Here is a 57,671-nt window from a genome sequence, read left to right as displayed (position 1 = left end):
GGAAAATGGTCATTAATAAGCAACCTCGTGTTATCTTTGGGACCGGCAACTCCCGAAACCTGCCGGATATTTCCGGTAATGCGGATAGTCAAACCGGCTATGCAACCTATTTCTCCGGCGATCAACTATCGGTGAATGCCAAAAAGAAATCGATTGTTCGAACACCCTCCAAAATTTGGATGGTTAATGGTGGGACTAGTTATACCGCTCCACAAATGGCTGCTGCAAATGCTGTGATGAATAGCGGTCGCCAGACTCGAATTGGTTTTTGGAACCCACAGATCTATAAGTTTGCGGCTGAACCGGATACACCATTCAATGTGTTGGATGACGCGGACAATAACAGTAATTTGTATTACACCGGCCAACCGGGTAAATTGTATAATCAAGCAACTGGATTAGGAACAATTAATTTCGATAAATTGTTTAACAAGTTCAATGGTGAGACAGGTTCAAATAGGTGATTGAATGATCTACTGTCATATTATTATTTAAAAATGGTTGTTATTCTAAAGTAACGCGGGGGAGACAAAAATAAATTTTGTCTCCTCCGCGTTACTTTCTGGATGTTGCTATTCAGCTGAGATGGGGATAAAAGATTGCTTCCGGCCGGGTCATCGAATTGTCCAGATATTCAAACCTGGGATACCTTGTTGAATTTTTTACTTAGCTGAAACATGGCACACCAAGCAGCTCCCGGTCATATAAATAACGCCAACCAATATTCTCGGTTTTAGGAATATTGGTTGGCGTTATTTATATTCTGGGAGATAACCGCTTGGTGTGCCACTCTGTTTTTTTACCAATAGCCCAGCAACTTAGTTAACTTAGCCCGGTTAATATCCCGATTGGATAAGACATTTGTTAATCCGGCAAAGGTATCATTGCCATTTTTCCCCGTTTGCCAGCCATACTTTGCATCAGAAGAAGCTGAGCCGTTCTGGGCAAACATAATATCGTTCATGTAAGGTGTATGGTCGAGGCCTAAGCTGTGGCCCAGTTCGTGGGTAATGGTTGCTTCCCAAAAACCAAAGTAGTCTTTTTCAAACGCGGCTTTTTCACTATCTGTTTGTGGTGCCTGAACGTTCTTGCCGGTGATTGCCCGCAGGACGGTCAGCATATAGTTTGGACTATTGAAATGTTTTCGGTTAACAGCTAAAGTATTTGACTTGTAGAGTCCGTCCCAATCGCTTGCGTTGGTGCCACCGGAGCCAAAGCGAACAAGAATGGTGTGATTAGTCTTGGTGCCACCGGAAAAGACATTTGAGCCAAGGGCATTATTCCAAGTCTTGATTGAAGCAGCAACGTAGCCCTTCAAGATGCTCGAGTTGGTATAAATTGTGGCGTGATGATTGTTAAAAACGCCGTTGATGCTCATTTTTTCAACGTTATACTGTTTATCAAAGATTGCTTGGTTAGCTTGATAGGTCCCTTTGGTAAAGTGTCTGACACTTGCCGTTGGGTTTAAATCAGGTGTTTGCTTAATCTTAGAAATCACAGTTGATTGTGAAGCAGCGTTTGCAGTAATTGTTGATGTAGGTGTGACGATACCAGTAACCGAAAATGCGGGTGCAAGAATCATTGCTGCCAGGGCAACCGTCATCAACTTAATTTTTTTCATGAGAACCTCCACGTGACTAAAGAACTTTAGGCTAAAAGAATTGACCATTATCATAGCATCGCCCAACCGTGAATACAAGAAAATTGGTAATCTTTAATCGTTATCACTGAAATTTAAGCGATGTCACAATGCTATTTTAATGAAAACCTTAAAAGAACCGGATTATGATCCGAATCCTTAAAGTGGGTATTTACAACTTTGATTTTAATTGCCTTAATATTTTTTGATAATATGTAGCCATCAATCATGGTCACAAACGAGTGGTGGGGATGATAGGCAGTGTTCAAATTTCTGACAGAAGGAACTGCGGCTTGTTTCAATCCCTGGGTTGGTCTGTAAAATCCCTTAGGCAGCTGTTGATCGGGAAAGGGATGTGTCCAAGTCAGCTTTTGATTGCCATCTTTAAAAATTCGATTACTGTTTTTTAAAATAGTGTGATTATAGTCACCGGCTACCATAACGTAGTTGCCTTGGCGGTACTTTTGCTCGAGATAGTTGAATAATTTTTGGAATTGGGCTCGCTGAGTTGCTTTATTTTTCGTATAAGCCGACATGTGAATATTGATGATTGTCAAGGTTTTACCATTGTTAACCGGCACTTGAGCTGCGGTGAAAGCCCGGTCAAGATCGGTTAGTTTACTGATTCCCTTATCAATCGGCAGCGAGTAGCGGGTTGCGGTATTAATGTGGGCCTTAACTAAGGTTAGTAAACCGGATTTCGCCCGGCCAATCGGTTCTGTGATCGGATAAAACAGATAGGGCGAATCGTAATTTTGACCATACAGGGAACTATATTCGGATGTCTGCTTGGTGAGCTGCCTAACTTCGTTGACATGCCGGGAACGATCGCCGTTGACGTCAATTTCTTGGAAGAAAGCTAAATCAGGTGCTACACGATTAGCTGTTTCGATGATCCCGGCCATATTTTTTTCAACAGCGTGGCGGCTAAATGCCAGTGAATATTTGCCACCGTCCATAAAAAAACTGTACTTTGGCGGATAGGCCCCATAACCGATGTTGTAAGTCATCGCGGTATATTGGCGATGAGGTTGGAGCTTGACCGGTTGGTTATTGTTTGGATTTAGGATGATGTGATCTGGGAGCCGATAGTAAGCGGCAAAAACGTAAATTGCATAACTGCCAATAATGAAGATTGCGATTCCTAAAAATCCAATCAACCATTTAAGTAATCGTTTTATTTTCACTTGCCGAACCCTCTTGTATCATGATTATGGTTAACATGCTTTAACCGTGGCTTGATGAAGCAGCTACAATCATTGCGGTAATAAAGTCGTCAATCCATTTGGCAAACTCAAAGAATTCGGTGTACTCGGATTGCTGCTGCAATTGTTTCAGTCGCTTCGTGAGTTGTGCTTGTTCAGATTTGCTAAAGTGATTGCGGAGAACGTGACTTCGATTTAACAGGGCAACCAACGCGACAATTTTCAGGGAAGGATGGGAATGACTTGCTAATAGTTCATGATGAATTTCAGTGATCACGGAGTCAACCGCCGGCTGCTTGGGGCTAAAGGAGATGTGTCGCCGTAACAAACCGTGAGCCATCGTTTGAGTCGTTTTGTTTTGGAATAGTAGCTGTTGGCCGATCCCTTCATAGATGGTTCGATTAATTTTACGATTTAATACCAAGTGTCGCAAAATATGTTTAAAGGACTTGCCACGGCGGTCTTCAACGACTTCAGCTATGACATTGAAAAAGCTGAAATCGGTTGGGAGCGGCTGATTAACGATAAGTGTCTTGTCATGTCGGACAATAACGTTACTCAACTGGAGATCAAAAAGCGAACTAACCGTTAAATAAGCCCGTTTCCTCATATTTCGCATAATGGCACTACCATTGTCATTAGTTTCAGTTAATAGGAAATACATTTCGGAAATATCGATTTGCATAACAATCCCCCTATTTATAACGATCCAGTCTATCCAATTACTTTAAGAATAGCATTTGCGGTCAGGTTTTACCAAGAATTAGAGGAGGGAGTTTTTAAATGAGGTCAATGCTGTCAGTAAAAATGAGGGGAATTATTACAATCAAGCATTTATTGGCTTAAATGACTTCCGACTCTATTTGGATGCCCTTTTGTGAGTTGGATGACCGCCGGGGTTAATGTGGTCAAAAGACATCAATAATTGAAAGCATAGATTATTTGATATTTGGAAAGTTGTGAACTTATTAGTCGATATAAACGTCAGGTACAAACACTTTAATGGATTTGTGGGGTTGTGAGGAATTGCCATATATTTTTGAAGTCGAGTAAAAGAAAAATCAACAGAGTGGGATAAAAGGCGGTTAACTTCCAGAGTACAACTGAATTATCCCAGTATTCCGGGCTTGAATATTGGGATAATTTGGTTGTACTCTGGAAGCTGCCTTTTATCTCACGTTTCCGCACGGTAATAATCATGATTATACAAACAGAGACTGGGCAAAACGACTATTGTCCCAGCCCCTTGATTTTTGATGAAATATGGCGCCTATTTTAGATGATTAAGGTTGCGAACGGTCTAAGATCCAGTTCATTTGGATCCGTTCATCATTTACCAGTACCCAAGGTTTTCCGCCAGTTTTGCTCGGTTGATATCACGTTGTGAAACGGTGTTTGTAAACTCAGCGAAACTACCGGTATTCTTCCCTTGCTGCCCGCCGTTTCCGAATCAGTATACATAATGTCTGATGTATATGGTGAATGGTCCAATCCCAAACTGTGGCCTAATTCGTGGGTGGTAATGGCTATCCAGTACTTGCTGGCTTGCTGTTGATAAGCCGCTGAATTTGGATCATTAGCACCTGGCATGGTGGTCTTATTTTCGGCTTCATAAGATTGTGGCACGTAAGTTGGATCGTCGTACAGCGATTTGTTAATTTTGAGCTTACCATTCGCGTACAAGCCATCCCAATCTAGGTTGGCACCGTTATATTGCCATTGGATGGTAATCGTGTGATGGGCTTTGGTACCTTGAACAAAAGTTTTTTGGCCAAGGGCCCGATTCCAATTTTTAATGGCACCGGTAACATAGCGCTGTAACGCACTTGAATTAGTATAAACGTAAGCACGGTTGTGTTTACCAAAAACTTTCCAGGAACTCATTGCACCAACGTTATACTGTTTATCAAATAAAGCACCATAAGCTTCATAAGTTGGCTGGTTAAAGGTCATCACGGCTCCGGTGGGATTTAAGTCGGCGGTCCGATTGATTGCCGAAACGACTCTTGCCTTTGATGCAACTTTTGTTTTGGCAGCAGCTGCGGTTGTGATCGTGCTGAGTTGAGAAGGTGCGGCGGCTTCAGCAATTGGAATTGCCGGTGCAAGTAACATGGCCGCAACGATTGCGGTAATGAGCCGATTCTTTTTCATGATAATTTTCCTCCCAAAACGAATCAAAATTATTACACCAAGATAATAGCATCATGCAAAATAGCCTTCAAGCGAAAACGCATGCAAAATATAAAATGGCTGTGCGTGCTTTTGACCAAGAGTGAAATTGACGAGATGATCTGTTGAAAGTGTTATCCGGATGAAAGATGGTGAGGTAGATTTGAGACAGCGTATCGGTCAAAATTGATGTGTGGGGTTGAAAAATAACTAAAAAGTTTTAAAATAGTGTTAAATTTGAAAGGTGATGGTAACTTTGAATAAAGTAGTCACGTTGGATTTTTTTGACCGCCATAATATCTCAATGACGTTTACAGCTTTAGCAGTGATGAGCATGATTTCACAGTTACCACATCCGGCTGAGGCCAGCATTTTCGTTGTGTGGAATCTGGTGACTTCATTGACGATTGAACATTTTTTGAATTTAAGATTTCAATCAGGCAAAGAAGGGTATTTTATTGCCAAGGCATGGGCAGTTGGTCTGCAGGTTCTATTGTCGATGATTTCATTGGCAATCTTTTATCTGGTTGTTGAATAACTTATTCTTGAAATTCTTTAAGTCAAAAACATATTGACTTTGAATCATTTGAAAATTTTTATTACTCAATTTAAATAGCCTCAATTAGGGATTATTCATTCTAATCCACTAATTGAGGCTGTTTTTAATTTTACGATTAAGATTCGGAAAGTGATACTTAAAACAAATCGTTGTGAGTCCCAATTGCCAGTAGATAGATATAATCAGCAACATCTGAGTAAATTAAAAGATGATTGCCATTGTGACCATCGAAATGTAGTTCGATAACTTTGATATTGATATTTGAAAATGAAACGCGGCGTTTCAGTTGTTGAATTATTTTCTTAGAAGGTGTAATTAGATGTGGATAAAAATATTCAGGAATGGCTTTCTGCTTTATAAAAGAATTGATAATGTAATCCCAAGGTGAACGATGCTGAGTATCGAAAGGCACAGAACCATTAAAGACAGGTCGCCAACGAGGATCTCTTTTTACTCGTTTATATTGTTTTTTAAATTGATGTGTCGGAATAATGTCAGTCATCGTTTAATAATTTTTCCAATTCTTGTAGATTGTGAGCATGTGGCAACTTTTTTTGGTCGGATAAATCATCAATCATTTCCATTAAGGATTTGTTCACAGCTTCATTTGGAATACCAAAGTGTTTTGGCAATCCGTCATTTGCAACGGACGTCACAACTATTCTGATGAATTCTGACATAGATAAACCGTGTCGCGATAGTTCATCTTGAGCACGTTTTTTAATTTCTGGATCAATTCGAGCGTCTACCCGTTTACTATCTTTAGCTTTTAACATTAACCTCACCTCAATGTTATTGTACACCATGTGTCACACAAATAAAATTAAAATCACAAAACTTAAAAAACACTCGTTGTTAATCGAAAAATATTAAAGTACCAACACCATGTTATACCAAATCTCACCAGCATGATCCGACGCCGAAACGCCTTCGTTTTGATAGCCGTGGTGTTCATAAAAGGGGACTCGCTTTTTCAAGCAGGTTAGCGTAACTGCCTGGCGATTTTGCAGACGAGCGACTTTTGCGAGCTGGTCGAGTAATTGACCACCCAAGCCATGACGGCGATAATCGGGAGAAACGACTAAACTTAAGACGGTTTGGTAAGGGTCATCCGGATTGTTGGCCGTTGACTTCGCGTAAAGATCATCGGTTAAATAACGTTGGTCTAATGTTGGACCGACAATATAGCCGGCAATATGGCCGGTAGCTGTTCTCCCAATGATAAAGGTATCCGGATAAAGTCGGATTCGATCGCGCATTGCTTCGGTTGTGGCGGCTTCGTCTGCTGAAAAGCCGCTGTGTTCAATGGCCATTATTTCAGTTAGGTCGGCTGGTTGTGCTTGGTCGTAAGTGAAAAGCATATATGGAAGGCTCCCTTGTTTAGTTGATTTTGCGTATAATCATAAGTATACAACAACTAGAAAGCCGGATTGAAAGGTGGATTTGCATGTCACATCTAACCAAACAGGAATTTGAACACCGCTATTACTATAAAACAGACTTGATCAGGCTTTGTCGTCAATACCATTTGCCCACTCAAGGAACCAAGGCAGAATTGAATCACTATCTGCGACTTTATTTATCAGGAGTTCCGGTTCAAACGATTCAACCAGCCCGGGTGGTCAAGAAACGCCCGCCGCTTTCAGCTGACCAAATTCATCTCGAAACCAAATTAGTTGGATCAGGCTTTTCATTTAACAATGAAGCCAGAAAGTGGTTTGCAAATTACTTTGGTGTCACTCATTTTTCATTTAAAAAGGAAATGGCCGTCATCAAACGGCGGGCGGAAGCGGAAAACGATCCGACCATGACTGTTGGTGATTTAATCCAGGCACTCACCCAGAATGGGAAGACTAAGGTTAGTGAAAGCAATCCAGAAGAGCAGACTTATCAGTGGAATCATTTTGTGACTGATTTTTGCCAGAGTCCCGAGAGTCGGCAATACCACGACAAACTAAAAGTTGCTTCAATTCTATGGCAACACGTCAAACGTTCGCCAGAATCTAAACGATATACGGCGAAACTGGTTAGCCGGTTCTCAGATGAGCTTGCACCATTTCGGATCCGTTGATTGGACAGCGGTAATTTTTTCCAAGATGTATGATAACCGAAAAGTGCCCGCCAACTATTAAGCGATTTTTCTAACAGTTGACGGGCATTATAGATTTAGTTGATTGATTTGTTTACCAGAATTTATGCTAAGAATGATAGCCCCTCGTTAATCTTTTGTGGTTAGTTCTTTCTGGATTCATTCCTTTTTAATTAATTGAAAATACACGAGAAGGGGAATCAAAATGATCCCACTGGGAATAACCAGCCATTTGAAATCCGGAAAAATAATCACAAAGCCAAGTATCACGGTAAAAATGATATATGTTATTGTTGATTTTTTCAAAATTATCCCACCCAATATGTCTTTTTGATTGTTTTAACTAGGGTTGTTCAGGCACTATCGGAGTTAATCGCGCTTGACATAGTAAAAGTACAAGTATATTAGAAAAGAGCCGATCATGACTGGGAGGACAAACCATTTTATTTTTTGAAACGCGACTGCCAATATTGCTAAGGTTACCAAAATAATTAATGCAACTGTTGATTTTCTCACAAATTATCCCATCCAGTAAATTTTTTAATTGTTTTAAAGCAGTTGATTCAAGCACGATTAGAGTAATATTTAATAACTGAGTCATCACTGGTGCTGATTGAATTATTTGTGCCAATTTGCTAGCGATTGATGCTGAGAATGATTCACAAGATTTTGCTCTGTGGTTGGGTTTATAAAATTTTGGAAACTGTTTCAAACTTAAAACATAACGATATTTTTTAATTATCTTACAAAACAAGTTATTTATCAGATTATCACCGTTCAGGAAAATTACAATTGAATTCACATAATCTTCATTAAAAAGTCATGGAATTCACAATTACTTGTATCAAGCAGATATGATATGTAGCGCAAACTTATCAATAAGGTTATTTTATAATGGATTTTTGTCGGAGTTCCGAGAACCGGAAATATCGTGGCAAATCAGAACGTGCTTCGATTCTATGGCGACACGTCAAACTCTTGCCGGAATTTAAACGATACACAGCGAAACTGGTTAACCAGTTCTCAGATTAAATTGTGCTATTTTACCTCAATTAAATTGGAGATTTGGCCATAAGGGTTACTATTATCTGGTGATATCATAGAAGCAGAGAACATAAAATTTGATTAGGGGATGACTTCGAACATGGCATCACAAGAGTTACATAAGTCCCGGAACAACCGCTGGATTATTATGACGGCGGTTTTTATTGCGACATTTATGACATCCGTGGAAGTCACGATTGTCACGACAGCTTTGCCATCCATTATTAGTGAACTCCACGGGTTGGCATTTCAAAGTTGGATTATGAGTGCGTATTTACTCACGACCGCGATTACCACGCCCATCTATGGCAAATTAGCCGATACGATGGGTCGACGGGTGATTTTTCAATGGGGCGTGATTATTTTTACGTTAGGATCGTTTTTAAGTGGTCTTTCGCCATCCATTTTGATCTTAATTCTGGCGCGTGCGCTGCAGGGAATTGGTGCTGGGGCGGTCATGCCGCTAACGTTTACCATTATTGCCGATATCTTTAGTTTTAAGGAACGGGCTAATGTTTTAGCTTTGAATAATACGGCTTGGGGCTTATCAGCACTGGTTGGACCGCTTATCGGCGGCTTTTTGGTTGATCAATTATCGTGGCACTGGGTTTTCTTTGTGAACGTGCCGTTAGGATTTATTGTGATGGTTCTAATTCAGTTGGGATATCACGAAAAAATTCAGCTTAAAAAGAAGCTGGTGATTGATCGACTGGGGATTACTTGGCTGGCGGTTTGTCTCGTGAGTTTATTAATCGCGATTCAAATGTTGGATACGCAACCTTGGATCGCTCTTGGATTGGTTATCATTGCCGCTATTAGTTTAATTCTGTTGATTCGTCAAGAAGGTCGATTTGAAAATCCCTTAATGTCACCGAAGATGTTTCGGTCGCCAACCTTCAGTATCCAAATTTTGACGGCGACCATTTTGAGTGGCGTACTGATTGGTTACCAGGTTTACTTCCCTATTTGGTTGCAGTCCCTTTATCGGGTTTCAGCTACCAAAGCGGGTCTGGTCGTCACATCAAGCTCTGTGATGTGGCTGATCGCGTCATTTTTTGTTGGCACATTAATTGCTAAATTTGTCCCAAAACGAATTTCGATTTCACTGATTGTCGTGCTATTGTTGGGCTATCTGGGGTTGTTATTTGCCGGAAAAACATTTCCGGTCTGGGCCTTCTATGTGATCGCGATGGTCAACGGTACTGGGATGGGAATCGTTATTAGTATGAATATTATCCTCAGTCAGCACTTGGTACCGGCAGCCATGGTCGGATCAGCGACGTCTGTGTTAACGTTAGGGCGTTCATTAGGCCAAACGGTAATGGCAGGTGTTTACGGCGCAATTTTAAATTTAGTCATCCGATTGCAGCTGCATGGTGGAATGACATTTGCTAAAGTGAACAGCGTCATTAGTTCAAAACAGGCTACGGTTGTTGCCAATCGGGCGGCCATTGATCCCATCATTTTGTCAGCATTACACGCGGTTTTTCTAAGCGTGGTTGTCATGCTGATTATCGTATTGGTCATTAATTGGTTGGATCCAAATAAAAAGGTCATTCAATAACTGGGGTGGAAATGAGTGGTTGTCAATGGAAAGTGGGTGAAGTGGCAATGTTTTTGCAAAACCAAACATGTTTAAAAGACTTGCCAGTTCCGACCCTCATGTTACGAATGGCGCCGCCTGTGATGATTTCGTTGCTGGCTCAGTCAATTTATAACGTAGTTGACAGCTATTTTGTCACCCAATATTCATCGGCTGCCTTAACAGCGTTAGCCATTATTTATCCCGTTCAGTTATTGATGATGGCAATTGCTACAGGAACTGGCGTTGGCATCAACATTTTGCTTGCCAGGTTGGATGGTGGCGAAAAATTCGATACCCCGGCAAACGTTGCCAAGAGTGGTTTGTTTCTTGGTGGGGCTAATTATGTTGGCTTTGGAGTCCTGGGACTGTTGTTTGTAAAATCGTATTATGAGTTATCGACCAATAATCAGCTGGTTCAGCGAATGGGAGTTAATTATGCCATGATCATTTTTCTATTCGCTTTCAGTTTATTTATTGAAGCCAATTTAACCAAAATGCTTCAGGCAAAGGGCAGAATGATCGGTCCGATGGTGGCTCAGATTGTTGGCAATTTACTAAATATTATTTTGAACCCGCTTTTAATTTTTGGCGGTTGGGGAATTCCCAGGCTCGGGATTAGGGGGTCAGCGTTAGCCACGATTATTGGCCAATTTGTGGCGTTGGTCATCGTGGCTTTTCAAGTTCGCAAATGGCAGTCATTCGCTGGTCGTGTTCAGTTTAAAACCTGTGTTGCCATCTATCGTCAGGGCAGCGCGTCAATTTTACTTCAATCTTTGTATACCGTTTATATTGTCGGGCTGAATTTAATTTTAAAGAGATTTGGCAGCACGGCAATTAATGTGTTGGGAATCTATTACCGACTCCAGGCGTTTTTCTTTATTCCATTGGAAGGCCTTCAACAGGTGATCCTGCCAATTGTCAGCTATAATTTTGGCGCTAAGCAGTTACGAAGAATTAAGGAAGTCGTCCGACTGGCATTATTAGTGGCTGGACTGGTTACCATTTTTGGTGCAGTCATTTTTATTGGACTACCGCGGAATCTGCTAATGATCTATTCAAATCAACCGTCGCTCTTAAGGATCGGCATTGAAGCTTTTCGAGTCATCGGCAGCAGTTTTATTCCGGCAGGTGTTTCAATGATGTTGGTGGTTTATTTTCAAGCCACTAATCAGTTGGCCAAGAGTATTTGGGTGAGTTTAACCAGAGAGCTATTTTTGCTGGTTCCACTGGCCTGGGTGTTCCAATTCTTTGGATTACGCTATTTCTGGTACACGTTTCCGGTGACTGAAGTGGTAACGACCCTATTGGCAATTGGGCTGTATTATCAACGTAATCGGCGACTATATCTTTTGTGAGAATCCATTTGTTCAATACCAAGTGATAAGTAACTTCTAAGCTGGAACAAGAATGATTTTGTTCTGGCCTTTTATTTTTCGTTGGCAATTGTTTATTAATCTAAATTACCGTCAAAGGCTAAATCAGTTAAATTCAGTGTTGCATTTCTTATGAAACCGACTAATATTAATGCTTGTTCAAATTAAATTTATATGCTTGGAGGATTGTCGCAATGGACAAGAAGCTGGAAAAGATTTCTCTGGCGGGGATGTTGGTGACATTGGGGATTGTGTATGGCGATATTGGGACGTCGCCATTGTATGTAATGAATGCGATCATTGGGGATGCCGGAACAATGGGGCAGACATCCGCGGATTACATTATTGGGTCAATCTCACTTATTTTTTGGACGCTGATGATTGTGACCACCTTTAAATATGTGCTAATTGCGATGAAGGCTGATAATAATCATGAAGGCGGCATCTTTGCCTTGTACGCGTTAGTTCGAAAACACGCAAAATGGCTAATCTTCCCGGCTTTAATCGGTGGGGCTGCCTTATTAGCTGACGGGACTTTGACGCCGGCTGTGACGGTTACTTCCGCAATTGAAGGCTTAAAAAATCAGAAATTTGGATCAGTTGCGTTTAGTAATTCTCAATTTGACGTTTTGTTCATTACAACGGCGGTTTTGCTGGGATTATTCATGATTCAACGGTTTGGAACGGGCACAATTGGGAAATCATTTGGGCCGGTAATGGTTCTTTGGTTTGGCTTCTTAGCGGTCGTTGGGGTGATCAATTTAATGCATTACCCAGCGGTTCTTAAAGCGTTATCACCGTACTATGCGATTGAACTGTTAGTCAGTCCGGTCAATAAAGTTGGCATCTTTATTCTTGGAAGTGTTTTCCTGGCAACGACTGGTGCTGAGGCACTGTACTCTGACATGGGCCACGTTGGCCGAAAGAATATTTACGCAACTTGGCCATTGGTTTATGGGGCTTTATTTGTAAACTATTTAGGCCAAGGTGCCTGGGTGATTAATCACGCTCAGGATGACGCTTTTAAACGGATGTCTGATATTAATCCATTTTATGAAATGTTACCTGGTCACTGGCGATTATTTGGAATTGTCGTGGCAACTTTGGCTGCAATTATTGCTTCCCAAGCCCTGATTACCGGATCATACACGCTGGTTGATGAAGCGATTGGGCTTAAATTTTTGCCACGGTTGGTTGTCAAGCATCCCAGCAATGTCAAAAATCAAATCTATATTGCCAATGTCAATTGGATCTTATGCGCGGTCACGTTGGGCGTTGTCTGGTACTTCCAAAGCTCGCAACATATGGAAGCAGCTTATGGATTAGCGATCACGGTAACGATGTTGATGACAACCGTCCTCTTATCCGAGTTCTTGACGACCAAATTGAACCGGCCGCTGGCACTAACCATTGCCACCTTCTTTGGTGCCATCGAGACAATTTTTCTAGTTGCCAGTTTGGTGAAGTTTATTCACGGCGGTTATTTAACCCTTTTGATTATGTTGGCAATCTTATATGTGATGTGGGTTTGGTACTTTGGCAATAAGCGTCGCGAACACTATGAGCGGGCAAGTGAGTATGTGTCATTATTGGATTACCGCGATCAACTCGCGGAACTGAGTGCTGATGAGCAGATCCCGTTGTTTACAACCAATCTGGTTTATATGACTAAGATTAAGGGTAACTATCACATCAAACGCAACACAATGTATTCAATTTTGGATAAAGATCCCAAGCGGGCCAAAGTCTATTGGTTTGTAACGGTTAACGAAACCAACGTGCCATACGAAAGTAACTATACGGTTGATATGCTGGGCACTAAGAACATTGTTAATGTGCAGCTTTATCTGGGTTTTCGAAAAGAGCAGAGCGTTGGTGTTTATTTGCATCAAATTGTGGATAATCTTGTTGAACAAGGGGTACTTGAACCACAAGTGCCAAAATACTCAACCATGAAGAATCGAAAAGTGGGTGGGTTTAAGTTTGTTATTATTAACGAACAGCCGGCTGACCTGGTCGTGAGCGATCAATTAAAAGCCCTCGACAAACGACTAATTGGTGGGCGGATTTATCTGCAGAACATCACGGCTTCACCCGTCAAGTGGTACGGTCTTGAATTTAGTAACGTTGTCGAAGAATCAACACCGCTGTTTATTGCTAGGCGTAAGGATGAGTATTTGGTCCAGCGGGGCATTATTCATGCAGTTGGGAATCGACAGAATAAACATCGTGAACTTTAATTAAATAATTTGATTATTGAAAGTCAGCGTTATGCTAAGGATCATTTTTAGTTAATAAATTTTTACATCAACCCCTATGAGACAAGTGATTCAGTAATTGTTCTTACAGGGGTTGAATTTTAACTTTTGCTAAACCAAGGCGGGTTAATTCAATAAATTAACGTTAATCATAAGAATAACTGAGGATTGATTAAATTTTGCTAGTAAAAATAACAAAAAGGTTAATTATCAGCAAAATTTTCTTCCTTACAGTATCGAAAACGATTGTATAACTCAGTTGCACATTCTAACATTAAAGTAACCTTGATATGAATTATAGCGGAACGTAGATTAAGGGTATCTATTGAGGGCATTTTAAACCGCAACTAGTCATTGTGAATTTGGTTGAGATGTTAATAATCGAGTCACTATTGAAAGGAATGGTAGTCTTGGCAGTGAATGATGATTGGAAGACAGCTTTAGAATCAAAGGAAGCATTTAACAATTATTTGACAACTTACTTTTCAAAACATAAGGAATTAAAAGGCGATTATGATACGAAGTCGTACTATGAATATTATACGGTTCGCTTAGATAGTCGTGATGGGTTGATCATTACCTTTACAAGTGGCATTACAAATCCCGGAATCACTGGTGGCGCAGCACCGTTACCGTACAAAAGCACTGAAAAAATGTCGATTGAAGAATTTCGGCAGTTGATTTTGCACAAGCGGTTTGCAGACATGCATGCATCACTGGCAGATGTTTTTGATACAGTTGCTGGGAACGGCAATCCGGGAAAGCTTGATAAACCTTAAAAAATAGGTTGTTTCATTACAAATAATCAAGAATTTATTTATTTTTAATTGAACATGTTATGCAAAAAGAGTATCAATCAGGTTTTGCCTGGTTGGATACTCTTTTTTGATGGTAACTGGTTAAACCCCATGTTCGATCAATTGCCAAAGTTGTTCAAATCTTTTTTGATAGTTTGGTAAATTCCAAGTGGCTGCAAATGTAGGCAAATTGAACACAGTAAAAGCGGATAAAATGGCTTCAGCCCGTTCATAATTTGTATCGTGATAATTCATGAATTGATCGATGATTTTGTAGGAACTCCAGAGAACATTTTGTAAAACCAGTGGTTGGCTATCCACGTACCGTGTGTTTAATGCGAACATTTGTGGATCGTCATTATATGCTTTTTTCTTTGCATTTGCGAATTTCCATAACCAATCGTGTAACAATTGGCGTTGGTCGTGGTAGTTGGAAATGTCAATATTGATTTGTTCCAGAATATTTTTATTAAACCAATTGTTAGCAACTGCTTCCCAAAGTTGCTGCTTACTTTTAAAGTGCTTATACAAGGCTGCGTGTGTGATACCTAATTTATCACTAATTTGTGAGAGGGTAACTTCAGATGCGTGGGTTTCTGCAATCAAACTTTCAGCAGTTTCAATTATCTTTTCCTGTGTCATTTTTGCCATTTCTTTATTATTCTCCTTTCTATTTATAATTCTCATGAATAATAACATATAAAATGGCAGGTTACAATTTTTGACATTTGTTACTTAAACTGATAAAGTTTGCACGAAAGTTACATTTTATCGAAAAAGTAACTAAAAAGTCACGGTTATTGGAGGATAAATATGAAAGCAGCTCAAATTTCGGGTTATTCAAAAGATTTTAAGATGAACGTCAACGATATTCCGGTTCCAGAAATAAATGACGATGAAGTATTAGTAGAGGTTAAAGTTGCGGCGGTCAATCCGTTGGAAAACTTAATTGGCACAGGAAGTGTCAAACTAATCCAAGATTATTCATTTCCACTAACTATGGGAAATGAGTTAACTGGGGTTATTGAAAGGGTCGGCCGACACGTCAATGAGTTTAAAGTTGGCGATCCTATCTATACCAGGCTGCCGATTGAAAAAATCGGTGCTTTTGCAGAATACGTGGCCGTTAAAAGTTCAGCAATTGCCAAACTTCCCAAAAACTTAGGGTTGGTGACTGGTGCCGCAGCACCGTTAACCGGACTAACAGCCTATCAGGGACTTCATGAAGAATTGAAAGCAAAGCCTGAAGAAACCGTGTTTATTCCAGGGGGCTCTGGTTCATTTGGTCAAATGGCCGTTCCAATTGCTAAGGATATGGGACTAAACGTGATTGTTAGTGGCAATGCTCAAGCTCGTGAGCGAACGTTGGCAATTGGTGCCGACCGATATTTAGATTATCAAACCGAGAATTACTGGGAAATCCTCCAAAATATTGATTATGTTATTGATACGCTTGGACCAGATGAGTTTGACCGTGAAATTTCGATCATTAAAAAAGGTGGTCGATTACTCTCACTGAGAACCGGTCCTAATAAACGATTTGCGATTGATCGAAACCTGCCTTGGTTAAAACGACAACTGTTTGGCGTGGCTGGCGCTAAGTTTGATAAAAAAGCGGCTGAGAAAGATGTTGAATATCACTTCATTTTTGTTAGAAGCAGTGGAAGTCAATTACAGAAACTGACAAAAATTATTGAAGATAACGATATCGTTCCCGCAGTTGATCCAACCGAATTTGGAATTGATGATATCAATGAAGCATTGGCCTTAGTGACCACCGGCCATCCAAAGGGTAAAGTTGTCATTAAATTTTAGTGTAATAAAGTAATTTGAAATACCACTCAATGACTGGAGTTGAAGATAATGAGTACAAATAACAGCTATCAAACGGCACCAAACCTGACAATTCAGGCAGAAGATGGAACCGTCTTTTCCTACCGTGAACTTGGTGAACATAGGGGACTTCCCGTAGTCCTTTTTGTTCATTTGGCTGGGAACCTGGATAATTGGGATCCCCGGGTTGTGGATGGCGTTGCCAAAGATCACTGGGTGATTGCTTTTGATAATAAAGGGGTCGGCCTTTCGAGCGGCACGGTTCCGGATTCGATTGAGCAAATGGCTCGGGATGCTTTATCGTTTATTCACGCGCTTGGACTAACCAAAATTGATGTTTTGTCATTTTCAATGGGTGCCATGATTGCGCAGGAATTAGTGGCTTTGGAACCCCAATTAGTTAGAAAGTTGATTTTAGCCGGGACTGGTCCACGGGGCGGTCATGGAATTGAAAATGTTACCAAAATTTCGGATTGGGATTTTGCCCGTTCTGTCGTCACCTTTAAAGATGTTAAGACTTATTTGTTCTTTACCCGCACTAAAAATGGTAAGCAAAAAGCCAAAGAATTTTTGATCCGACTAAAGGAACGGCAGGAAAATCGTGATAAGTCAATTAGCTTAAAAGCATATCGAACCCAATTAAAAGCGATTCATAGCTGGGGGATTGCCAAGCCGGCTGATCTGTCGCGAATTAAACAGCCAACATTAATTGCTAATGGCGACAACGATCGAATGGTGCCAACACCGAACTCATATGATTTAGAGAAGCGGATTCCAGACAGTCAGTTGATTATTTATCCTGACGCGGGTCACGGTGGTATTTTTCAAAATTATGACAAGTTTGTTAAATCAGCAACAACGTTCTTAGACCAAGATTAAGCATCGGGATGAAGGAGAATAACAAGGATGACAAAACGTTTAGAAGGTAAAGTAGCTATTGTTACCGGTGGTATTTCCGGTATTGGTAAAGCAGTTGCAACAGATTTTTTAAGTGAAGGCGCTAAAGTTGTGATTACCGGCCGTCGAGAAACTCTTGGTCAGCAGGTGGCCGATGAATTAGGCGATGATGATCACGTCATTTATTTAAAACAGGATGTGAGCCGAGAAGCTGACTGGAAAGCAGTGGCTGATTCAACGATTGATCATTTTGGTAAATTCGATATTTTGGTTAACAACGCTGGAATTGGCGGAGCTGGAAAGCTGATTGCCGAAACATCTTTGAACGATTGGCAGAAAACCATTGATATTAATTTAACCGGTAATTTTCTTGGCATTAAAACTGCTTTAAACCGGATGGAAAGTGGCAGCATTGTTAATATTTCCTCAGTTTTGGGAATTATTGCCGGAATGATTGGTGCTGGTGATTATTCAACCTCCAAGGGCGGTACGAGAATGTTAACCAAGGTTGCTGCTGTTGAAGCCATAAAAATGGGGAAATCCATTCGAGTCAATTCTGTTCATCCTGCCCTGGTATCGACTGATATTGTTTCTGATAATGTCAAGACAGCTCTTGAGAGTTCTAATGATTCAATTCCGAGAATTGGGAAGCCGATTGATATTGCCAAAGCAGTTACCTATTTGGCATCTGACGAGTCCCGTTATACGACTGGTTCTGAAATTGTTATTGATGGCGGAACGTTGGCTGGTCGCCAGTAATGAATTCGCTGCTTTTTAGATTATCCTAACAATAGGAGGACTTTTCTGATGAAATTTTCAACCAAACTACTTATCGCCGGATTATCAACTGGATTGGGTTATGAAAAAGCTCAGGCACTTCAAGAACAGCGAAGCTTGCGCAGCCGGCTTACCGAAAAAACGCTGCCATTCATTCAAGTTGTGCCGGTAATCAAAAATCAGGCAGATTATCAAAACGCGCTTGCCAAGAGCGCTCAACATTATCGGCTGCCGTCAATTGTTGAAAAACTATATGATTTCCATCCTACTCAGAATGGATCGGATGTTTTGGAGCTGAATCCAGCAATTAAAAAAGTTTCGGGTGAGGTTATTTTTTATATTCATGGTGGCGGTTACTGGGGCCAACCACTGATTCCCCATTTTAATATGTTGCATCAGTTGGCCAACAAGCTGGGAAGCCGAATTGTGCTGCCGATTTATCCTAAGGCGCCTGCTTATAAGGCAACGGATGCCTATGAAATGGTTTTATCAGCGTATCAGGAGTTGCTGGACGATGAACACGTTGATCCCCAACGAATTACATTCATGGGTGATTCGGCCGGTGGTGGGCTTGCTTTAGCTCTGATGCAAAAGCTGAGGGACGATCATTTATCATTGCCAAAACGGGCTGTTTTACTTTCACCGTGGCTGGATGTTACTAATAGTAATCCTAAAATGTCACAGATTCAGCCGGTCGACCCAATGTTGGATTTAAAAAATCTAACTCGCCTGGGTCGTGGATACATTGGTGACTTAGATTCGCATGACCCGTTGGCTAGCCCGATTTATGGGGATTCAAGTGAGCTGCCGTCAATTTACGTCTTTACCGGAACACATGATATTCTTAATGCAGACGCGCTTAAGTTTCAGCGATTAGCTGATCAAAATGACTGGAATGTTACAACTTTTAATTATCAAAAAATGAATCATGTCTTTTCGGTTTTTCCAATTCCAGAGGGAACCGATTCACTTAACCGAATTGTTCACATTATTCAGAGCAGCGATGACCAGTAACTATTTTACCAACGAAGGAGTTTATTAATCAGTGAAAAAATTATGGGACCAACCAAAATTGGGCAACATTGAACTAAGTAATCGACTGGTGATGGCACCAATGACTCGCAGTCGCGCTGAGCTAAATGGAGTTCCAGGTAGTTTGGCCGCAAAATATTATTCCCAAAGAGCGTCAATGGGATTAATTATTACTGAGGGTGCGCAACCTTCAGCGGCGGGCCAAGGATACTTGAAAACGCCTGGAATCTATACAAATGATCATATTTCCGGTTGGCGACGGGTTACGGATGCTGTTCATGAAAAAGGTGGCAAAATTTTCATTCAGTTAATGCACGTTGGACGGATGGCTCATCCAGACAACACACCCGCACATCATCAGCCGGTCGCGCCATCGGCCATTGCTCCGAATGAGAAAATTTTTACCGCAACAGGTATGCAATCAATTCCGACTCCCCACGCGCTGAGCGAACAGGAAATCCAACAGACAATTGCCGATTACCGACATGGTGCCGCTGCTGTGATAGAAGCCGGTGCTGATGGCGTTGAAATTCATGGGGCTAATGGCTATCTCATTCATCAGTTCTTGGGTCAAAGCTCTAATGTCCGCCAGGATAATTACGGCGGTTCAATTCAAAACCGGGCCCGGCTGGCCTTGGAGATTGCCAGGGCAGTTACTGATGAAATTGGTCCGGAACGAGTCGGGTTTCGTGTGTCACCACTGAACTTGTTGGGTGGGGTTAATGAAGGACCCGAGGCAAAAGACCTTTATCATTATTTAGTAACTGAGTTAAACCAGCTGAACCTTGCATATTTACACGTCATGCACGTTGGTCATGAAGATATTTTGGCGGATATTCGTCATGCTTGGCAGCATTCATTGATTGTTAATCGCGCTGGCCGACCGATAGAGGAGTTGAGCGATGATTTAAACAACAATCTTGCTGATTTGGTTTCAGTTGGGAATTTTTCGCTTGCTAATCCTGATCTTGTAACGCGATTAAAGAAAAAAGTGGCACTGAATGAGCCTAATCCAAAAACTTTTTATGTTGATGATGGCCCACTAGGCTATACAGACTATCCGGAGTGGAGTAAAATTTAATCATTTAATTCAAGAGGAGGCCTCTTAATGGTTAATATTCAGCCCTATCAATTCACCCCCAGTCATTTAGCCCAGCTGGTTGACCTGATTAATTACTGTCAAAATATTGAAGCCGGTTTAGGAATCAAAATGGCCGAACAGTCTGATATTTTCGAAATTGAAACTCATTATCAGCAACATGGTGGTCAGTTTTGGTTAGCATTCGATCAAAATCAAGTGGTCGGCTGCATTGGATTATTACCACTGAACGATGAAGTGGCAGTGTTAAAGAAACTCTTTACCATGCCGGAGTATCGTGGCGACCCGCATCGACTTGGTCGGCATCTGGTTGATGAGTTTATGAACTATGCAAAAGCCCATCGTTTTTCACTAGTTGTTTTAGATAATCCTGAAGGCGAGCAAAGATCTCATTACTTCTATGAAAAGCAAGGATTTCAGCAAGTTAATCGAGATCAATTAAAGTTTCAGTGGTCGTTCCCAGATCGGGATTCAAGATTTTATATGAAAAAAATATAAACAGGATGACAGTTAGGATAAATACGATCGAGCAAAAGAAACAGACCAACCGCAAAATAACACGTTGTGGTTGGTCTGTTTCTTTTTCTGACTAAATTTAATAAATCTCGATGTTACAACAGTGATAAATTCTTTTTTAAAATTTGCTTATTCACGTCAATCAATGTTTGCAAGTCAATTTCATTCTCATGGTTGAACCAGTAGATGTATGAGTTGATTAATCCGTTGGCAATGTACTGCAAGATGATTTTTTTGCTTTCACCGACGGTTTGTGGAATCAACACCCGACACATCGTTTTAAACAACATATTTTTTAGGTCTTCGATTAATTGATGGTGTTGCTTATCCAGACAAAGGAAACGAAAACCTTCAAAATTTTTCATTAAAATGTTATTGAAAGTTTCCAGTAACTCGTTGACATCGGTATGGTTACTCGACAACGCGTGAGAGATTTGTTCTGATAATTCAATTTCATAGTCGTCAAAAATTTCTGAAACCTGGCTGTAGTGAATATAGAAAGTTCGCCGGTTGATTTGGGCTTGTCGACACAGTTCAGATACGGAAATTTTGTCGATTGACTTTGTTTGAAGTAATAAAAATAATGCGCTTCTTAGTGCCAGTTTTGTTTTTTTAACTCGTTTGTCCATTAAATTTTCCCTTTTTAAAATTATTTACAGATAATGCACACTTTGATATTAAGTGATGATTAACCACTGAAATAATAGCATATACTAATGCACAGTTAAAGCGCTAGAGGAGAATTTAAATGTCTTATTTATTAGGAGTCTATCCTGCTGATTATTCTGCGAATCAGTTTATTCAAGCTTTCAGTTTTAGTAACCCGCACATTGCCTTCAATTTAGTCGTCGCAGGACTAACTTTTTTGTTCGGATATCTTGAATACATGTATAGTTTTGCGTTGGTGATTAAGGAAAGAAGTGCGCCTTATCCGATTTGGATGCATACTTTTTATTTTGCCCATGATTCGATGGGAGCAATTGTATTTGCGTTGGCGGCTATAAAATATCATAATTTCTGGTTATTTTGGGGTGCTTCGGGCGCGCTTGTCATTTGGAATTTGTTTGAAGTTTTCAACTTGTATAAAGCAATTTATGTCGAAAGGGATGCAATTTGGGGCCATCTATATAAAACCGGTAAGGTTAGTATAAAGGACGCCTGGATTAAAGTGGTTTCTCAGCTTTGTATTATGATTGGCGTTGTCAATTTGTTCAGGGTGTTTATGCATGATCCGTTCATGTTCAAGTGGTTTATTTTCACAAATGTCCTGATTGCCATTGCGCCTGGATTATATTGGGAAGAACGAAAGACCCAGGTTGGTGCCTCAAAAGGGCTGGCAATTGTGATTATTCTTGGCACAATTAATAGCTTTTTGCCAACCAATATGTGGGCACTTGTAAGTCCAATGTTTAGATTTAACGAAAATCCATGGTTCTATATTTTGGGAGCTGTCGCAATTCTATATTCAGTGCGGGCTTACTTTGTATATGATCGGTTAGCTAAGAAGCCACAACGATTATTTGGCAGAAAGACAGTTTGGTAATCGGCTAAACAACCCAATAATATTTGATGGGATTGGCTAACGAGTTGCAAGTTGTTTGCGGTTTACTTGAACAGGAGGTAAACAAATGTATTTAGCATTAAAAGAAATTCGTCATGAAAAATTGAGATACAGTTTGATTGTCGCAATGATTGTCATGATCACCTACTTAATTTTTATTTTATCGGGATTAGCAACAGGATTAGCGAATGAGAATACCCAGGCAATTGATTCCTGGCATGCCAAAAGTATTGTTTTAGACCGTGATGCCAACGTGAATCTATCACAGTCCACGATTACCAATGAACAGGTTAATGGAGCTCAGCTTACGAAAAGCCAGGCATTAATTGGTCAATCGCCGGTTGTTGTTAAACAAAACAATCGGAAGAAAGAATCCGCCCAATTTGTTGGCTTAAAAGGAGCTCAATATATTGCAAAAGATTTGGTTATTTCGAGTGGCCGTAAAGCTCAAAACAACCACGAATTAGTTGCTGATCAACAATTTAAAATGGATGGGTATCGATTGGGTAATCAAGTAAAATTCAATTCGTCATCGACTCAATATACCATTGTTGGGTTTACCAAAAACGCTAAATTAAATGTTGCACCAGTTGTCTATGGGTCTCTAAAAACTTGGCAAACTTTGCGAAATCTGCCAAGCGGAAATTTAGCTGGAAGTGCGATTGTTTCGAAGACTGCCAAATTCAGTGGCCGTGACAAAGGATTAAAGACCTATTCGAACAGCTACTTTATTTCTAAACTTCCGGGCTATTCCGCTCAAAATACGACGTTTGGGTTTATGATCGGCTTTTTGATGGTTATCTCACTCGTTATTATCGCAGTCTTCTTGTATATTTTAACCATTCAAGCATTACCAATGTACGCTATTCTGCGGGCACAGGGAATTCCCGCGGCAAGACTTGTTAGAACGATTCTCAGTCAGTCATTGATCTTGATGGCGTGTGGAATAGTGATTGGTGCAATTTTAACGGCGATTACCGCAAAATTAATTCCATTTGGGGCGCCAATCTTCTTTAATGTTCCAATGCTATCAGCGATGGCGGTTGGATTATTATTAATGGGCATTATTGGTGCCGCGATTCCCGCGAGAAAAATCGCGACAGTCGACCCGGTTCAGGTAATTGGAGGTTAGAAAGATGGCTGTAATTGAATTAAAGAACATCAATAAGTATTTCGGTTCCGGTACTAGTAAGGTTCATGTCCTTAGCGATGTTAACTTTACCGCGGAAAGAGGTCAGTTGATTTTAGTGGTTGGGCCATCCGGGTCTGGGAAAAGTACTTTTTTAACAATCGCCGGTGGTTTGCAGACGCCTTCATCCGGAAATGTCATCATTGAAGACCAGGCTGTGGATCAGTTTAGCAAGAAGCAACGGGATGAATTACGATTAAATCACGTCGGCTTTGTTCTGCAAGCATACTCGTTGGTGCCATATTTGAAGGTTAGAGAGCAATTGGAATTAGTCACAAAGGTGAAGCCCAAGGGCAATCTAGATGATCGTGAGCTTAAGGAATTACTTAATCAGTTGGGGATTGATGATTTAGTTAACAAGTATCCCAGTCAGTTATCTGGTGGACAGACGCAACGAGTGGCAATTGCCAGAGCATTATATGCCAATCCGGAAATTGTTTTGGCCGATGAACCGACCGCCGCATTAGATTCGGCACGGGTAATTGTGGTTGGAAAACTGTTAAAAGAACTGGCTAAAACCAGAAATAAAGCCGTGGTTGTCGTGACCCACGATGCAAGATTAACAGAATTTGCTGACATGACTTATGAAATTATGGACGGCAAATTATATTTGAAGGATTTAGCACCAGTTGACAAATAAAACGCCGCTGTTTGTTGACAAGCGTTTTTCATACGAGGATCTCTTTTATGAATCGTTTGGTCATATTTAAAATTGTAAAAAAAATGAAGAAGAGTGGAATGGAAGGCGACGGGAGATTGCCTTTCGTCCCACTCTTCTTCATTTTTGGTTGTCTTGGTAGTGATAGAATAAAAATTTAAGATGTTTTTTTACTTTCTATCTAAAAGTAGTAAAAAGGTGGTGCGGTTTCTAAACTCAATGCCAAATCGAACTATAATTTATCCAAATATGACATACAGATAGCTTGGCAATTTGTTATTTTTCGGAGACATTAGCTCGAAATTCGTTTGGAGACATTGTTGTCCATCTTTTAAATTGGCGACTAAAATTTGGTAAGCCACTGTATCCAAGTGCTAATCCAATATCAGCGACCGAGTAATTGGGTTTCATTAATAATTTTTTGGCTTCGTTTACTTTGAGTTTGGAGAGATATTCTCTCGGAGAAATACCATAAGTCTGCTTGAAGACTCTAAAGCCGTACCCGCTGCTGAGCCCCACTTTTTTAATCGCATCTTCTACGACAAGTGATTTTTCGTCAGGGGCATAACCATTTTTAACATAACCAAGCACTTGGTTAGTGAGTTGACTTTTCATATAGTCAGCCATAATTCTGGAATATTCAACACTGGTAGATGACGCATTGGAGCTGTGGCTGACAGCTGATTGATAAAAGGCCTGCAGCATTTTTGATAGTTCAATTTGGATAATCATTTTGGTATTGAAGTCGAATGCCCCATTGTTAATTAATGAATCAAGCTTTTTTAATGGGGGAGTAATTTGCTTACATAGTCTGGAATTATAGGGATGGTAATAGTTAATCCCTTGAATTAATTGAACCTTTAATTTTGGATCGTCCAGATCGAAGTGGAAACAGAAGTACCTTAATGTTTTCCCGGCCCACACTTGATGGGGGAACTCAGGGGGAATTAAAAAGAAGTCACCGCTTGAAAGTGTATATGTTTTTCCTTGGATTTTGACGTACTCATGGCCATTAAGGACAAAGATACATTCAAAAGCATAATGTTTTTCTACGGGGACGACCCAATCAGCCCCTACCTTTTGTTCGTGGGCGCCAAAAAAAGTTAAGTTCCAATCAAGTACGGGCAATCGTTTGGCGTTTTTTAAGAAGTTCATATGCTCCTCCTAAAGTGAATGTAAAATACCTGCTCATTGTGATTAATTTCATTATATGTCATATTTGGATAAATATAAAGTTGATTGGTCAATAGTCATCGATCCAGGAATGGGGCATAATTATTTATGATAAAGAAAGCGCTTTCCGAATCGATGCAGTTTACTTAATTGTTAGGAGGATTTTTCAATGGATTTCAAAAACTTTTTGTATGGTGCTGCCTATTACTACGAGTACCTGCCGTATGACCGACTTGATGAAGATATCAAGATGATGAAAGATGCTAATATCAATGTCGTTCGAATTGGTGAAAGTACTTGGAGTACGTACGAACCACAAGAAGGAGTCTTTGACTTCTCCAAACTGGATAAGGTTGTTAACGCCATGCAAAAAGCTGGCATTAACGTGATTATCGGCACCCCAACGTATGCAATTCCGACATGGATGGCTAAAGCTTATCCGGAAGTCCTGTTGACTGATAAAACTGGCAAGCATCAATATGGTTCTCGCCAAATTATTGATATCACCAATCCGACCTTTAGGAGCTTCTCTGAGCGGATTATCCGTAAGATGATCGAACGGACGGTTCATAATCCAGCAGTCATTGGATTTCAAGTTGATAATGAAACGAAACATTTTGACACTAGTAGTGAAAATGTTTACCTGGCATTCGAAAAATGGCTTAAGAAAAAGTTTAATGGTGATCTTGATAAATTAAATCATGCCTATGGTTTGGATTATTGGAGTAACCGGATTAATGCGTGGGAGGATTTTCCACCCATCAATTCAACGATCAACGGGAGTCTCGGAACTGCTTTCGAGGCTTTTAAACGGACGCTTGTAACTGATTTTCTGACTTGGCAGGTCAACATTGTCAATGAGTACAAACGCAGTGACCAGTTCGTTACGAATAATTTTGACTTTGAATGGCGGAAACAATCGTTTGGGTTAAATGCTGATTCAAATCACTTTGAAGTTTCCAAGCCATTTGATGTTACAGCAGTCGATGTCTATCATCCCACCCAAGATCATCTGACTGGAACTGAGATTGCCTTTTGTGGAGACGTTGCGCGTTCGACCAAGGACAAGAATTACATTGTCATGGAAACTGAAGCTCAAGCCTTTCGTCACTGGGTACCATATCCTGGTCAATTAACGCTTCAAGCATTTTCACATATCGCGTCCGGCGCCAACATGATTAGTTACTGGCATTGGCATTCAGTTCACAACAGTTATGAAACATATTGGAAGGGATTACTGGGACATGATTTCCGGCCCAATCCTGTGTACAACGAAGCTAAAACAATTGGAAAAAAGCTTAACGAAATCGGTTCGAATTTCTTGAATACTAAAAAGAAGAATCGAGTTGCATTCGTCGTTAGTAACCAAGCTCTCAGCGCGGTTGACTGGTTCCCTTATAAAAACACCATTTTCGATAAGACTGGGGAACATCAGTATAACGATGTCCTTCGATCATACTATGATCCATTGTATCGATTAAACGTTGAAGCAGATATTTTACAAATTGGCGATCCTCGAATTACGAATAAAAATTACGATTTTCTAATCGTCCCAATGCTCTATTCAGCAACTGATGAGCAACTTGAGCAATTAAACCAATTTATTAAGAATGGTGGAAATGTTCTTTATTCATTCCGTTCCGGGTACACAAATCAAGACGTCAAAGCACGGACAGATGTGCAACCAGCCTTGATCTCTAAATCGGTCGGCGCTGAATACGAATTATTTGTCGAACCCAATCGCAATTACGGCACTGACCAACCCGAAAAGGATGTCACGATCAGTGGTTCTAAAGAACTAAGCGGCATTGACCAGCAACCAGTTAAGTATTGGATGGAATTATTAACACCGACGACCGGCAAGGCACTTGCGACGTATGATCACCCATATTGGGGTAAATACGCTGCCATTACCGAGAATCAATACGGTAACGGAAATGCTTTCTATGCCGGCTCGTACTTGAATCAGCAATCAATAACAGAATTATATCAATATATTTTAAAGAAAATTGGGTTATGGACAACTCGTCAAGAGCAGGAATTTCCAATTATCAATAAACAATTGGTTACCAGCGATAACAGTGTCCTTGATTTCTACTTTAATTATTCAAATCAGGAACAAACTGTTAAGTATTGCTCAAAAACTGGTCAATCAATTTTGAACGATCTTAGTGAAAAAGAGGGAGATTCCTTCACATTGAAACCATGGGGCCTTCAAGTCTTTAGAGCTGAGAATTAAGAAAAGGGGTATTAACATTGTCTAAGAAGAATGAAAATGTGAACGCTGATGGTACTTGGTCTGCCAGTGTCAGTGACGCGCAACAACCAAAAGTGCCAATATTTATTGGAATTGCGACAGGGCTGGGTGCCCTGTTGTGGCTTGCACCATTCATGGGTTTGAACTCAGTTTTAAACCCGGCTAAATTAGCCAACATTTTTGGTGGCCCAGGTAGCCAAGTTAATAATTTCTTGGCGTTATTAGGAACTTTAGGTGCCGTGACATCAACTATTACGACGATTATCATTGGGGCTTTGTCAGACCGAACCCGATCACGTTGGGGTCGTCGGACACCTTGGATTGTCTGTGGATCTGTTCTAACGGCTGCCGTAATGGTTGGCTTAGGAATGATTAATGATAAATCACAATTACCAATTTTTATCGTTTTGTGGTGCTTGATTCAAACATTCATTAACATGATTGTGGCACCGTTAATTGCTGTTATGGCTGATCGGGTTGCCCCACAACACCGAGGCACAATTTCATCCATTTACGCGATTGGCTATGTGATTGGCCAATATGGTGGTCCGGTTATTGGTGGCCGTTTTCTAAGTAGTGCCAATCCTGGTCTTGTTAACACCGGTTATTACGTTCTAGCTATCTTAATGCTTGTTTCAGGCCCAATTGCTGCCATTATCATGCATGAAAAATCAAGTTTGGGAATGGAAAAGGAAAAATTGGATTTAAGTGGCTTCGTTCAAGCCTTTATCTTTCCCTTGCACCATGTTCGGAACTTCTATCTTGCTTTATTCGGTAAGATGATGATCAACATTGCCGTTACCGCCTTTGGTGTTTACCAAGTCTTTATCCTGACAAGTGGAATGGGCTTAGGGAGTACACCTGCCGGAAAATATGTTTCTTGGATGGGAACTGCGACAATGGTCACTGCGATTATCTTCTCATCAACTTCTGGTGCTGTTTCGGATAAAATGGGAACTCGAAAATGGCCGGTTGCTTTTGCGGCTTTGTTAACAGCTATTGGAACTATTTTGCCATTCATCTTCCGGGATCCTTCATCAATGATCTGGTACGGAATTATTGCCGGAACCGGTTCAGGAATCTTCTTCTCCGTTGACCAAGCTTTGAACTTGGAAGTTTTGCCGGATCCAGAAACTGCTGCTAAAGACCTTGGTATTTTGAACTTTGCCAATACTGGTGCTCAAATTTTAGCCCCAGTGCTGGGAGCCATCATCTTTGACATGGTTGGCCATCAATACTTACCAATCTTACCAGTCTTATCAATTATTGCGCTGGTTGGTGCTGTGTTGGTACTGATGATCAAGGAAACCAAGAAAGCCTAATAAAGTTGTGTTCAACCTTGTGGATTTCCTTTATGACGCACCCCGCGTTTAGGTAATACACCTGTAAAATAACTAAAAGGGATCCGGTTGGAAACTGATAACTCAGTTTCCAACCGGATCCCTTTTAGGATGCTTAATATTGATAAATAACAGGTTATTTTAAAACGTGTCAATGGAAGCAAATAAACAAAAAGCCCAAGTGATTTGAGTAAGTTTAAATCACTTGGGCTTTACGATAGTTATTAATTATTCTGTAACGCCTGGGACACCAGCAACTGTCTTAAAGACATCTGCCAAAGATGTGTGCATGTCAGCGAATTTCTTGTTCAAAATTAATTGACGGAATTGTTCAACCGAAAGTTTTTCGACATCTTTGAAAGGAATCGTGGCAGCTCCAGCGTTGACGGCTGGGCTAACACCAGTTGTCAGAGTGATGATTAATCCGTCTTTGCTGTCAAGGCGGACAGTGTAATATTCATAATACGAAGATGTTTCATAATCGCCGGTTAATTCTTTGTGATCTTTAAAGTATCCGGTAATAAAATCATTAAATGTTTGTTCAGACTTGAGTGCATCTTTCCAATTTGTTTCTACCATTATAAAAATCTCCCTTGATTAAAATTCATACTTATGTGAATGCTAATTGTCATAAAGGTTGCAAGATAAATTCTGATATATCAGTATCTGATTTGCTTCTCTTAACTACAAATTACATTCTAAACACTTTTAAAAATAATACAAGTGAAAATTAGCTATGAAAACGTTATATTACAGGATTTATTCGAATAAATAATATGAAATCGTTCCCTTAATCAAGAAGAGGATAAAGCCTCCTAAAACATCCTGATATGTCAGTTTTAACAATTGTTTGGTCTAACCATTTCTGATGATCGGTAAACGTGTTGTTTGGTTAATCAACCAGTTTAAAAACAAAATTACGAGGATAATGACTGCTGGAACGCTATTCTTTTGAAAGAAACGAATTATCAATTAATAATAAAAATGGTTAATTGAGATTATAATTGAATGAAATCACGAAAAAGCAGTCATTACAATTGAGATTAATAATCATCAAATTCGATTTCTATGATAAGCATAAAAATTACGAATGCAAGTGAAAACGCCTATGAAAACGTTGACACTAATCATTTTATTGCGTATGAACGGTCGTTTTCTAGTACTCTCAGTAAGTAAGGGATAGTTTTGCGGTTATGAGCTACTTTTTATTAAAAATATCAAAAATTCGTTGATAATTATAAACAGAGTGGACCAGCAAGCGGTTAGACTCCAGAATATAAGCCCCCTAACTTGATATTCCTGATTTTGGAATATTAAGTTAGGGGGCTTATATAGCCGGGGTCTGCTTGCTGGTCCACATTTCAACTAAATAAAAAGTTCAGCTAGATATCCTGATTCTGAATAGTTGGATAATTCAGTTACACGGTCGGAGTTGCCTTTTGTCCCACGTTTCGCTTGGTAACAATCGTGTTTACACTAACAGGAACTGGTCAAAAAGACTATTGTCCCAGCCTTTTTGACCAATTTCTAAGAAAAATAAAAGGTGCCCTTAATACCCTGATCGTAGTTACCGAATTTATTGCCAAAGATCGTACAACCGCCCACATTTTTCGCATCGCTTTTTACTTCAAAGCGCAGCGTCCAAGAGTTCTTGGTTGGATCGATGTCTGTTACCAGGGTATCAGCTGAGTGTTGGCCATCAATATAGGAGCCGTGTTTTGATAAACGGAAGGATTTAAGCATGCCATATTGGTTCATGTCGTTATAAACCCATTTAGGCGTGTAACGACCTCGAACATCCGAAAAATCGCCTGGGCTTGTCCACGTCCCAATTTCCTTGCCGTCTAAGCTAACGGTGATATCTGAAGGCCAGCGGTTGTTTGAAAATGGGAACTCCGAACTCAATTCCATTGATAGTTCAATCATTTCGAGCTCCTGATCCTGCTTGAGGTAGTTGGGGACCTGGTATTCAACGTATCCCTTTGAAAACCAGATCATTCCCGCCTTATATCGTTCGGGATCCATAAAGTAGCTGGGATTATCAACTTTTCCAATGAAACCAGTCTGACCGGCTAAGCCACAAGACGGCTTAACATCAAAATTGGTAAATTGGCCGATTGGCAGTTCAATATTCCAGTTTTCATATGGAATATAAAGTTGTTGGGGAAATGTGATGTCAATCGTATCAACTTGTAAACTTGAAATTCGTTGGTTTCCTTTTTTCTCAGTCCGAATGATATTGGCGTCTGCCAACTTATTAAGGTGCATGATGGTGATTGGGCTACTAAGTCCGATTGCTTTGGAAATCTCCGAAACGTTCATTTTTTGCTTCGATAGTAACTGAATGATATGAACCCGGACTTTACTGTCAAGGGCAGCAAACACCGGGATTGATTTGTCTGATATGTCTAAGTCCATATTGGTCGCCTCTGTTGTTTGTTAATATATATGTTAACATTCTATCTTAATTATTCAAAAAATACCAGTAGTTGTTAATGTTTTTGTCAATGATCAGTGCTTTTTCTTGGATGTTAACAAAAACATTATTTACTTTTGGGTATGTAAGCGCTATATTAATGTTGTTAGAACTTTTGCAGTTAAAAACGATATTGCGATTAGTTCTTTTGTTATTAAGCATCACTATTAATACCACCAGGAAAGGGTTTGAATAAAATGTCAATTGAATTATTGAATCAAAAAAAAGGTCCTGAAATTAGCAAATACATTTATGGTCAGTTTTCCGAGCATTTAGGTCATGGCATTTATGGTAGTTTATACGTTGGTAAGGATTCAGAAATCCCCAATGTTAATGGCATGCGAAGTGACGTCGTTGATGCATTGAAAGAGATTCATGTTCCCGTTTTACGTTGGCCCGGTGGGTTGTTTGCAGATACTTATCATTGGCGTGACGGCATTGGTCCCAAGGATACTCGGAAAAAGATTGTAAATACTAATTGGGGAGACATTACCGAAGATAATTCATTTGGAACCCATGAGTATTTTGAATTACTCCGTCAATTGGGCGCCGATGCTTATATTAACGCTAATATTGGAAGCGGTACCGTTCAGGAGATGGCTGAATGGGTTGAGTATATGACCATGGCTGGTGAATCGCCAATGTCCAAACTTCGTCAAAAAAATGGCCGCCAAGATCCTTGGAAGCTGAAGTTCTTTGGAATCGGCAATGAGTCTTGGGGCGGGGGTGGTAACATGCGTCCTGAGTATTATTCAGATGTTTACCGTCAATATCAGACATTCTTACCACAATACGATAAAGATCATCCCATTTATAAGGTTGCCTGTGGGCCAAATCAAGATGATTATAACTGGACAGAGACGGTGATGAAGTATGCCGGCAAATATTTAGACGGAATTAGCCTTCATTATTACACGTTGCCAACTGGTGATTGGGACCATAGTAAAGGAGATGCTGTTAATTTTCCAGAAGACCAATGGGTTTCAACTATGACTCGGGCTGAACATATGGATGAACTAATTACCAAACACACAACTATTATGGATCACTACGATCCAGATCATAAAGTCGATTTGATCGTTGATGAATGGGGAACCTGGTATGACGTTACAAAGGGAACAAACCCAGGATTTTTGCAGCAACAGAATACGGTTAGGGATGCTTTAGCTGCGGCAATTACATTAAATATTTTTCAAAAACATGCTGATCGAATCTACATGGCAAACATTGCACAGATGGTGAATGTTCTCCAGGCAATGATTTTAACCAAGGGAGATCAGATGATTAAAACACCAACTTATTATGTGTTTGATATGTATCAAAAACATATGGATGCAGAATTAGTTGAAGGGATTGGCGAGATTCCTGATAACGTCACGTATACGGCTTCTCAAAAAGATGGTAAGTTAACAATTTCGTTAGGAAATTACGATCTTGCTAATGAAAAAGCCATTGATTTTACAGCGTCTAATCCTTTCAGAAAAATTATTGATGCAACAATTTTAACCGGTAAAGAAATGAATTCTCATAATACATTTACCCACCCTGAAGAAGTAGTACCTCAGGCATTTAGTGGTGGAAGTATTCAAAATGGCAGGCTACATGTTCAACTTCCGACAAAATCCGTTGTTTCAATCACATTGGAATAACGATATGACACTTATTGTTTTTTAACTGAAAAATGTGGAGAGGATAATTAAAATGTTCAAAAAAATCAAAAGCCCTTACAATTCATTTGGAAAATTTTGGTCGTATGTGGTTTCGGAAATGTCCTTTAATTTTATCTGGCCGGTTGTCGCAATGTACTCAGGATTATGGCTGGTTAAATATGCTAATTTTAGTCATGCTAACGTTGGGTTGGCATTTTCGATGATGTCATTGATGGGACTTATCTCGTCACCATTTGTTGGCTATCTGGGTGATAAAGTTCTTGAAAAAAAGTATTTGTTGCTCTTTATGGCGATCTGTTCAGTGCTTCTCGGACCGTTTATGCAATGGATCGTCCTGCCAATGCATGGAAGTACCTATGTAATGGCAATTATTTTGGGATTGGTTATTGGTTTAGTAATGAATGGTGGAACAAGTGTTAATGAACAGTATGAACAACGAATGAGCTTCGTTAATAACTTTCAATATAGCTGGGTTCGATCTGGTGTCACAATTATGGGATTCATTGCGCCACTAATCTGTGGTTATTTATTGACAGTTATGCCGAGAAAGTTTTTCTGGGGCTTGTCTGTAAGCGGTTTTATTTACTTGTTAATGGTTATCTTTTTCCTGAAACATGATAAAAAGAATTTAGGCGTTCTCCAGGATAAAAAGGCCGAGAAAGTAAATCTTAAAGGAATTCTGAAAAGCGTCTTCACTAAAAAGTTTATTTTCTTGATTATTTTCTTGCTCGGAACAGTTCCCTTGTCTCAAATTGCGGATCAGCAGATAATTAATTATTTTCAGACCTTTTTCAATACGTCGCATGGAACGGAATTGTTTTCGTATGTCACTACCATTCAACAGGTCTTAGCTTTTGTTGGAATGATCATTATTCCATGGGTTATTAAAAGAATTGGCTATCGTAATGGATTGGCTATTATGGCAATTATAATGGGAGTACGTTTACTAATTCTCGCATTTGCACCTAATTGGGTATGGGTCGCATTTGCTCAGCTGCTGACAGGAATTTATACGCCATTCTGGTTTGTATGCCCTATGGGATATATCTTCTCAGTCTTTAATAAGAATGAATTTGCAACGATTCAGTCGTTAAGCACTGGTGCTGCGGTTCAAATTTCGCAAACGATCTTCTCCGGAGTTATCGGAATGAGTTATGATCGTTTGGGATTCCATTTAACCTATACTATTATTGGTATTATTTGTATGGTATTTGCTTTGTTTGGAGCAGCCTTTCTTGTTCGAAGCCATAAAAGCAAAAAAGAACCAGCGGCCAAGCTCAGTGATAGTTCCGTTGCTAATGAATAATTGACCGGCAGTTTATCGTAAGGAGAAAAAAAGATGAGTAATAGTTGGAAAGCTTCTTTAAAATCAAAAGAATTGTTTGAGGAATATTTAACGAACTATTTTTCCGAGCATAAGGAATTGAAGGGAAGTTATGATACTCGATCGTATTATGAATATTACACGGTTCGTTTGGATAGCCGTGATGGGTTGATTATTACGTTTACAAGTGGGATTACTAATCCCAATATTACAAATGGAGCAGCTTCGATTCCTTATAAAAGTACGGAAAAAATGAGCATTGAGGAATTTAGACAGCTTGTTTTGCATAAACGATTTGCAGATATGCATGCTTCACTTGCAGATGTATTTAATTCGGTCGCGGGAAATAATGATAATCTTCAAAAATAGTATTTTTAAATAGCTGATGCTAATTAAGGTTAAGTTTGGTTACCAAGTGACTAAATCGTAAATAAGAAATGAGTCTGACACTTTAAAATGAAATGGAAGACTCATTTTTGATATACTATTAATCTTCAATTTATGTTATTAGTCATTATTTTCTGGTAATAAAGAATGCTGTGTTAGTCACGTTATGTTTATTTTTTTACGACCTGTTGTATTATTGATAATATGTTAAAGAAGGTTTTTAACGAAAGAGTTAACCACCAGTTAAGAAGTATAGACAACTGACGGTAGTGGAGGAATAAATCATGATTCAAGATATCGATTCAGCTTTAGTCACACTGACAGATTCGGAGATTATCGCTGCTCGTAAGCGGACAACCAAATATTTACTTGAATTGGAACCAGAACGATTCCTGGTTGAATTTAATAAGGTTGCCGGAATCGAAACAGCCAAGGTAAAAGGCTATCAAGGTTGGGAACGGCCAACTGGTAATAATTTTCGGGGCCACTTTTTTGGCCATTATTTATCTGCCCTATCACAGGCCCTTCATTCAGAAAAAGATCCCGACATCCAAGCCGCAATTCATGTTAAATTAACCACGGCGGTTACCGGTCTTTTAAAAGCCCAGACTTATTACGCGAAGGTTCATCCTCAAAGTGCAGGTTATGTATCAGCGTTTCGAGAAGTTGCCCTCGACGCTGTTGAGGGGAAGCCGGTTCCTGAAAATCAAAGAGAGAACGTCCTGGTTCCCTGGTATGATTTGCATAAAATTTTGGCTGGATTAATTGCCGTCGCGGTCAACGTGCCTTCGATTGATGCCCAACTGGCTGGCCAAGCCCAGGAAGTTGCTGAAAAGTTTGGCGAGTACGTTTATCGACGAATGATCAAATTAACTGATCCAACGCAAATGTTAAAGACGGAGTACGGTGGGATGAATGATGCCCTATACGCATTATTCGATTTAACTCGAAATCCACACGATTTACAAGCCGCCACTTATTTTGACGAAACATCATTGTTTGATGAACTGGCTCATCATCGGGATGTGCTGGCCGGGAAGCACGCCAACACGACGATTCCGAAAGTGATTGGGGCACTTCGACGATATGAAGTTTTTCAAGAACCCAAATTAGCTGACCAATTCCTGACTGCGGATGAAACCAAACAATTACCCGATTATTTGACCGCTGCTGAGAATTTTTGGCAAATGGTGATTGATGATCATACTTATGTGACTGGTGGCAATAGTCAGAGTGAACATTTTCATGAACCGGGCCAACTTTTCGAAGACGCAGCGTTAAAAGATGGTGCGACAACCTGCGAAACTTGCAATACGTATAATATGCTGAAATTGAGTCGGGAACTTTTTAAAGTGACCGGGCAGAAAAAGTATCTTGATTATTATGAACAAACATACTGTAATGCGATTTTGGGCTCTCAAAATCCTGAAACTGGAATGATGACCTATTTTCAGCCAATGGGTGCCGGGTATACGAAGGTATTTAATCGGCCGTTCGACGAGTTTTGGTGTTGTACCGGAACCGGCATTGAGAATTTTACAAAATTGGGTGATAGTGACTACTTTATGGATGATCGTTATTTGACGGTTAATTTGTATTTTCAAATCAGTTGCGCTTGTTAAATCACAATTCATTAGTGACCGTTGATGTCGACCGTCGGCGCGGGGATGTGGCCATTATAATTAAAGCCATTGATTCGAGCAGGCCAACAGTCCCGATTTCCTTAGCGCTTCGGCGTCCTGAATGGGTTAAAGGCGATGCCACCATGGTTCTCAATGGTCAGCCGATCGAAATTAACCAGAACGTTGACTTCTGGCATGTTGAAAATTTGGTTGCCGGTGCAAAACTTAATATGCGGTTACCCATGGCACTATCGATCTCGGCGACTGAAGATAATCCCCACTATCTTGCATTTAGTTATGGCCCATATGTGTTGGCGGGTCAATTAGACAATTATGAGTTGACCGCCGACCGACCAAACGGGGTATTGGTTCGCATTAGTACTCATAATGATGCGTCCACTTCGACGTTAACTACTCATCAGACTTGGTCAGATTGGCAGGAGAGTTTTGCTCAACAGTCGATTGTTAAAATTGGTGAGGACCGTGAGCTTGTTTCGGTTACATTGCCAAATGTTGACGAGCAGATTAAGTTTATTCCATATTATCAGACTTACCAGCATCGTTATGGCATTTATTTTCAGTGGCAGCAGGCAGGGTCAAAAGAAGCCCAACAGCGAGCTGATCAACTGAAACGATTGGCAGATTATCGCCAGCATACCATTGGCGAGTTAACGAACTTTGATGCCAACAATTTTGAGATTAATCAGCACTTGGAACAGGCAGATTCTGAAGTGGGCAATCTGCGTGGCCGTCGATTTAGACAGGCACATCCAACTGGCTGGTTCAGCTACCAATTTCCAGTGACCAAGCTGCTGACTGAGTTACAGCTAAGCTTGACCTTTAACGTTGCTGATGCCGGCAAGCGGCTTCAAGTGACCATGAAGGAATTTAATTTCGATCAAACAATTCTGGTGGCGCAAAGTGATCAGGCGGATCAAGACGGCTTTTATCAGGTCACCATTCCAATTTCGACAACTGATAATCAACAACAATCAATTAATGTTAAATTTTCGGCAATGCATCAGCCGAGTGCCCGGCTATTTGGCATTCGACTCTTCAACGATTAATTCAAATTGAAAAGCTTCGGGGTGAGGATGTGGCATCCAGATCCCGGAGCTTTTTCAATGATTCTAAATTAAAAGGGGTGCTTTAGATGGTAACCATTGCAAGCAAAAATCTTTTTCATGGAACACGTCAACCCGACTTCATGTATGGTCGTGGATTATTTCTTCACCATTGGTCGGATGGCTATAATGGCCGCTTATACGCGACCGCTGAACATTATGTGACTGGCACGCCATCGTTTCCGATTTTTGAAAGTCAGGATAATGGTCGTTCTTGGCAGCATATTAGTAATGTCGTAGATACTCAAAATGGGTGGGGAATGCGATATCAACCTAATTTGTATGAATTACCGGAAAAAATTGGAACGATGCCAGCCGGTACGCTAATTTGCGCTGGAAATTAGATTCCGGATGACCTTAGCCGAACAAAGATTGATTTGTATCAAAGTGATAACCATGCACAATCATGGCAATATCTTAGTACGGTGGTTCAGGGCGGGATGGCGTCTGTTAAAGGTCAAAAACCAGTTTGGGAACCCTTTGTGACAGTCATTGATCATCGATTAGTCTGTTTCTTTTCGGATGAACGGGATAAAATTGTCCATAGTCAAAAAATTGCTCATAAAACCACTACCGATGGCATTCATTGGGGTGCGGAAATCGATGATGTTGCGGTTGCCAATCCTCAAGCCCGACCAGGCATGGCTGTTGTCGCGCAAATGACAAACGGAAAATACATCATGACCTTTGAAATAGTGGTTGAAGGCGCTGTGGTGGTTGATGGCGAACGAAATCGGTCTAATTACAAAATTTCTGATGATGGGTTGCACTGGCGCCCTGAAGATGCTGGACGGGAATTTGCCCTCGGCGGTTCACCATACGTGACCATTTTGGGGGATGGGACACTGGTGGCAAACAGTACCGGTTCGGAGATTTACTTAAACACCAAAAATGGTGAAGGCAACTGGCAAAAAGTATCAACGGATGTTCCTGGTGCTTATTCACGATCATTAACCGCCCTGCCCAACAATCAACTTTTAATTATTGGTGCTGGCAGTTATGCAGGGCCAACCGAAGCTGTTGATCATCAGCTGACGGCTGATGTTTTTCAGGTTGAAGGACTGGATTAGAACTGGAGAAATTTTTACTTAATGTGATAGCAATTTATTCTGTTTTTTATGCTTAAGATAATCCTTTTATCTCACGCTTTTCGCTTGGTAATAGTTGTGGTTACAAAATGGGACTGGACAAAATTACTTTTGTCTCAGTCCCATTTTTTTGTAACAATAGATTTGTCTAGCGATGGTCAGATTACTCATTTATCGGTAAATTTGCCTATCAGTTAATCATCATTGACAACCAATACTTGGACATGAGCATTTCGGACAACGTAAGCAGTGGTCGATCCCATGATTAGTCTATCCAAAGCGCCGGTTCCTGATTTACCCATGACGATTAAGTCAATATTTTCGTCTGTCGGAACGTCAGTCGCAATAATTGACTTTGGATAACCACGTTTAACAAGTGTTTTTGCCTCTAAGCCATTATCTTTGACGACTTGTAAACCGGCGTTAATCACATTATCAGAATACTTTGATAATTCGGTGATCTCATCAGTGGTAACGATTGGTGCCGTATTGACGACCGATCGATTGCCAGAAAAGTTACGATTATCAATCACCGAAAGCAATGTTAGTTTTGATGAAAAGGTCTTTGCTAACTTAATGGCAACAGATAATGCCTTTTGAGCGTTCTTACTACCATCTAGTGGAACTAAAATATTTTCATACATAAAAATCACTCCTTAGTATTTAAGTGTTATTGATAACCATCCAACTTAATTATGCGCTTTCAGAGTGAATAATACAATTTTTGTGATCTGTTCTTTTATTATGATAATCATTCTATTATGATGAATGGCTGTTATTTATGAATGATTCAGATGTTTCTAAAAACTAATTTTATCTTGGTAAGTCACACGAAAAATGGCTATTATGTTCCTGAAATTTATTAACTAAGAAGATAGTGGCCATCTGCCTGGACTATCGTTTTTAATTAATGTTATTTGAGTCGCCCTTGTCCATTCATAAATCCGATTGACAACGACTAAATTAGTGACTCGGCACCAAACGGTTGTGCGATCAATAGAAGGGCCTAAAATCTCTAAATACTAGTTGATCTTGAAGAAAAGGTTTAGTAAATAAGAGCTGACAATTTTTTTGTGTTTAGGTCAACTAAAATGATTCATGATGTGGGGAATCTAAGTCTAAATTTAAAAATGGTCTCAGATAAATATGTGCTTGCTCTTTAGAGGTGGGATTTTGTTCCAAAAAAATCCATTTGAAAATGACAAAAATGATATTGCTATATTGTTCTGCCAAAAGCTGTAGTGGAATTTTCTTGATTGAACCACGTAACGTTTTGTAAACAGTTGTTTGAATAGTTCCGGAAAAGTAATTGACAAAACTATCGCCAAGCTGGCTTGATAGTGAATTGTTCAACAAAATACTATCTACTTCTGAGGAATGTGCACTAAAAAAGTTGTAGGCATCATCGAAATATTGAACGAATACCTTCGAGTTTGGGATTTTAGGCATATCATCAACGCCAATGTTTGTAGCTAATACTTGCCAGCAATATTTTAGAAGATCAAATTTATCATCAAAATAATTGTAAAACGTTGCTCGCGGAATATTGCATGCCGCACAGATTTCACGAACGGTAATCCGTTCAAACGGTTTCGTTTTAATTAATTCAAACATTTCTTCAGAAAATGATTTTAACGTGCGTTGAGACCCCAGTGTCGGTTTCTTAGACAGATCGTATTTCATGAAATTACTTTGTCTTCCTTTCTTGACTACATTGAAGCATAGCTACTTTTGTAAAATAAAGCTAAATAGGATCATGCTAAAAAATTCTTGTTACGTATTCGATGGCAAACAATTTCTATTCCTAACATATACAAAGATTTAATAAATCGCAAGTTAATATTATTGTCGAGCCGACTTTTACATTATTAAAGCGACTGATAAAGTGTTTTATCAGGCATTTGACAGTGTTATTCCAAATTTTGACACATCTCCCAAAGTGTATCTTGTTTAGCAAATCTTGAGATACTATGCTGATGTTGTGATGTCTAGTGAGCCACATAAACTGAATAATGGTGTTAGTTTGCTAATTTTGTTTAGTTAGACAAGGGGGTAAGTTTGTGAAGTATTCTCTGTTACTTGAAAAAGACGATTTGTTGAAATTAAAGTTATTGCTATTTATAGCTCATAATATGAATAAAGTTTCTGTGAAAGATTGTCTACTTTATCTAAATATAACTCAATATAAGTTTCACCAACTAATAAATGAATTAAATCAGGTTGATTTGAAAAATAATCGCCAGTCACCATTTTTTATTAAAATTGTTGATCATCAAGTTCTGAGAATTTCCTTTAAGATTCGTGCTTTCCGTGAGTTGCAGCTTAAACTATTAAAACAGTCAATTAACTTTCAAGTATTTTTGTATGAAAACTTTAATTACCCAAGCATTTCACTAAAACAATTTTTAACCAATCACTTTATTAGTCGAGCCAAGTTTTATCAAATCCGTCATAATGTGAATGATATTCTTATCGAGGAATGTGGATTGGCAAGATCAAATGCCATTCAAATTCCAAATGATTTCTTAAAACGGGTTAAGAATACCAATATCTTTTTCCACTTTTTCGGTGGTATCGAAAATCCGTTTCCACAATTAGCAACAATTACTTCCAAATTTATCAGTATGTTAACCATGACCCTGAATCTTTCGTTGTTGCCTGATGAAATTCCTAAGCTAACGAGTTTTTTTCAAATCCAGTTGATGGAAATTAAGTGTCATGATCATACCAATCTTGAAAGACTATTAAATCTACGAAACCCTGATTCACTGCAACTGCACGTGATTGATAGTTTTTATGAAAAAGTTGTGGGGCTTCCAGATAAAATAAGACGTCGTGAGGAGATGACTTATCTTTGCTTTTTCCTTGTTAGTCAAGGCTTGCTGAATGAGAAGCAAATTATTCTTTCTCCTAAAGTAACCCGTTACTTGAATCTTGGAAAAAAGTACTATGGACTTCTTTTGCGACGAACACAGTTATTGAAGAATGTTTTTCTGTCAAAAGAGCTGATTTCTAGAATTGTTAACCGACTGGTAAGCCTGAGTTATTGGCCGATCTTTTTTGACTTCGGGATCCAGTCAAGTGATTTTGACCCATCAATTGGTCAATTATCGATTTCAAAACTTAATTTGATCGAAGGCTTTCCAGACCTATTGATTTTGGCAAAAAAGATTGCCAATTATGGATTATCATTGTTTCAACCAAATATTACTTCCGAATTTATTCAAGAAGTTACCTATGGGGTGTTTCAAATTCTGCTTGGGACAGTTCCCAAAGAAGCGTTGGTTTCGGTTAACATTTGCCTGGATCTGGATCAAAATCGGACTTCCAGCGGTTACGTTGGCGAGCGGATTAAAGCAATCCTACCCGGAAATATTCACATTTCCAATCGGATTACGAATACGACTGATATTTGTCTTTCTAGTGCTTGTGATTTCAGTACAAAGCAAATCATTCAAGTCTCTAATTTTAATCCATTTCAAATGGAAAGCTTTATTCATTTAATGAAGTTGGTAAGTGAGATTAAACGTAAGAAAGTTGACAATGTGCTTAACCTAACCAAGCACCAAAACCGTCTAAATAATCAGGACAAAGCTTTGGAAGAGTCATAGAACAAGAATTTTACGGCTAGGTGTTTAAAGACTGTATTTTTAAAGTTTAGTAAAGGAACATAGTTAACTACCAGTTTACATAATGGTTAACTATGTTCCCTTTGTTTTGAAATAATTGGATTATATTAACAGAAAAGATATTTCTACATAAAAACATAATTACTATGTGTCTTTAAATAATCCTAAAAGGTCATGCCAATAACACTTTGTCTACAAATTTTACTAAAAAAAGCAAATAATCAAGATTTACTTATCTTTTTTGACCACTCTAGCAGATTGATTTTTGATATTCTTATCCCGTGGAGATTGTAACTCCATTTCTTAACCAATTTGTTAATACGCTATTGTCATGACTTAGCTATTGGATGTCACTATTTGGATTAATTTAGGGGGCAGTTTTTTGAAAAACATTACAAAATTATCAGATAAGCGACGGAAACTACATATAGGTAAACTAGCAGCCGTCGTTCTATTTTCAGCAGCATTGGGGTCTTTTACAACTGTGTCAAGTTACAATGGGATGTTAGTTGCAAATCCCTTGACGACGAGGATTGCTCACGCCGATTCAACTCAAACGCAAGTACCAACTGAACCATATCAATACTTCTCAACATCAACCAGTACCGGTGATTCACAATTAAACGCGAATGGGTATGCATCGTTGACTCAGGGCCAAACTAATCAATATGGTTACGTTACTTCATTAAGTAAACTTGATTTTAATCATGACTTCACCGTCAGCGGGAATTTGTATTTTGGTTCCAAGCAGGATGGCGGCGATGCTTTAAATATTTTGTTCAGTCATGAAAATCCTGCTAAAGCCCTTAAGATTGCATCATCAACGGGTGGCTTCCTGGGAATGGATGGCTTGTCAAATTCATTTGGATTGGTATTTGATGAACATTACAACAGCGACAGTGTTTATGGCGATTTCCAAAATCGGCAATTCTGGCAACTGGATCGAACTGATCCTGTTGTTTCGTGGCGAACAACCAACGATAATGGCGATTTGAATTCGAATGCCCGAATTGATAATGGTCTTGCGTTTGCTTCGGCCAAGTCACAGGATCCGGATGCTCAAGTTGTTTCGATGAATCCACAAATGATTGATGGTAATGCTCATCCATTTACGATTAATTACAATGCATCAACCAGCACAGTATCGATTAGTGTTGCCGACAATGCATATTCTGCAGCATTGGGACGCAGTCAACAACTTGTTTACAGCAATACAGGTGCGACAAGCAGTTCAACTTGGACTCGGACGATTAGTGCTGCCGACAAAGCAAATGGCTTATATCTTTCATTTGCCGGTGTTACTGGTGGCACCCGGGCAAACCGATTTGCCGTTACACTTTCAGGTGCTTACAACTTGGCATACGCATCAAATGATCAAACCAGTAAGTAAATTCGTAATATAAATCAGTATGAAATATTTAGGAGAATCTGATTTTGATAGGATTTACTTTTTGGAATAGGTTAATTGGTTAAATTTAAGATTTTTTCGGAACAAAAATTTAAATTGGGGGAAAAACGAATGTCAAAGAAAATAAAGAACAAGCGCAATAAGCGCAATAAGTTGCGTTCAAACGCAACCGCGCGAAAATTTGCGTTAGCTCTGTTACTTTCTGGGGCGGTTGCAACAACATCATTTGCTGCTGTTAATCTTCCCGGATCCAATAATTCGTTGAATCAAATTTCAGCTTTTGCTGCCACCAACGATGTAACTGATAATATCGATTGGGATAAGGTTGCAACTGCTCAAAATGGTTCTTCGTTCATTAGTAATTCAAATGTTAGTCAAAACTTTGTCAATCAAATTGCGATTAACGGTCAATGGTCAACTTCATCGCAAGTGACTCAACCGAATGGTAATGGTTATTCGATACTGACAACCGGTCAAAAGAGTTCAATTGGTTATTCAACATCGAAGTATCGATTGGACTTCAGCCGTGACTTTACTTTTCATGGCAATTTGTATCTTGGTTCTAACTCGACTGATGGTGGGGATGCGTTTAACATTCTCTTTAGCCGAACAGATCCCCGTACCGATTTAAAAGCCGGTTCTTCAACAAGTGGTTTGCTTGGAATGGACGGCTTGGAGAATGCGTTCGGCTTGGTTTTTGATGAACACTACAATAGTGATGCGATGTATGGTGATTTCCAAAATCAAACATTACCTATCATATCCGGAAATCCTCAAGGCGTTGTTTCATGGCGGACAACTGATGATAACGGGACTTTGAATTCAAACGCCCGGATTGACAACGATTTGAATCCACTGGATGCCTCATCTAAGGATCCAAGTGCCCAAGTTGTTTCAATGAATCCAGACCTAATGGATGGTAAAGCTCATCCGTTTGTGATTAACTACAATGCCTCACAGAGCCAATTAACGATTACGGTTGCTGATAATAATTATGGCGCCAATCTTTTGAAGTTACTCGGTCCACAAGCATTATATAAAAATACTGGTGCAACGAATACGACCATATGGACGCGAACTTTAAGTGGGACTGATAAACAGAATGGCTTGTATCTATCATTTACTGGTACAACCGGTGCTGACAACGTTAACAACTTTGGCGTTGATCTTCAGGAATACAACTTCCAGTCAGTTGATAAAGCAAAGGAATACGCCAAAACTCAAATCAGTGGATTAACCTATTTGTCGGATACCGAAAAGAAGGCAACCGATGACGCGGTTGATGCTGCAACCAGTGTCGATGGTGTTAAGAGTGCCTACGACGATGCTGTTACCCTGGACAATACCAACAATCATAAATTGGATGATGCCAGGACAGCTGCTAAGACAACGATTGGAAACCTGAAATACTTAACAACCGCTCAACAGACAACGTTTGATAATCAGGTTACGGCTGCAACGACCACCGATGAAATCAATGCGGTTGTAAAAGCAGCCCAGGCTCAAAACGATTTGAACAAAGCCGCTGCTGATAATTCACTACAAGCTGCTAAAGATGCCGCTAACACAGCTATTGGCGGGTTGACTTATTTATCATCAACCCAGCAATCTGCTTATACTGATGCCGTTAACAAGGCAACTGATATTCCGACAATTCAAAATATTGTTGATCAGGCTACGGCTCAAAATGCGATTGAAAAAGCCAATAAGGATAAAGATGATCAGGCAGCGCTTGATGCCGCCAAAGCCAGTGCGGAGAGTGCCGTTGATAGTTTGCCGTACTTGTCGACTACAGAAAAGACGACATTTAAGAGCCAGATTAACGCCGCAACTGATGGTACCGGTGTTCAAGATGCTTTGAATGCTGCCATCGCTGCCAATGATAAAGCCAAAGCAGCACTTGCCGATGCTAAGACCAAGGCTAACAGCACAATCAATGCTTTAGCCGACCTAACCAGCACTGAAAAAGCCGACTTCTTATCACAAGTTAGTGCAGCAACGACTCAAGCTGAAATTGACAGTGCTGTTTCAAATGCACAAGCTCAAGATGCTGTGAACAAAGCTGCCAAGGATCAATCAGCCAGCTCACTTCAAGCTGCCAAGACAGCTGCTGAAACTGCCATTGACAAATTACCAAACTTAAGTGACGCAGAAAAGACAACATTTAAAGATGCGGTTGACAAAGCGACTGATGCAGCCGGGGTTGTTACGGCTTTGTCACAAGCACAGGCTCAAGATGCAATTAATAAAGCAAACGCAGACTCGTCAGCTCAGGCTTTGGCAAACGCCAAGGCAGCTGCCAAGGCTGCCATTGCGGCGTTGCAACATTTGAGTGCCGCTCAAAAGCAAGATTATGACAATCAAATCGATGCAGTAACCAAGGCAAGTGATCTGCCGGGTATTATCAGTAAGGCAAAGGATGCTGATAGTGCCGCTGCAGGTGAACTTTCAGATCAAAAGGCTTCTGCAAAGAAGATTATTGATGCTCTAAGTGATTTATCGACGTCTGAAAAAGCAGATTTTGACAAGAAGGTTGACAATTCGACCAGCTTGGATGAAATCAATGCCGTTATCAGTGCTGCCGAAGCTCAAGCTGCTTTAAACGCACAAAACAAGAACCCAAGTGCTTCCAATTTGGATAAGGCCAAGACAGCTGCCAAGGATACGATCAGCAAACTGCCTTACCTGACTTCCGATCAAAAGGATAGTTACACCAAAGCGGTAACCGCAGCTACGAGCGCATCCGAGATTCAAACAATTTTGGATAAAGCCCAGGCTGCTAATGATATTGCCAAGGCCAATCAGGATGCTGCCGATGCCCAGGCATTAGCAACTGCAAAGGCTTCAGCCAAGAAAGTGATTGACAACTTGACCCACTTGACTGACAGTCAAAAGACGGATTACGAGAAACAGGTTGATCAGCAAACAACAGGTGATGGCATTCAAAAGATCATCGATGCTGCTGTAGCAAAAGATAATGAAAGTGCATCGACTCTCGCAGCGGCTAAGAAGACGGCGCTTGCCGAGCTTGATAAATTGACCGATTTGTCAACAACTCAAAAGAAACAGGCAACCGATGACATTAATGCGGCAACCACTACTGATGAAATCAATCAGGCACTGGCTAATGCCCAGGCACAGGATGCCATCAATAAGGCTGCTAATGATAAGAGCGCTTTGCAGGCGGCAAAAGATGCCGCAACCAAGGCAATTGATGGCTTGACAAGCTTAACAGCGGATCAAAAGACTTCCTATGAAGATGCTGTTAAGAGTGCCACTGATGCTGCCGGTGTTCAGGCTGCTCTGGATCAAGCCAAAGCACAAAATGCGATCAATGAAGCTAATACCAACGCAACTGCCAAGGCATTACAAACTGCCAAGGATGCTGCCAAGTCGGCTGTTGATAGCATGCAGAACTTGACCGATGCACAAAAGACAGCTGCTGAAAAAGCAATTGACGCTGCCAAGACAGTTAATGATGTTCAAACAGCTTTGGATAATGCCAAAACTCAGGATGCTTTAAATAAAGCCGCTTCTGATAAGACAGCTGCCGCTTTGCAGGCTGCTAAGGATGCTGCTAAACAAACAGTTAATAATTTAAGTGATTTAACTTCGGATCAAAAGTCGGCGGCTAATGCAAAGATTGATGCGGCAACGACGACCGATGAAATCAATGCAGCTTTGAAGGATGCCGAAGCTACCAATGCGCTTGCGAAGGCTGAAAAGGACCAGACGGAACTTGCCAATGCCAAAACCGCAGCCAAAGCAGCCATTGATAGTATGACTTCCTTGACAGCAGATCAGAAATCGACCTTCGATAGTAAAGTTGATAGTGCTCAAACGGTTGATGATATTAATTCAGTTTTGACGGATGCCCGAAAGCAGAATGAAACCAATCAAAATGCATTGAGTACTGCCAAAACCGACGCAACTAAGAAGATCGATGCTTTAACCAACTTGTCTGGTAGTCAAAGAACTGATTTCAAGAATAAGGTTAATGCAGCCACATCAACTGATCAGATCGCTCAAATTGTGAATAGTGCAACTGCCCAAGATGCCATTGAAAAGGCAAAGACCGACACATCGACATCTGCTTTGAATGATGCCAAAACCGCTGCCAAGACAGCCATTGACTCGATGACCGATTTGAGTCAATCTCAAAAGGATGCCTTCAAGAAAGCGGTTGACAGTGCTTCAAATGCCAGCGATGTGCAAAATGTTTTGAATCAGGCAACTGCTCAAAATGATATCAATAAAGCCAACAGCCAGACCAGTTCGGCCCAAGCACTTCAAAATGCCAAGGACTCGGCTAAACAATTTGTTGATGGCTTGAGTGATTTAACCGATGCCCAAAAGTCAGCTTATGAAAAGGCCATTGATAGTGCCAAGAACGTTTCTGATATTCAAGATGCTGTCAGGTCAGGCTAAAGCTCAAAATGATATTAATAAGGCATCAAAGGATTCTTCAAGCAGCTCTGCATTGAGTGACGCTAAGTCTTCTGCAAAGTCAGCGATTGATGCAATGACCGACTTAACAGACGCTCAAAAGTCCGCTTATGAAAAAGCTGTTGATAATGCCAAGACTGCCTCTGATGTTCAAAATGTCTTAAATCAAGCAATCACGCAGAATACGATTAACAAAGCTAAGAATGATGCAAGCAAGTTAGCTGATGCCAAGTCCGAGTCATCGAAGTTAATTGACGAATTAACCAATTTGACCAAGGATCAACAAGATGCCTTTAAGAAGGCAATCGACAGTGCAACGGATGCGTCGACCATCCAAAGTATTGTTGACCAGGCTAAAGCCCAAGATGCCATTAATAAATCGACTTCCGATGATACCCAGACATCATTGAACAATGCCAAAACAGCTGCTAAACAAGCCGTTGACAGCATGACCAATTTAACGGATCAACAGAAGTCGGATCTCAAGAGCAAGATTGATAGTGCTACCTCTACTTCCGAGGTTCAACAACTTCTCGATCAAGCCAAAACACAAGATTTAATTAACAAAGCAATTAATGATAAGACGTCATCTTCTCTGCAGGATGCCAAAGATCAAGCCAAAAAGTTGATTGATGAACTTAATAGCTTGACACAACAGGAAAAGGACGATATTAAGAAACAAATTGATGATGCTTCAAGTGCTTCCGATATTCAAAAGGCTGTTGATAATGCAACAAAGACGAATGATGAGAATCAAACAAACATTACCAACTCCAAGACAACCGCTACAAAGACGATTACCAACTTAACCGATTTGACTGATGAACAACGGACCGAGTACATCAACAAGATCAAGAACGCGACAACTCAGGACGAAATCGATCAAATTATTAAGGATGCCACTGCTCAAAGCTCAATTAACAAGTCGAAGAATGATTCATCAAGTTCATCGGCTTTGGATCAAGCTAAGAGTGATACCAAGGACGCCATTGACAGTTTGAGTCACTTAACTCAAAGTGAAAAAGATGCCTTTGATAAAGAATTAAGCAATGCCAAGACTGCTGAAGAAATTCAACAGATTCTCGACCAGGCCAAGGCTCAGGATCAAATTAATCAATCCAAGAGTGACACGTCAAGCACGACGGCACTTAGTGATGCCAAGACGGCTGCTAAGACATCGATTGACAGTATGAACAACTTGACCGATCAACAGAAGTCCGATTACAAGAAAGCCATTGACGCAGCCAAGGACGCTTCCACTATTGAAAGCATCTTGAATGAAGCCAAAGCTCAAGACCAGATTAACAAGTCCAAGAGTGATACTTCGGATGCCCAGGCATTAGCCAATGCCAAGACAGCTGCGACATCAGCAATCAATAGTTTGGTTAACTTGAGTCAATCTCAAAAGGACGCCTTTAACAATGCTGTTGATGCTGCAACCAGTGCCTCTCAACTTGAAGATATTATTAATCAAGCCAAGGCGCAGGATGCGATCAACCAGGCTTCCAAAGATTCATCAAGTGCCTCAGATTTAACCGCTGCTAAGACGGCTGCTTCATCAGCAATTGATCAATTGAGCAATTTAACCGGTGCTCAAAAGGATGCCTTCAAGCAGCTTGTTCAGGATGCCAAGACGGCTGCTTCTGTTCAAGACGCATTGAATAGTGCCTTTGCCCAGGATGCTCTCAACAAAGCCCAATCTGATTCGAAAGCTTTGGCATATGCTAAACAAATTGCCAAGAACACGATTGATGGGTTAAGTGATTTGACTGATTCTCAAAAGAGTGATTTTGAATCACAAGTTGATGCTGCTTCAACCGCAGCTGGTGTTCAAAAGGCTGTTAACGCTGCCCAGGCTCAAAATGCAGCTAATCAGATTAAAGATGGTTCAAATGATAATGCTTTGGCAGAAATTAAAGCAATTGCCAACGCAACAATCGATGGGCTGTCTAACTTAAACGCCGATCAAAAGCAAACTTGGAAGGATGAAGTTACCAAAGCTACAACTCCAGCCGATGTTGGAACAGTATTAAAGAATGCAATTAGTGCAAATGATAACGCCAAGCCAGCCGATCTGACTGCTGCCAAGAAAGCCGCAACTGATACGATTAACGGTTTGAAGAACTTAACTTCAGATCAAACCGCCGCTTATCTCAAAGCAGTTGGTGCTGCAACCAGTAAGGATGGTATTACAACCATTGTTAACCAAGCGACAGCACAAGATGCGATTAACGCTGCCAACAAGGATAGCAGTAAGTTACAAGATGCCAAAGATGCTGCTGACAAAGCCATTGATGGTATGACTAACTTGAGTAGTGATCAAAAGAAGCAATTTAAATCAGATGTTGATAATGCTAAGGATGCTGCCGGTGTTCAAACCGCATTGGATGCCGCAGCCGCTGCAAATAAGAGTACAGTGACAACTGATTTGACTGCTGCTAAGAAGGCCGCAACTGATACAATTAACGGTTTAAAGAACTTAACTGCCGCAGAAACCGCTGCTTATGTTAAAGCTGTTGGTGCCGCAAGCACTACAGATGGTATTACAACCATTGTTAACCAAGCAAAAGCCCAAGATGCTCTTAACGCCGCTGTTAATGACGCAAGCAAGTTGGCTGATGCCAAGACCGCTGCCAAGGCAGCCATCGACAGCATGAGCAACTTGAATGCTGATCAAAAGACGACATACAAGTCCGATGTTGACAAAGCCACAACGGTTGCCGGTGTTCAAACGGCATTGGATGCCGCTGCCAAGGCTAACAACACGCCAGTCACACCTGATTTAACTGCTGCCAAGGCTGCTGCGATTGCCACGATTAAAGGTTTGAGCCACTTATCTGCCAGTCAAATAGCTGATTATACCAGCAAAGTTAACGCTGCAACTACTCAAAAACAAATTGATGATATTGTAACTGACGCTAAGAATGCTAATAATGGAACCACGACAGATTTGACGGCTGCCAAGGCTGCTGCGATCGATACGATCAATGGGTTGAACAATTTGTCGGCAACTGACAAAGCTGGTTACATTAGCTCAGTCAACAGTGCAACTAGTCAATCCGCTATTGATACAGTTGTTGCTAAGGCCAAGGCTGCCAACGATGCTGCCGGGGCTGGTTTGGATGCTGCTAAGACAGCAGCTGCGACAACAATTAAGGGCTTGAGTAGTTTAACTACTGCACAAACCGCTGCTTACCTCAGTGCTGTCGATTCAGCAACCAGTAAGGATGCCATTGATTCAGTTGTTAGTCAGGCTAAAGCACAAGATGCCATTAATGCCGCTAACAAAGATGCCAATGATGCCGCTAAATTGACTGCTGCTCAAACAGCCGCTAAAAATGCTATTGATGGTATGACTGACTTAACTGCTGATCAAAAGACGCAATTTAAGTCCGATGTTGACAATGCTAAGGATGCTGCCGGTGTTCAAAAGGCATTGGATGCCGCAACGTCTGCTCAAAAAGCAGCTGCTGACCTTGCCAAAGCCAAAACGGATGTCATTTCATCAATTTATGGCCTCAAGAATTTGAAAGCTGATGAAAAGCAAGATTACGCCAACCAGATCAATAATGCAACAAGTACTGATGCCATTCAAACGATTTTGAATGTTGCCGAAGCCAAAGACCAAGAAGAAGGTCAAGGCGGTTCAACCGGCGGTGGTACAACTGGTGGCGGGACTACCGGTGGTGGTGCCACAACTGGTGGTTCATCAAGCAGTTCAACTTCATCAAGTTCTAGTTCAACAGGTTCATCAAGTTCCAGCTCAACGACTGGTTCCTCAAGTTCAAGCACTGGCCAGACTTCACAAGATGTGAAGGATGCCCAGACTGCTGCAAACAAGACAATCGATGGTCTTTCAAACTTGACTGCTCAACAGAAGCAGGATCTTAAAGATCAAATCGCCAATGCAACTGATACTTCAACGATTAACAGCTTATTGCAAGATGCTAAGACTCAAAATACCAAAGCTGCTAAGACGACTGCCGCAAAGGGAACTGTTGTTTACGCAACCAAGAAGATTTACATGTACAAGAATCCAACGTTCAAGAAATCTGAACGAGTTGCAACTTATGGTACCAAGCCTCGGGTAAATCGACCAATGTTCGTTGTAACCGGGACTGCCAAGACATCTAAGGGTACCTTGAGATACAAAGTAAGAGATGCCAACCGCGGTAGTGCAACCTATGGGAAGACAGGCTACATTACGGCCCGAAGCAGTTATGTATCACCTGTATACTATGCCAGCGTCCCTTCAACGAAGAAAGTAACTGTTATTTCGCCTAATGGAATTAACGCATACAAGAATGCCGGTCTTTCCGGTTCAGCAAAGCACTACAAGCAGGGAACGGTTCTAAAAGTTAAGGCAATTGAGAAACATAACCTTACCACTCGTTATGAACTTTCCAATGGATTATTCATTACAGCTAACAAGAAGCTCGTTAAAGCAGGAACTCAAGCGCAAGTCAGCCGGGTTAAGATCAAGAAAGCCGTTAAGGTTTATCGGACCGCTAATCTGACCGGTGCCAAGAAGACTCTTAAAGCAGGTAAGACGTTATCTGTTAAGGGTTGGGCATATTCTCGTGCGACGTCAACCAAGTCTTATGGCGCTAAACGTTATGCTGTAACTGGCGGTTATATCACCGCCAACTCGAACTACGTTAAAGTAGTTCGGACAACCAAATGATGAAATGTGTTTAGATTGGTTTTCACGTTTTCCTCATGATGAAAACTTGTTTTGACATCATTGGGCCATCATGATTAATCTCCCCAATTAATTTGATGGTTTTAGGTATTAGACGATCATTAGGATAATTATCCTTCCCTATGTAGTAAACCGGGATCAAGGCAAAAGTAAAATTTTGTCATGATCCCGGTTTTTTGCTTAAATTCTTGATTCTAGTTTAACCTGTTCACGTGCCGAAGAAAATCGGCGAATCTTATTGGAAAGGATGTTTGCCACTTTTGGACCGGCTATCATATCGAACCGCCTTTTCATACAAGCCGGATTGCAAGGGCGGTTGACAAGCATGATCAAGCAGATTATTTTAAGTACCCGGCATTACATTAAGTAATATCAACCAGACGTATGGCAATAACTTAAACAGGCCCTGTAAGGTCTGCACCCATTGGATGCAAATCTTACAAGACCTGTTTGATTACTGATTTTGGTGATTATTAAGATTGTCAGAATAAAGCGACAATCTAGCGAAACTATTTTTTTCAACTTTCATCCCTAAACTTTAAGGAATCGTGCCAGGAGTGCGTGTGGAATTTCCTTGGCAACCAATCGATAGGTTTTATAAAAAAGACCGGGTGTATAAACAATGTGGCCTTTTTGAACCAAGTCCAAAGACATCCGGGTAATGACGTGCATGTCTAAGAAAGGCAGCTTATCTGTAATATTCTTTTTCTCGTTTGCCAGATGTGCCGAGTTATTGTACATGGCGGTTTTCATGTTACCGGGACACATCACCAACAGTTTAATACCTTCTTTTCGAAGTTCCCAGTGCAGACTAAGCGAAAGGCTGTATATATAAGCTTTGGTGGAACTGTAAATACTCTGTCTTTTGATGGGAGCAAAAGAAGAAATTGAGCAAACGTTGATAATTAGGCTGCCTGGCTTCATGTACTTTAAAACAATGTTTATCATTAGGGTTGGCGCAAGGGCATTAACACCAAGCATTGTCCGTTGCGCAGAATAATCCTGATTAATAAATTCACCGCTGTTTAAGAACCCGGCATCATTAACGAGTAACTTAATATCAGGATTAAAATGTGAAATTTCTGTCCTGAAATTCAACAGATCTTCATCATCACTTAAATCCAAAGGAATAATTTTAAATTTCTTTTGTGGATATTGATTGGCAACTGCTTGTAATTTTTCCTTTCGCCGAGAAATAATCCAAATTTCGTCGATGTTGGGAAATCTTTCAACGACAGCGTCAACATATTCCCGGCCAAGGCCTTCGGAAGCGCCTGTAATTACTGCAATGGGCATATCATAACCCCTTCTTTCAGGTATAAAAATATTGATCAGCCTTTTAGAAATCGGCTAAGGATGGTATGAGGCAACATTTTGGTAACTCCGCGATAAGTCTTGTAAAAGAGGCCCGGTGTATAAACTATGTGGCCCTTCTGGACTAATGACAAAGATTTTCGGGTAATGACATGCAAATCCAAAAACGGTAAGTAACCTATTGCCTGAGTACTCTTATTTGTGGCATTTAACGCATTGTATTGGTACATATTCGTTTTCATATTTCCGGGGCACATCACTAACAGCTTGATGCCGAGCTTCTTTAATTCCCAGTGTAAACTCAATGACAAGCTATAAACGTAAGCCTTGGTTGAACTGTAAATGCTCTGCCCTTGGACAGGGGCAAATGCCGACGTGGAACAAACATTAACAATCAAACTGCTTGGTTTCATGTACTTTAAAACAATCTTTGTAATCAACGTTGGGGCAATGACGTTGACGCCAATCATCATACGTTGCTTATCGTAATCCTGTTTGGCAAACGCTTCTGAGTTAATATAGCCGGCATTATTGATTAATAGTTTAACATCGGGGTTGAATTTGCTGATTGTGTCCGAAAATTTTTGCAAATCTGCATCTTCGTTTAAATCTAATGGAATCAATTTGAATTCTCGTTGAGGATACTGATCCGCAACTTTTTGAAGCGCATTCTCGTGACGGGAAATAATCCATAGCTCGTGAATTTGTGGAAATTGTTCAACAACCGCATCAACATATTCTTTTCCAAGACCAGCTGAGGCCCCGGTGATAATTGCAACTGACATAGTCATAACCTCCTAAATTAATGACATAAATCTTTGCATTGCTTCAGGAATTAGTTGGTATGGGAGTGAATTCACTCAGCCAGTGGATTTGAAACAATGCTTGATTAATTCAATTCCTAACTAAACGGCTAATGGTGGCCCATCCGATTAATTAGTGCTTGACCCGCCGTGGCATTAAGCCCGCAACGCCGTGCATTCTGATGAGTCTGAGAAATGGGGACCAGGCATTAGTATTGTATTTGGGATCATTTCCAGTGGCAATTTGAGCCATTTGCTGTTCATAATAACTGTTGGCGGATAACGGCCCGACAGTTTTGTCCAAAAATTTGAGATGGGTCTTTAAACGCGGCAATTTGATGGTTTTGTATGTGCCGTCGATGATTTGATTGGGCATATCCGGCTGTAATACCATCGGTCGAGCAAGTCCGATTAATTCAGTGTCTTCATTTGCCAAAGCGTCTTCCATGGTTGCTACCGTTCGAAATCCGCCAGTCAGGGCAATTGGTACCGATGTTAAATTTTTGAGCTTGCGGGCGTAATTAATGAAGTACGCATCGTTTGATCCCTTTTGGGTTCCTTCAGACATGGTTGGATTTAGATAATTTCCACCCGAGATTTCAATCAAATTGATTCCCAGGTCAGCCATTCTTTCCACAACTTTGATTGAATCGTCTTCACTAAATCCACCGGGTTCAAAATCTGTTGAGTTTAGTTTCATGCCAATTGGAAATTCGTTGCCAACGGCTTCACGAATCGATTCATAAATTTTAATCAAAAAGCGCATTCGGTTCTCCAACGAACCACCGTATTCATCTTTGCGCTGGTTATCTTTGGGTGATAGAAATTGATCCACAAGATAACCGTGAGCTGCATGAATTTCCACACCTGTGAAACCGGCTTTTTTAGCAATTACGGCTGTTTGAGTAAATTTATTAACCAACTCTTTAATTTCAGGCTTGGTTAATGCACGCGGCTTTCCAAACGCTGTTGCGTAGATTCCTTCAAATGGAATGGCACTTGGCGCAACGGGTTCTTTTGATAATGACCGGTATGACTGCTTACCAGGATGATTAATCTGCATCCAAAACTGCGTATTATTTTCTGTTCCGGCTTTGGCCCATTCTTTTAAGATAGGCAGGTCGCGTTCATCCTCAACCACAACGTTGCCCGGTTCGCCAAGCGCGGTATGATCGATCATCACGTTTCCGGTAAACAATAAGCCGGCCCCGCCATGTGACCAAGCTCGATATAAATTGATATGGTGTTGATTGGGATGCCCATTTTTGGCAAACGTTTCACTCATGGACGCTTTTAAAAAACGGTTTTTAATGATTTGCCCATTTGATAGGGTAAGCGGTTTGGCAACATTTAATCGTGTCATGTTAATTCTCCTTTTAGTAGTAACTTAAAAATAATCTAAAACTTAATTCTTTAAAAATACGCTTGACTAACAGTTAATCCATTCCAAATTTGATTCTTTAGATGATTAATTTCGTTCATCGTAGGAGCACTTTCTCCGGGAACATTTTCATTTAGCCAGTAAAAATTGCTCAACATGAACAGGCTGCCAATTAGCAACGAAAGCTGTGTATGAAGACCACTATCGATGAAGACTTTTTTGGATTGGCCTTTTTTTAAAAAATCGACAAGCAATTTAGTTGTTTCTTGGCGAGATTGAATGCTGGTTTCGTCTAAATCCGGATTGAAGAGGTTGCCGTATAGAAAATGGACGGTAATCGTTTCATTCTTGATAAACAGACTACTAGCTTCAAACAAGGCGTTATAAGAACCTTCAATCGATTCGTTATCTTGAAAAATTGTTGTGAGTTCAGAATTAACGTTAGCAAGAGTGGTTTGTAAGGCAACATTTAAAATATCCTGCTTATTTTTCAAATAATGATAAATTGTACCAACACTGACGTTGGCAGCTTTAGCAATTGAGGGAACATTGCTCGCTGCGTAGCCGGTGCAGGAAAAGATTTTAATTGCTGCATTAATGATCCTGGTTCGCTTATCGTCTGGTTTCATAAATTCATCCTCCCATTTATTGAATGAATGTTCATTCAATAAATCAAGTATACCGAATTGTTAACAAATATTCAACCAGGATACATGGTCCAAGCTTGAGCCAACGAGTTTGATATTTATGATATTTTTTACTGGGTAGTCATTCTTTATTTTGAAAAAAGGCAGGGAGAAAATTGATGACATTTTGAAATTTATTTTTTCCTACATATTTGCATCGTACTCATTGTGATTGCAAAGGAAAAGAGAGTGGGACGAAAGGCGGTTACGCGGCAGGAAGTTGCCTTTTGGTGCACATTTTCACTCGGTAATAATCGTGATTACAAACGGGGCTGGGACAAAATTACTTTTGTCCCAGCCCCGTTTCCAGCGACTAATCATTATTAATTATAGCTTTTTACGTAATTGATTTCCCAGATCTTCATAACCCGGCTTGCCCAATAAAGCAAACATGTTCTGCTTGTAAGCTTCAACACCTGGTTGGTTGAATGGATTAATCCCGTTCAAGTAACCGGAAATCGCAACGGCGACCTCAAAGAAGTAAATCAAGTAACCTAAGGTATAGGGGGTTTGATCCGGAATATGGACGCTCATATTTGGCACATTACCATCGGTATGGGC

Annotated in this window: 48 protein-coding genes and 1 pseudogene (1 of these 49 running past the window's edge); 30 read left to right on the top strand and 19 right to left on the bottom strand. The window is 40.3% G+C overall.

Annotated features, from left to right (window positions below; genetic code table 11):
• Positions 1-464, top strand: partial view of a S53 family peptidase gene (locus tag FC85_RS06290; protein ID WP_057864691.1) — the 3' end only. The gene continues 1,459 nt to the left of window position 1, outside the view; only the last 464 of its 1,923 coding nucleotides appear in the window; the start codon falls outside the window, past its left edge; the stop codon is at positions 462-464.
• 335 nt (positions 465-799) lie between these two features.
• Here FC85_RS06290 and FC85_RS06285 read toward each other — a convergent pair whose 3' ends face one another.
• The 4 genes from FC85_RS06285 to FC85_RS06270 all read right to left on the bottom strand — a co-directional run bounded on the left by FC85_RS06285 (position 800) and on the right by FC85_RS06270 (position 4,995).
• Complete coding sequence (locus tag FC85_RS06285) at positions 800-1,621, bottom strand: zinc metalloprotease (protein ID WP_057864690.1); 822 nt, start codon at positions 1,619-1,621, stop codon at positions 800-802.
• A 131-nt stretch (positions 1,622-1,752) separates the two neighbouring features.
• A complete protein-coding gene (locus FC85_RS06280; protein WP_057864712.1) occupies positions 1,753-2,820 on the bottom strand; it encodes an endonuclease/exonuclease/phosphatase family protein in 1,068 nt (355 codons plus the stop codon).
• Positions 2,821-2,866: 46 nt separating this feature from the next.
• The gene (locus tag FC85_RS06275; RefSeq protein WP_057864689.1) at positions 2,867-3,529 is read right to left on the bottom strand and encodes a GPP34 family phosphoprotein; all 663 of its coding nucleotides are present in this window, start codon (positions 3,527-3,529) and stop codon (positions 2,867-2,869) included.
• Between the two features lie 644 nt (positions 3,530-4,173).
• Positions 4,174-4,995: a matrixin family metalloprotease gene (locus FC85_RS06270; protein ID WP_225427596.1), complete on the bottom strand. Its 822-nt coding sequence runs from the start codon at positions 4,993-4,995 to the stop codon at positions 4,174-4,176.
• Positions 4,996-5,269: 274 nt separating this feature from the next.
• Here FC85_RS06270 and FC85_RS06265 point away from each other — a divergent pair, with 274 nt between their 5' ends.
• Positions 5,270-5,551: a hypothetical protein gene (locus tag FC85_RS06265; RefSeq protein ID WP_057864688.1), complete on the top strand. Its 282-nt coding sequence runs from the start codon at positions 5,270-5,272 to the stop codon at positions 5,549-5,551.
• 157 nt (positions 5,552-5,708) lie between these two features.
• Here FC85_RS06265 and FC85_RS06260 read toward each other — a convergent pair whose 3' ends face one another.
• The 3 genes from FC85_RS06260 to FC85_RS06250 form a co-directional block, all read right to left on the bottom strand.
• On the bottom strand, positions 5,709-6,074 hold the full coding sequence (locus FC85_RS06260) for a type II toxin-antitoxin system RelE/ParE family toxin (RefSeq protein WP_057864687.1): 366 nt from the start codon (positions 6,072-6,074) through the stop codon (positions 5,709-5,711).
• Positions 6,067-6,348: a type II toxin-antitoxin system RelB/DinJ family antitoxin gene (locus FC85_RS06255; RefSeq protein WP_057864686.1), complete on the bottom strand. Its 282-nt coding sequence runs from the start codon at positions 6,346-6,348 to the stop codon at positions 6,067-6,069. The genes FC85_RS06260 and FC85_RS06255 overlap by 8 nt, the downstream gene beginning before the upstream one ends.
• A gap of 93 nt (positions 6,349-6,441) precedes the next feature.
• On the bottom strand, positions 6,442-6,933 hold the full coding sequence (locus tag FC85_RS06250) for a GNAT family N-acetyltransferase (RefSeq protein WP_057864685.1): 492 nt from the start codon (positions 6,931-6,933) through the stop codon (positions 6,442-6,444).
• A gap of 86 nt (positions 6,934-7,019) precedes the next feature.
• On the opposite strand from FC85_RS06250, the gene FC85_RS06245 reads away from it, so the two are divergent.
• The 6 genes from FC85_RS06245 (at position 7,020) to FC85_RS06220 (ending at position 14,700) form a co-directional block, all read left to right on the top strand.
• Positions 7,020-7,643 (top strand): SAP domain-containing protein, encoded by a 624-nt coding sequence (locus FC85_RS06245; RefSeq protein WP_057864684.1) that lies wholly within the window; start codon positions 7,020-7,022, stop codon positions 7,641-7,643.
• Positions 7,644-8,555: 912 nt separating this feature from the next.
• Positions 8,556-8,693 carry a hypothetical protein gene (locus tag FC85_RS15705; protein ID WP_157051278.1) on the top strand — a complete coding sequence of 46 codons (138 nt, stop codon included), beginning with the start codon at positions 8,556-8,558 and terminating at the stop codon, positions 8,691-8,693.
• Between the two features lie 112 nt (positions 8,694-8,805).
• Complete coding sequence (locus FC85_RS06235) at positions 8,806-10,269, top strand: MFS transporter (protein WP_371862963.1); 1,464 nt, start codon at positions 8,806-8,808, stop codon at positions 10,267-10,269.
• An 11-nt stretch (positions 10,270-10,280) separates the two neighbouring features.
• The gene (locus tag FC85_RS06230) at positions 10,281-11,645 is read left to right on the top strand and encodes an MATE family efflux transporter (protein WP_225427595.1); all 1,365 of its coding nucleotides are present in this window, start codon (positions 10,281-10,283) and stop codon (positions 11,643-11,645) included.
• A gap of 212 nt (positions 11,646-11,857) precedes the next feature.
• Positions 11,858-13,903: a KUP/HAK/KT family potassium transporter gene (locus FC85_RS06225; protein WP_057864681.1), complete on the top strand. Its 2,046-nt coding sequence runs from the start codon at positions 11,858-11,860 to the stop codon at positions 13,901-13,903.
• A 419-nt stretch (positions 13,904-14,322) separates the two neighbouring features.
• Entirely contained in the window at positions 14,323-14,700 is a 378-nt protein-coding gene (locus FC85_RS06220; protein WP_057864710.1) for a hypothetical protein, read from the top strand.
• Positions 14,701-14,820: 120 nt separating this feature from the next.
• On the opposite strand, the gene FC85_RS06215 is transcribed toward FC85_RS06220, so the two are convergent.
• Positions 14,821-15,369: a TetR/AcrR family transcriptional regulator gene (locus FC85_RS06215; RefSeq protein WP_057864680.1), complete on the bottom strand. Its 549-nt coding sequence runs from the start codon at positions 15,367-15,369 to the stop codon at positions 14,821-14,823.
• Between the two features lie 162 nt (positions 15,370-15,531).
• Here FC85_RS06215 and FC85_RS06210 point away from each other — a divergent pair, with 162 nt between their 5' ends.
• The 6 genes from FC85_RS06210 to FC85_RS06185 are packed head-to-tail and all read left to right on the top strand — an operon-like array spanning position 15,532 to position 20,854.
• Positions 15,532-16,533 carry an NADP-dependent oxidoreductase gene (locus FC85_RS06210; RefSeq protein WP_057864679.1) on the top strand — a complete coding sequence of 334 codons (1,002 nt, stop codon included), beginning with the start codon at positions 15,532-15,534 and terminating at the stop codon, positions 16,531-16,533.
• A 48-nt stretch (positions 16,534-16,581) separates the two neighbouring features.
• Positions 16,582-17,430 (top strand): alpha/beta fold hydrolase, encoded by an 849-nt coding sequence (locus FC85_RS06205; RefSeq protein ID WP_057864678.1) that lies wholly within the window; start codon positions 16,582-16,584, stop codon positions 17,428-17,430.
• Positions 17,431-17,457: 27 nt separating this feature from the next.
• Positions 17,458-18,207 carry a glucose 1-dehydrogenase gene (locus FC85_RS06200; RefSeq protein WP_057864677.1) on the top strand — a complete coding sequence of 250 codons (750 nt, stop codon included), beginning with the start codon at positions 17,458-17,460 and terminating at the stop codon, positions 18,205-18,207.
• Positions 18,208-18,255: 48 nt separating this feature from the next.
• A complete protein-coding gene (locus FC85_RS06195) occupies positions 18,256-19,239 on the top strand; it encodes an alpha/beta hydrolase (protein ID WP_057864676.1) in 984 nt (327 codons plus the stop codon).
• Positions 19,240-19,270: 31 nt separating this feature from the next.
• Complete coding sequence (locus tag FC85_RS06190) at positions 19,271-20,338, top strand: alkene reductase (protein WP_057864675.1); 1,068 nt, start codon at positions 19,271-19,273, stop codon at positions 20,336-20,338.
• Between the two features lie 27 nt (positions 20,339-20,365).
• Entirely contained in the window at positions 20,366-20,854 is a 489-nt protein-coding gene (locus tag FC85_RS06185) for a GNAT family N-acetyltransferase (RefSeq protein ID WP_057864674.1), read from the top strand.
• Positions 20,855-20,967: 113 nt separating this feature from the next.
• On the opposite strand, the gene FC85_RS06180 is transcribed toward FC85_RS06185, so the two are convergent.
• The gene (locus FC85_RS06180) at positions 20,968-21,501 is read right to left on the bottom strand and encodes a TetR/AcrR family transcriptional regulator (RefSeq protein ID WP_057864673.1); all 534 of its coding nucleotides are present in this window, start codon (positions 21,499-21,501) and stop codon (positions 20,968-20,970) included.
• A 119-nt stretch (positions 21,502-21,620) separates the two neighbouring features.
• Here FC85_RS06180 and FC85_RS06175 point away from each other — a divergent pair, with 119 nt between their 5' ends.
• The 3 genes from FC85_RS06175 (at position 21,621) to FC85_RS06165 (ending at position 24,262) form a co-directional block, all read left to right on the top strand.
• Positions 21,621-22,415, top strand: a complete 795-nt coding sequence (locus FC85_RS06175) for a hypothetical protein (protein ID WP_057864672.1) — start codon at positions 21,621-21,623, stop codon at positions 22,413-22,415.
• Between the two features lie 85 nt (positions 22,416-22,500).
• On the top strand, positions 22,501-23,565 hold the full coding sequence (locus FC85_RS06170) for an ABC transporter permease (protein ID WP_057864671.1): 1,065 nt from the start codon (positions 22,501-22,503) through the stop codon (positions 23,563-23,565).
• A gap of 4 nt (positions 23,566-23,569) precedes the next feature.
• A complete protein-coding gene (locus FC85_RS06165) occupies positions 23,570-24,262 on the top strand; it encodes an ABC transporter ATP-binding protein (RefSeq protein WP_057864670.1) in 693 nt (230 codons plus the stop codon).
• Between the two features lie 294 nt (positions 24,263-24,556).
• On the opposite strand, the gene FC85_RS06160 is transcribed toward FC85_RS06165, so the two are convergent.
• Positions 24,557-25,435 carry an AraC family transcriptional regulator gene (locus FC85_RS06160; RefSeq protein WP_057864669.1) on the bottom strand — a complete coding sequence of 293 codons (879 nt, stop codon included), beginning with the start codon at positions 25,433-25,435 and terminating at the stop codon, positions 24,557-24,559.
• A 187-nt stretch (positions 25,436-25,622) separates the two neighbouring features.
• Here FC85_RS06160 and FC85_RS06155 point away from each other — a divergent pair, with 187 nt between their 5' ends.
• Both FC85_RS06155 and FC85_RS06150 read left to right on the top strand, forming a co-directional pair.
• Positions 25,623-27,692, top strand: coding sequence for a beta-galactosidase (locus FC85_RS06155; protein WP_057864668.1), 2,070 nt, complete (start codon positions 25,623-25,625; stop codon positions 27,690-27,692).
• Positions 27,693-27,709: 17 nt separating this feature from the next.
• Positions 27,710-29,032, top strand: coding sequence for an MFS transporter (locus FC85_RS06150; RefSeq protein WP_057864667.1), 1,323 nt, complete (start codon positions 27,710-27,712; stop codon positions 29,030-29,032).
• 246 nt (positions 29,033-29,278) lie between these two features.
• Here the strand turns inward: FC85_RS06150 and FC85_RS06145 are convergent, their stop codons facing one another.
• Complete coding sequence (locus FC85_RS06145; protein WP_057864666.1) at positions 29,279-29,629, bottom strand: hypothetical protein; 351 nt, start codon at positions 29,627-29,629, stop codon at positions 29,279-29,281.
• A gap of 948 nt (positions 29,630-30,577) precedes the next feature.
• Positions 30,578-31,468 carry an ArsR/SmtB family transcription factor gene (locus FC85_RS06140; protein ID WP_057864665.1) on the bottom strand — a complete coding sequence of 297 codons (891 nt, stop codon included), beginning with the start codon at positions 31,466-31,468 and terminating at the stop codon, positions 30,578-30,580.
• Positions 31,469-31,723: 255 nt separating this feature from the next.
• On the opposite strand from FC85_RS06140, the gene FC85_RS06135 reads away from it, so the two are divergent.
• The 7 genes from FC85_RS06135 (at position 31,724) to FC85_RS06110 (ending at position 38,723) form a co-directional block, all read left to right on the top strand.
• Positions 31,724-33,175, top strand: a complete 1,452-nt coding sequence (locus FC85_RS06135) for an alpha-N-arabinofuranosidase (protein WP_057864664.1) — start codon at positions 31,724-31,726, stop codon at positions 33,173-33,175.
• Between the two features lie 52 nt (positions 33,176-33,227).
• Positions 33,228-34,502 (top strand): MFS transporter, encoded by a 1,275-nt coding sequence (locus tag FC85_RS06130; RefSeq protein WP_057864663.1) that lies wholly within the window; start codon positions 33,228-33,230, stop codon positions 34,500-34,502.
• Positions 34,503-34,535: 33 nt separating this feature from the next.
• A complete protein-coding gene (locus FC85_RS06125; protein WP_057864662.1) occupies positions 34,536-34,889 on the top strand; it encodes a hypothetical protein in 354 nt (117 codons plus the stop codon).
• 302 nt (positions 34,890-35,191) lie between these two features.
• A complete protein-coding gene (locus tag FC85_RS16195; protein WP_263862682.1) occupies positions 35,192-36,529 on the top strand; it encodes a glycoside hydrolase family 127 protein in 1,338 nt (445 codons plus the stop codon).
• Positions 36,523-37,596 carry a DUF6805 domain-containing protein gene (locus tag FC85_RS16190; RefSeq protein WP_263862683.1) on the top strand — a complete coding sequence of 358 codons (1,074 nt, stop codon included), beginning with the start codon at positions 36,523-36,525 and terminating at the stop codon, positions 37,594-37,596. Before FC85_RS16195 ends, FC85_RS16190 begins: the two co-directional genes overlap by 7 nt.
• Before the next feature lie 86 nt (positions 37,597-37,682).
• Positions 37,683-37,997, top strand: a complete 315-nt coding sequence (locus FC85_RS06115; RefSeq protein ID WP_057864661.1) for a hypothetical protein — start codon at positions 37,683-37,685, stop codon at positions 37,995-37,997.
• Positions 37,998-38,093: 96 nt separating this feature from the next.
• Complete coding sequence (locus FC85_RS06110; protein WP_157051277.1) at positions 38,094-38,723, top strand: hypothetical protein; 630 nt, start codon at positions 38,094-38,096, stop codon at positions 38,721-38,723.
• A gap of 212 nt (positions 38,724-38,935) precedes the next feature.
• Here the strand turns inward: FC85_RS06110 and FC85_RS06105 are convergent, their stop codons facing one another.
• On the bottom strand, positions 38,936-39,385 hold the full coding sequence (locus FC85_RS06105) for a universal stress protein (RefSeq protein ID WP_057864659.1): 450 nt from the start codon (positions 39,383-39,385) through the stop codon (positions 38,936-38,938).
• Positions 39,386-39,827: 442 nt separating this feature from the next.
• Positions 39,828-40,424 (bottom strand): TetR/AcrR family transcriptional regulator, encoded by a 597-nt coding sequence (locus tag FC85_RS06100; protein ID WP_057864658.1) that lies wholly within the window; start codon positions 40,422-40,424, stop codon positions 39,828-39,830.
• Positions 40,425-40,801: 377 nt separating this feature from the next.
• Here FC85_RS06100 and FC85_RS06095 point away from each other — a divergent pair, with 377 nt between their 5' ends.
• From FC85_RS06095 to FC85_RS06080, 4 genes are all read left to right on the top strand, one after another.
• Complete coding sequence (locus FC85_RS06095) at positions 40,802-42,352, top strand: hypothetical protein (RefSeq protein ID WP_057864657.1); 1,551 nt, start codon at positions 40,802-40,804, stop codon at positions 42,350-42,352.
• Between the two features lie 400 nt (positions 42,353-42,752).
• Entirely contained in the window at positions 42,753-43,760 is a 1,008-nt protein-coding gene (locus tag FC85_RS06090) for a lectin-like domain-containing protein (RefSeq protein WP_057864656.1), read from the top strand.
• 129 nt (positions 43,761-43,889) lie between these two features.
• Positions 43,890-48,206, top strand: coding sequence for a lectin-like domain-containing protein (locus tag FC85_RS06085; protein WP_147008599.1), 4,317 nt, complete (start codon positions 43,890-43,892; stop codon positions 48,204-48,206).
• Entirely contained in the window at positions 48,160-52,908 is a 4,749-nt protein-coding gene (locus FC85_RS06080; RefSeq protein WP_057864654.1) for a DUF5776 domain-containing protein, read from the top strand. Before FC85_RS06085 ends, FC85_RS06080 begins: the two co-directional genes overlap by 47 nt.
• A 549-nt stretch (positions 52,909-53,457) precedes the next feature.
• Here the strand turns inward: FC85_RS06080 and FC85_RS06075 are convergent.
• The 5 genes and pseudogenes from FC85_RS06075 to pgi all read right to left on the bottom strand — a co-directional run.
• Positions 53,458-54,222, bottom strand: a complete 765-nt coding sequence (locus tag FC85_RS06075; protein WP_057864653.1) for an SDR family NAD(P)-dependent oxidoreductase — start codon at positions 54,220-54,222, stop codon at positions 53,458-53,460.
• A 35-nt stretch (positions 54,223-54,257) separates the two neighbouring features.
• On the bottom strand, positions 54,258-55,025 hold the full coding sequence (locus tag FC85_RS06070) for an SDR family NAD(P)-dependent oxidoreductase (protein ID WP_057864652.1): 768 nt from the start codon (positions 55,023-55,025) through the stop codon (positions 54,258-54,260).
• A gap of 151 nt (positions 55,026-55,176) precedes the next feature.
• The gene (locus FC85_RS06065; protein WP_057864651.1) at positions 55,177-56,406 is read right to left on the bottom strand and encodes an NADH:flavin oxidoreductase/NADH oxidase family protein; all 1,230 of its coding nucleotides are present in this window, start codon (positions 56,404-56,406) and stop codon (positions 55,177-55,179) included.
• Between the two features lie 50 nt (positions 56,407-56,456).
• Positions 56,457-57,053, bottom strand: coding sequence for a TetR/AcrR family transcriptional regulator (locus tag FC85_RS06060; protein WP_057864650.1), 597 nt, complete (start codon positions 57,051-57,053; stop codon positions 56,457-56,459).
• A 384-nt stretch (positions 57,054-57,437) separates the two neighbouring features.
• A pseudogene (gene pgi / locus FC85_RS06055) lies at positions 57,438-57,671 on the bottom strand (glucose-6-phosphate isomerase); the annotation flags it as partial.

This window comes from Lentilactobacillus diolivorans DSM 14421 (assembly GCF_001434255.1).
GTDB lineage: Bacteria > Bacillota > Bacilli > Lactobacillales > Lactobacillaceae > Lentilactobacillus > Lentilactobacillus diolivorans.
Note: the sequence above shows the minus strand (reverse complement) of the source record. Positions and strands in the feature narration are given on the sequence as shown.

Coding starts and splice junctions, on each gene's coding strand:
- FC85_RS06160 (WP_057864669.1), bottom strand. CDS start 25,435: ATGAACTTCTTAAAAAACGCCAAACGATTGCCCGTACTTGATTGGAAC.
- FC85_RS06260 (WP_057864687.1), bottom strand. CDS start 6,074: ATGACTGACATTATTCCGACACATCAATTTAAAAAACAATATAAACGA.
- FC85_RS06270 (WP_225427596.1), bottom strand. CDS start 4,995: ATGAAAAAGAATCGGCTCATTACCGCAATCGTTGCGGCCATGTTACTT.
- FC85_RS06180 (WP_057864673.1), bottom strand. CDS start 21,501: ATGGACAAACGAGTTAAAAAAACAAAACTGGCACTAAGAAGCGCATTA.
- FC85_RS06125 (WP_057864662.1), top strand. CDS start 34,536: ATGAGTAATAGTTGGAAAGCTTCTTTAAAATCAAAAGAATTGTTTGAG.
- FC85_RS06285 (WP_057864690.1), bottom strand. CDS start 1,621: ATGAAAAAAATTAAGTTGATGACGGTTGCCCTGGCAGCAATGATTCTT.
- FC85_RS06215 (WP_057864680.1), bottom strand. CDS start 15,369: ATGGCAAAAATGACACAGGAAAAGATAATTGAAACTGCTGAAAGTTTG.
- FC85_RS06135 (WP_057864664.1), top strand. CDS start 31,724: ATGTCAATTGAATTATTGAATCAAAAAAAAGGTCCTGAAATTAGCAAA.
- FC85_RS06220 (WP_057864710.1), top strand. CDS start 14,323: ATGGTAGTCTTGGCAGTGAATGATGATTGGAAGACAGCTTTAGAATCA.
- FC85_RS06140 (WP_057864665.1), bottom strand. CDS start 31,468: ATGGACTTAGACATATCAGACAAATCAATCCCGGTGTTTGCTGCCCTT.
- FC85_RS16195 (WP_263862682.1), top strand. CDS start 35,192: ATGATTCAAGATATCGATTCAGCTTTAGTCACACTGACAGATTCGGAG.
- FC85_RS06070 (WP_057864652.1), bottom strand. CDS start 55,025: ATGTCAGTTGCAATTATCACCGGGGCCTCAGCTGGTCTTGGAAAAGAA.
- FC85_RS06195 (WP_057864676.1), top strand. CDS start 18,256: ATGAAATTTTCAACCAAACTACTTATCGCCGGATTATCAACTGGATTG.
- FC85_RS06230 (WP_225427595.1), top strand. CDS start 10,281: ATGAGTGGTTGTCAATGGAAAGTGGGTGAAGTGGCAATGTTTTTGCAA.
- FC85_RS06145 (WP_057864666.1), bottom strand. CDS start 29,629: ATGGTAGAAACAAATTGGAAAGATGCACTCAAGTCTGAACAAACATTT.
- FC85_RS15705 (WP_157051278.1), top strand. CDS start 8,556: ATGGATTTTTGTCGGAGTTCCGAGAACCGGAAATATCGTGGCAAATCA.
- FC85_RS06110 (WP_157051277.1), top strand. CDS start 38,094: ATGGCGTCTGTTAAAGGTCAAAAACCAGTTTGGGAACCCTTTGTGACA.
- FC85_RS06250 (WP_057864685.1), bottom strand. CDS start 6,933: ATGCTTTTCACTTACGACCAAGCACAACCAGCCGACCTAACTGAAATA.
- FC85_RS06225 (WP_057864681.1), top strand. CDS start 11,858: ATGGACAAGAAGCTGGAAAAGATTTCTCTGGCGGGGATGTTGGTGACA.
- FC85_RS06105 (WP_057864659.1), bottom strand. CDS start 39,385: ATGTATGAAAATATTTTAGTTCCACTAGATGGTAGTAAGAACGCTCAA.
- FC85_RS06210 (WP_057864679.1), top strand. CDS start 15,532: ATGAAAGCAGCTCAAATTTCGGGTTATTCAAAAGATTTTAAGATGAAC.
- FC85_RS06115 (WP_057864661.1), top strand. CDS start 37,683: ATGGTAACCATTGCAAGCAAAAATCTTTTTCATGGAACACGTCAACCC.
- FC85_RS06175 (WP_057864672.1), top strand. CDS start 21,621: ATGTCTTATTTATTAGGAGTCTATCCTGCTGATTATTCTGCGAATCAG.
- FC85_RS06060 (WP_057864650.1), bottom strand. CDS start 57,053: ATGAAACCAGACGATAAGCGAACCAGGATCATTAATGCAGCAATTAAA.
- FC85_RS06130 (WP_057864663.1), top strand. CDS start 33,228: ATGTTCAAAAAAATCAAAAGCCCTTACAATTCATTTGGAAAATTTTGG.
- FC85_RS06205 (WP_057864678.1), top strand. CDS start 16,582: ATGAGTACAAATAACAGCTATCAAACGGCACCAAACCTGACAATTCAG.
- FC85_RS06275 (WP_057864689.1), bottom strand. CDS start 3,529: ATGCAAATCGATATTTCCGAAATGTATTTCCTATTAACTGAAACTAAT.
- FC85_RS06155 (WP_057864668.1), top strand. CDS start 25,623: ATGGATTTCAAAAACTTTTTGTATGGTGCTGCCTATTACTACGAGTAC.
- FC85_RS06200 (WP_057864677.1), top strand. CDS start 17,458: ATGACAAAACGTTTAGAAGGTAAAGTAGCTATTGTTACCGGTGGTATT.
- FC85_RS06065 (WP_057864651.1), bottom strand. CDS start 56,406: ATGACACGATTAAATGTTGCCAAACCGCTTACCCTATCAAATGGGCAA.
- FC85_RS06165 (WP_057864670.1), top strand. CDS start 23,570: ATGGCTGTAATTGAATTAAAGAACATCAATAAGTATTTCGGTTCCGGT.
- FC85_RS06100 (WP_057864658.1), bottom strand. CDS start 40,424: ATGAAATACGATCTGTCTAAGAAACCGACACTGGGGTCTCAACGCACG.
- FC85_RS06185 (WP_057864674.1), top strand. CDS start 20,366: ATGGTTAATATTCAGCCCTATCAATTCACCCCCAGTCATTTAGCCCAG.
- FC85_RS06255 (WP_057864686.1), bottom strand. CDS start 6,348: ATGTTAAAAGCTAAAGATAGTAAACGGGTAGACGCTCGAATTGATCCA.
- FC85_RS06170 (WP_057864671.1), top strand. CDS start 22,501: ATGTATTTAGCATTAAAAGAAATTCGTCATGAAAAATTGAGATACAGT.
- FC85_RS06075 (WP_057864653.1), bottom strand. CDS start 54,222: ATGCCCATTGCAGTAATTACAGGCGCTTCCGAAGGCCTTGGCCGGGAA.
- FC85_RS06245 (WP_057864684.1), top strand. CDS start 7,020: ATGTCACATCTAACCAAACAGGAATTTGAACACCGCTATTACTATAAA.
- FC85_RS06085 (WP_147008599.1), top strand. CDS start 43,890: ATGTCAAAGAAAATAAAGAACAAGCGCAATAAGCGCAATAAGTTGCGT.
- FC85_RS06235 (WP_371862963.1), top strand. CDS start 8,806: ATGGCATCACAAGAGTTACATAAGTCCCGGAACAACCGCTGGATTATT.